The 57370-nt window shown below is 69.9% G+C and carries 47 protein-coding genes, 2 tRNA genes, 1 other RNA gene and 5 pseudogenes (2 of these 55 running past the window's edge); 29 read left to right on the forward strand and 26 right to left on the reverse strand.

The window, feature by feature from the left end:
• Together SALPAC6_RS0117715 and SALPAC6_RS0117720 are read right to left on the reverse strand one after the other, a co-directional pair.
• Positions 1-550 carry the start of an NAD(P)/FAD-dependent oxidoreductase gene (locus SALPAC6_RS0117715; RefSeq protein ID WP_018254708.1) on the reverse strand. The gene continues 638 nt to the left of window position 1, outside the view, so the window shows 550 of its 1188 coding nt (coding positions 1-550); the start codon lies at positions 548-550; the stop codon falls past the left edge of the window.
• Positions 551-631: 81 nt separating this feature from the next.
• Entirely contained in the window at positions 632-1576 is a 945-nt protein-coding gene (locus tag SALPAC6_RS0117720; RefSeq protein WP_018254709.1) for an RNA polymerase sigma-70 factor, read from the reverse strand.
• A gap of 80 nt (positions 1577-1656) precedes the next feature.
• Here SALPAC6_RS0117720 and recD2 point away from each other — a divergent pair, with 80 nt between their 5' ends.
• Positions 1657-3885, forward strand: coding sequence for an SF1B family DNA helicase RecD2 (gene recD2 / locus SALPAC6_RS0117725; protein WP_018254710.1), 2229 nt, complete (start codon positions 1657-1659; stop codon positions 3883-3885).
• A 76-nt stretch (positions 3886-3961) separates the two neighbouring features.
• On the opposite strand, the gene SALPAC6_RS0117730 is transcribed toward recD2, so the two are convergent.
• Positions 3962-5665 (reverse strand): bifunctional metallophosphatase/5'-nucleotidase, encoded by a 1704-nt coding sequence (locus tag SALPAC6_RS0117730; RefSeq protein ID WP_026189794.1) that lies wholly within the window; start codon positions 5663-5665, stop codon positions 3962-3964.
• A 285-nt stretch (positions 5666-5950) separates the two neighbouring features.
• Between SALPAC6_RS0117730 and SALPAC6_RS0117735 the strand changes: the two genes are divergently transcribed.
• Positions 5951-7372 (forward strand): sensor domain-containing diguanylate cyclase, encoded by a 1422-nt coding sequence (locus SALPAC6_RS0117735; RefSeq protein WP_018254712.1) that lies wholly within the window; start codon positions 5951-5953, stop codon positions 7370-7372.
• 4 nt (positions 7373-7376) lie between these two features.
• Here the strand turns inward: SALPAC6_RS0117735 and SALPAC6_RS0117740 are convergent, their stop codons facing one another.
• Together SALPAC6_RS0117740 and SALPAC6_RS0117745 are read right to left on the reverse strand one after the other, a co-directional pair.
• Positions 7377-8438: an aspartate-semialdehyde dehydrogenase gene (locus SALPAC6_RS0117740; RefSeq protein ID WP_018254713.1), complete on the reverse strand. Its 1062-nt coding sequence runs from the start codon at positions 8436-8438 to the stop codon at positions 7377-7379.
• Positions 8439-8441: 3 nt separating this feature from the next.
• Positions 8442-9707, reverse strand: a complete 1266-nt coding sequence (locus SALPAC6_RS0117745; RefSeq protein ID WP_018254714.1) for an aspartate kinase — start codon at positions 9705-9707, stop codon at positions 8442-8444.
• 236 nt (positions 9708-9943) lie between these two features.
• Between SALPAC6_RS0117745 and SALPAC6_RS0117750 the strand changes: the two genes are divergently transcribed.
• Together SALPAC6_RS0117750 and leuA are read left to right on the forward strand one after the other, a co-directional pair.
• The gene (locus SALPAC6_RS0117750; protein ID WP_018254715.1) at positions 9944-10546 is read left to right on the forward strand and encodes a nitroreductase family protein; all 603 of its coding nucleotides are present in this window, start codon (positions 9944-9946) and stop codon (positions 10544-10546) included.
• A 144-nt stretch (positions 10547-10690) separates the two neighbouring features.
• Positions 10691-12466 carry a 2-isopropylmalate synthase gene (leuA, locus tag SALPAC6_RS0117755; protein WP_026189795.1) on the forward strand — a complete coding sequence of 592 codons (1776 nt, stop codon included), beginning with the start codon at positions 10691-10693 and terminating at the stop codon, positions 12464-12466.
• Between the two features lie 105 nt (positions 12467-12571).
• On the opposite strand, the gene SALPAC6_RS0117760 is transcribed toward leuA, so the two are convergent.
• A complete protein-coding gene (locus SALPAC6_RS0117760; protein WP_018254717.1) occupies positions 12572-14074 on the reverse strand; it encodes an MFS transporter in 1503 nt (500 codons plus the stop codon).
• 144 nt (positions 14075-14218) lie between these two features.
• On the opposite strand from SALPAC6_RS0117760, the gene SALPAC6_RS0117765 reads away from it, so the two are divergent.
• Both SALPAC6_RS0117765 and SALPAC6_RS0117770 read left to right on the forward strand, forming a co-directional pair.
• Positions 14219-14827, forward strand: coding sequence for an HNH endonuclease family protein (locus SALPAC6_RS0117765; RefSeq protein ID WP_026189796.1), 609 nt, complete (start codon positions 14219-14221; stop codon positions 14825-14827).
• Positions 14824-15276, forward strand: a complete 453-nt coding sequence (locus SALPAC6_RS0117770; RefSeq protein ID WP_018254719.1) for a hypothetical protein — start codon at positions 14824-14826, stop codon at positions 15274-15276. Before SALPAC6_RS0117765 ends, SALPAC6_RS0117770 begins: the two co-directional genes overlap by 4 nt.
• A gap of 54 nt (positions 15277-15330) precedes the next feature.
• Here SALPAC6_RS0117770 and SALPAC6_RS0117775 read toward each other — a convergent pair whose 3' ends face one another.
• The 9 genes from SALPAC6_RS0117775 to ffs form a co-directional block, all read right to left on the reverse strand.
• On the reverse strand, positions 15331-16446 hold the full coding sequence (locus tag SALPAC6_RS0117775; RefSeq protein ID WP_018254720.1) for an ABC transporter ATP-binding protein: 1116 nt from the start codon (positions 16444-16446) through the stop codon (positions 15331-15333).
• Positions 16439-17488: an ABC transporter ATP-binding protein gene (locus tag SALPAC6_RS0117780; RefSeq protein WP_018254721.1), complete on the reverse strand. Its 1050-nt coding sequence runs from the start codon at positions 17486-17488 to the stop codon at positions 16439-16441. Before SALPAC6_RS0117780 ends, SALPAC6_RS0117775 begins: the two co-directional genes overlap by 8 nt.
• A 67-nt stretch (positions 17489-17555) precedes the next feature.
• Complete coding sequence (locus SALPAC6_RS0117785) at positions 17556-18518, reverse strand: ABC transporter permease (RefSeq protein ID WP_018254722.1); 963 nt, start codon at positions 18516-18518, stop codon at positions 17556-17558.
• Positions 18515-19519 (reverse strand): ABC transporter permease, encoded by a 1005-nt coding sequence (locus SALPAC6_RS0117790; RefSeq protein WP_018254723.1) that lies wholly within the window; start codon positions 19517-19519, stop codon positions 18515-18517. The genes SALPAC6_RS0117785 and SALPAC6_RS0117790 overlap by 4 nt, the downstream gene beginning before the upstream one ends.
• A gap of 75 nt (positions 19520-19594) precedes the next feature.
• Entirely contained in the window at positions 19595-21256 is a 1662-nt protein-coding gene (locus SALPAC6_RS0117795; RefSeq protein WP_018254724.1) for an ABC transporter substrate-binding protein, read from the reverse strand.
• Positions 21257-21562: 306 nt separating this feature from the next.
• A complete protein-coding gene (gene recR / locus SALPAC6_RS0117800; protein ID WP_018254725.1) occupies positions 21563-22156 on the reverse strand; it encodes a recombination mediator RecR in 594 nt (197 codons plus the stop codon).
• 7 nt (positions 22157-22163) lie between these two features.
• The gene (locus tag SALPAC6_RS0117805) at positions 22164-22472 is read right to left on the reverse strand and encodes a YbaB/EbfC family nucleoid-associated protein (RefSeq protein WP_018254726.1); all 309 of its coding nucleotides are present in this window, start codon (positions 22470-22472) and stop codon (positions 22164-22166) included.
• Between the two features lie 119 nt (positions 22473-22591).
• Complete coding sequence (locus SALPAC6_RS0117810) at positions 22592-25009, reverse strand: DNA polymerase III subunit gamma and tau (protein ID WP_018254727.1); 2418 nt, start codon at positions 25007-25009, stop codon at positions 22592-22594.
• Between the two features lie 165 nt (positions 25010-25174).
• An RNA gene (ffs, locus tag SALPAC6_RS28050) (signal recognition particle sRNA small type) lies at positions 25175-25265 on the reverse strand.
• Between the two features lie 81 nt (positions 25266-25346).
• On the opposite strand from ffs, the gene SALPAC6_RS0117815 reads away from it, so the two are divergent.
• The 6 genes and pseudogenes from SALPAC6_RS0117815 (at position 25347) to SALPAC6_RS26245 (ending at position 27305) form a co-directional block, all read left to right on the forward strand.
• Positions 25347-25431, forward strand: a tRNA-Ser gene (locus tag SALPAC6_RS0117815).
• Positions 25432-25848: 417 nt separating this feature from the next.
• Positions 25849-26028: a helix-turn-helix domain-containing protein gene (locus SALPAC6_RS28055; RefSeq protein WP_397540902.1), complete on the forward strand. Its 180-nt coding sequence runs from the start codon at positions 25849-25851 to the stop codon at positions 26026-26028.
• A gap of 17 nt (positions 26029-26045) precedes the next feature.
• A pseudogene (locus tag SALPAC6_RS28060) lies at positions 26046-26227 on the forward strand (hypothetical protein).
• On the forward strand, positions 26227-26454 hold the full coding sequence (locus SALPAC6_RS30375) for a hypothetical protein (protein ID WP_026189797.1): 228 nt from the start codon (positions 26227-26229) through the stop codon (positions 26452-26454). Before SALPAC6_RS28060 ends, SALPAC6_RS30375 begins: the two are co-directional and overlap by 1 nt.
• Entirely contained in the window at positions 26451-26630 is a 180-nt protein-coding gene (locus SALPAC6_RS31045; protein ID WP_026189798.1) for an eL43 family ribosomal protein, read from the forward strand. The genes SALPAC6_RS30375 and SALPAC6_RS31045 overlap by 4 nt, the downstream gene beginning before the upstream one ends.
• Positions 26631-26790: 160 nt before the next feature.
• Positions 26791-27305, forward strand: a pseudogene (locus SALPAC6_RS26245) (hypothetical protein).
• A 131-nt stretch (positions 27306-27436) separates the two neighbouring features.
• On the opposite strand, the gene SALPAC6_RS0117850 reads toward SALPAC6_RS26245, so the two are convergent.
• On the reverse strand, positions 27437-28342 hold the full coding sequence (locus SALPAC6_RS0117850) for an endonuclease/exonuclease/phosphatase family protein (protein ID WP_020493599.1): 906 nt from the start codon (positions 28340-28342) through the stop codon (positions 27437-27439).
• A 414-nt stretch (positions 28343-28756) separates the two neighbouring features.
• Here SALPAC6_RS0117850 and SALPAC6_RS0117855 point away from each other — a divergent pair, with 414 nt between their 5' ends.
• The 8 genes and pseudogenes from SALPAC6_RS0117855 to SALPAC6_RS0117890 all read left to right on the forward strand — a co-directional run bounded on the left by SALPAC6_RS0117855 (position 28757) and on the right by SALPAC6_RS0117890 (position 36015).
• Positions 28757-30100, forward strand: a complete 1344-nt coding sequence (locus tag SALPAC6_RS0117855; RefSeq protein WP_026189800.1) for a right-handed parallel beta-helix repeat-containing protein — start codon at positions 28757-28759, stop codon at positions 30098-30100.
• A 181-nt stretch (positions 30101-30281) separates the two neighbouring features.
• Complete coding sequence (locus SALPAC6_RS0117860; RefSeq protein WP_018254734.1) at positions 30282-31484, forward strand: right-handed parallel beta-helix repeat-containing protein; 1203 nt, start codon at positions 30282-30284, stop codon at positions 31482-31484.
• A 187-nt stretch (positions 31485-31671) separates the two neighbouring features.
• Positions 31672-32559: an RNA polymerase sigma factor SigJ gene (gene sigJ, locus SALPAC6_RS0117865; protein WP_026189801.1), complete on the forward strand. Its 888-nt coding sequence runs from the start codon at positions 31672-31674 to the stop codon at positions 32557-32559.
• A 90-nt stretch (positions 32560-32649) separates the two neighbouring features.
• Complete coding sequence (locus tag SALPAC6_RS0117870) at positions 32650-33000, forward strand: DoxX family protein (protein ID WP_018254736.1); 351 nt, start codon at positions 32650-32652, stop codon at positions 32998-33000.
• Between the two features lie 42 nt (positions 33001-33042).
• Positions 33043-33753 (forward strand): class I SAM-dependent methyltransferase, encoded by a 711-nt coding sequence (locus tag SALPAC6_RS0117875; protein WP_018254737.1) that lies wholly within the window; start codon positions 33043-33045, stop codon positions 33751-33753.
• A 17-nt stretch (positions 33754-33770) separates the two neighbouring features.
• The gene (locus tag SALPAC6_RS0117880) at positions 33771-34685 is read left to right on the forward strand and encodes an aminoglycoside phosphotransferase family protein (RefSeq protein WP_018254738.1); all 915 of its coding nucleotides are present in this window, start codon (positions 33771-33773) and stop codon (positions 34683-34685) included.
• Between the two features lie 56 nt (positions 34686-34741).
• Positions 34742-35306 (forward strand): annotated as a pseudogene (locus SALPAC6_RS28075) (hypothetical protein).
• 97 nt (positions 35307-35403) lie between these two features.
• Positions 35404-36015 (forward strand): hypothetical protein, encoded by a 612-nt coding sequence (locus SALPAC6_RS0117890; protein WP_018254740.1) that lies wholly within the window; start codon positions 35404-35406, stop codon positions 36013-36015.
• Here the strand turns inward: SALPAC6_RS0117890 and SALPAC6_RS0117895 are convergent.
• Positions 35999-36379, reverse strand: coding sequence for a YccF domain-containing protein (locus SALPAC6_RS0117895; RefSeq protein ID WP_018254741.1), 381 nt, complete (start codon positions 36377-36379; stop codon positions 35999-36001). The genes SALPAC6_RS0117890 and SALPAC6_RS0117895 overlap by 17 nt on opposite strands.
• Positions 36380-36677: 298 nt before the next feature.
• On the opposite strand from SALPAC6_RS0117895, the pseudogene SALPAC6_RS28080 reads away from it, so the two are divergent.
• Positions 36678-36918 (forward strand): annotated as a pseudogene (locus SALPAC6_RS28080) (hypothetical protein); the annotation flags it as partial.
• Between the two features lie 49 nt (positions 36919-36967).
• On the opposite strand, the gene SALPAC6_RS0117910 reads toward SALPAC6_RS28080, so the two are convergent.
• Positions 36968-37057 (reverse strand) — tRNA-Ser (locus SALPAC6_RS0117910).
• 77 nt (positions 37058-37134) lie between these two features.
• On the opposite strand from SALPAC6_RS0117910, the gene deoD reads away from it, so the two are divergent.
• Entirely contained in the window at positions 37135-37842 is a 708-nt protein-coding gene (deoD, locus tag SALPAC6_RS0117915) for a purine-nucleoside phosphorylase (protein WP_018254742.1), read from the forward strand.
• A 43-nt stretch (positions 37843-37885) separates the two neighbouring features.
• Here the strand turns inward: deoD and SALPAC6_RS0117920 are convergent, their stop codons facing one another.
• The 3 genes from SALPAC6_RS0117920 to SALPAC6_RS0117930 all read right to left on the reverse strand — a co-directional run bounded on the left by SALPAC6_RS0117920 (position 37886) and on the right by SALPAC6_RS0117930 (position 39578).
• Positions 37886-38401 carry a nucleoside deaminase gene (locus tag SALPAC6_RS0117920; RefSeq protein ID WP_018254743.1) on the reverse strand — a complete coding sequence of 172 codons (516 nt, stop codon included), beginning with the start codon at positions 38399-38401 and terminating at the stop codon, positions 37886-37888.
• Positions 38402-38411: 10 nt separating this feature from the next.
• Entirely contained in the window at positions 38412-38936 is a 525-nt protein-coding gene (locus SALPAC6_RS0117925) for a tRNA adenosine deaminase-associated protein (protein ID WP_018254744.1), read from the reverse strand.
• Positions 38937-39215: 279 nt separating this feature from the next.
• Entirely contained in the window at positions 39216-39578 is a 363-nt protein-coding gene (locus SALPAC6_RS0117930) for a hypothetical protein (protein WP_018254745.1), read from the reverse strand.
• 55 nt (positions 39579-39633) lie between these two features.
• On the opposite strand from SALPAC6_RS0117930, the gene SALPAC6_RS0117935 reads away from it, so the two are divergent.
• Both SALPAC6_RS0117935 and SALPAC6_RS0117940 read left to right on the forward strand, forming a co-directional pair.
• The gene (locus SALPAC6_RS0117935) at positions 39634-40377 is read left to right on the forward strand and encodes a M23 family metallopeptidase (RefSeq protein ID WP_018254746.1); all 744 of its coding nucleotides are present in this window, start codon (positions 39634-39636) and stop codon (positions 40375-40377) included.
• 31 nt (positions 40378-40408) lie between these two features.
• Positions 40409-41410, forward strand: a pseudogene (locus SALPAC6_RS0117940) (PHP domain-containing protein); the annotation flags it as partial.
• Here SALPAC6_RS0117940 and SALPAC6_RS26255 read toward each other — a convergent pair.
• Entirely contained in the window at positions 41359-42495 is a 1137-nt protein-coding gene (locus SALPAC6_RS26255) for a DMT family transporter (RefSeq protein ID WP_018254748.1), read from the reverse strand. The pseudogene SALPAC6_RS0117940 and the gene SALPAC6_RS26255 sit on opposite strands and share 52 nt — an antisense overlap.
• Before the next feature lie 164 nt (positions 42496-42659).
• Between SALPAC6_RS26255 and SALPAC6_RS0117950 the strand changes: the two genes are divergently transcribed.
• A complete protein-coding gene (locus SALPAC6_RS0117950) occupies positions 42660-44330 on the forward strand; it encodes a DUF885 domain-containing protein (RefSeq protein WP_018254749.1) in 1671 nt (556 codons plus the stop codon).
• A gap of 129 nt (positions 44331-44459) precedes the next feature.
• On the opposite strand, the gene SALPAC6_RS0117955 is transcribed toward SALPAC6_RS0117950, so the two are convergent.
• A complete protein-coding gene (locus SALPAC6_RS0117955; RefSeq protein WP_018254750.1) occupies positions 44460-45512 on the reverse strand; it encodes a DUF3068 domain-containing protein in 1053 nt (350 codons plus the stop codon).
• 99 nt (positions 45513-45611) lie between these two features.
• Between SALPAC6_RS0117955 and SALPAC6_RS0117960 the strand changes: the two genes are divergently transcribed.
• Complete coding sequence (locus tag SALPAC6_RS0117960) at positions 45612-46823, forward strand: acyltransferase family protein (RefSeq protein WP_018254751.1); 1212 nt, start codon at positions 45612-45614, stop codon at positions 46821-46823.
• Between the two features lie 79 nt (positions 46824-46902).
• Entirely contained in the window at positions 46903-48099 is a 1197-nt protein-coding gene (locus SALPAC6_RS0117965) for a glycosyltransferase family 4 protein (protein ID WP_018254752.1), read from the forward strand.
• On the opposite strand, the gene SALPAC6_RS0117970 is transcribed toward SALPAC6_RS0117965, so the two are convergent.
• From SALPAC6_RS0117970 to SALPAC6_RS0117980, 3 genes are read right to left on the reverse strand one after another with little or no spacing between them, the layout of a single operon-like run.
• Positions 48084-48278, reverse strand: coding sequence for a hypothetical protein (locus SALPAC6_RS0117970; protein WP_018254753.1), 195 nt, complete (start codon positions 48276-48278; stop codon positions 48084-48086). The two genes, SALPAC6_RS0117965 and SALPAC6_RS0117970, sit on opposite strands and share 16 nt — an antisense overlap.
• Before the next feature lies 1 nt (position 48279).
• Positions 48280-50022, reverse strand: a complete 1743-nt coding sequence (locus SALPAC6_RS0117975) for a hypothetical protein (protein WP_018254754.1) — start codon at positions 50020-50022, stop codon at positions 48280-48282.
• Positions 50023-51897, reverse strand: a complete 1875-nt coding sequence (locus SALPAC6_RS0117980) for a hypothetical protein (RefSeq protein ID WP_188115233.1) — start codon at positions 51895-51897, stop codon at positions 50023-50025.
• Positions 51898-52063: 166 nt separating this feature from the next.
• Here SALPAC6_RS0117980 and SALPAC6_RS0117985 point away from each other — a divergent pair, with 166 nt between their 5' ends.
• The gene (locus SALPAC6_RS0117985) at positions 52064-56371 is read left to right on the forward strand and encodes an alpha-(1->3)-arabinofuranosyltransferase (RefSeq protein ID WP_018254756.1); all 4308 of its coding nucleotides are present in this window, start codon (positions 52064-52066) and stop codon (positions 56369-56371) included.
• Positions 56368-57370, forward strand: partial view of a lipopolysaccharide biosynthesis protein gene (locus SALPAC6_RS0117990; protein WP_018254757.1) — the 5' portion only. The gene runs 269 nt beyond the window's last position; 1003 of the gene's 1272 nt are visible here — the first part of the coding sequence; its start codon is at positions 56368-56370; its stop codon lies off the right edge, out of view. The genes SALPAC6_RS0117985 and SALPAC6_RS0117990 overlap by 4 nt, the downstream gene beginning before the upstream one ends.

The raw sequence follows: 57370 nt of genomic DNA on the forward strand, positions 1-57370 counted from the left end.
AGTCGCCGAGGCCGCCGCGGGCGGCGATCGCGACGGCGAGGTCCGGCCGCGTCTCGGCGATCTCGGTGGCGGCTTCGATGCCGGTGAGTCCACCTCCGACGACCAGGACGTTCCCGCCAGCGGCGAGGCGGACCAGGCGATCGCGCAGCCGCAGGGCGGACTCCCGTCCGGCGATGTCGTACGCGTGTGTGGCGACGCCGGGAACCCCCTGGTCGGCACCGGTGCTACCGAGGGCGTAGACGAGGGTGTCGTAGCCGATCTCGTCCGCGCCCTGCTGACCCACCAGCGTGACGACCTTTTCGTCGAGGTCGACGGCGGTGACTCGACCCAGGAGCAGCCGTACGTCCGTACCCGCGTAGAGGTCGTGCAGTCGGCGGGGGGTGAGGCGTTGTCCGGTCGCGAGCTGGTGCAACCGGACCCGCTCCACGAACTCGGCCTCGGCGTTGACGACAGTGATCTCGACGTTGTCGGGGTGCAGCCGCCGGGCGAGGCGCCCGGCGGCGGTGGCTCCGGCGTATCCGGCTCCGAGGACGACGATGCGGTGTTTCATGATCTCACTCCTGTCTCGATGCGTCCGCTTCCTGAACCGGATAGCGACGCGATTGCTGACAGGAGTCGGCTATGAGCTGGGTCACCAGGTTTCGATGACGGGTGCACCGGGCTCGACCGCGGACCAGCGGTGGGTGGCGCGGGCAAGCTTGTCGGGGTTGACCTGGGTGTGGATGGCCGCGATGCCCTCCCCGGTCACCTGCAGCGACATGATGGCGACGACCTGGTCGCCGGTCACGACCACCACCGCGGGACCGCCGTTGGCGACGCCGGCGTAGACAGCGGGTCGGCCGCCGATCCGGTCGCGTTTGGCTTGGGTGGGAGCGAAGAGGCCGCGCAGGAACCTCGCCACCGCCAGCGCTCCGGCGATCGGCGTGGTCCGGGCCGGGATCTTGCCGCCGCCGTCGCCGACGCTCGTCGCGTCCGCGGTCAAGAGCTCGACGAGCCGCTGAACCTCCCCACTGGTGGCGGCTACCAGGAACTCCTCGACGATCTTCCGCGTGCTGGTCGCGTCCACGTCCGCGCGCACCCGGTCGGTGCTGATGTGTTGCTTCGCCCGCCGGTAGATCTGTTGGCAGTTCGACTCGGTGAGGTCGAGGAACTCGGCGATCTCACCGTGCGAGTAGCCGAAGGCCGCCCGGAGCACGTACACGACCCGCTCGTTGGCCGAGAGCCGCTCCAGCAGGACGAGTACCGCCATTGAGACCGCTTCCCGCTGCTCGGCGGTGTCGACCGGGCCGAGCATCGGATCTCCGGTGAGCAGCGGCTCGGGCAGCCACGTGCCCACATACGCCTCGCGCCGGGCGCGCGCCGAGGTGAGCTGGTTGAGGCAGAGGTTGGTGAGCACCTTGGTCAGCCACGCCTCGGGCGTCTGGACGTGCCGGCGATCGGCGGCCTGCCAGCGCAGGAAGGTGTCCTGGACCGCGTCCTCGGCGTCGCTCGCCGAGCCGAGCAGCCGGTAGGCGATCGCCTCCAACCGAGCCCTGGAGCGCTCGAACAGCTCGACCTCGTGCGAACTCAGCGGCATGGCCCGACAGTAACCACAAGAAGTTACCGCCCGGAGAAGGGCTGAGGCGGAGCGCCGCGCTGCCGCCGGAGTACGGCAGGATGGCCGACGTGACCGCCGCCGCCCCCCGTCCCGCCCTGGCGACGCTCGAGGCGGTGCTGGAGCGGCTCACGTACGTCAACGAGGAGACCGGCTACACCGTGGCCCGGGTCGCCACCGACCGCAGTGGCGATCTGTTGACGGTGGTGGGTGCGCTGCTGGGCGCCCAGCCGGGGGAGAGCCTACGGCTGCACGGGCGCTGGTCCTCGCACCCCAGGTACGGCCGGCAGTTCGAGGTCGACTCCTACACCACGGTTCTGCCGGCCACAATCCAGGGCATCCAGCGCTACCTCGGCTCGGGCTTGGTCAAGGGCATCGGACCGGTCTTCGCCGAACGGATCGTCGCTCATTTCGGCGTGGAGACGTTGCGGGTCATCGAGGAGGAGCCGGCCCGGCTGGTGGAGGTGCCGGGGCTGGGCCCGAAGCGCACCGCGAAGATCACCGCGGCGTGGGCGGAGCAGCAAGCGATCAAGGAGGTCATGGTCTTCCTCCAGGGGGTCGGCGTCTCGACCTCCCTCGCCGTACGGATCTACAAGCAGTACGGCGATGCCGCCACCGACGTGGTCACGAAGGAGCCGTACCGGCTGGCGGCCGACGTGTGGGGCATCGGCTTCAAGACCGCCGACACCATCGCCCAGTCGGTCGGCATCCCACACGACAGCCCGCAGCGGGTCATGGCTGGCTTGCAGTACACGCTCTCCGAGGCCACCGACAACGGTCACTGCTACCTGCCCGAACCGGAGCTGGTCGTGGACGCGACGAAGATCCTCGACGTGCCGGCCGACCTCGTCACCCGCTGCCTGGACGACCTGGTCGCCGAGGAGGGCGTCGTCCGTGAGCCACTACCGGGCGGCGACGCGGAACCGGTCCGGGCGGTGTACCTGGTGCCGTTCCACCGGGCGGAGCGATCTCTCGCCACCAGCCTGCTCCGCCTGCTCGGCGACGGGGCCGATCGGTTGCCCCACTTCGCGGGCGTCGACTGGGACAAGGCCCTGACCTGGCTGAAGGCGCGTACCGGCAACGACCTCGCCGCCGAGCAGGAGCAGGCGGTCCGGCTCGCGCTGACCTCGAAGGTCGCGGTGCTGACCGGCGGGCCGGGGTGTGGCAAGAGCTTCACTGTCCGTTCGATCGTCGAACTGGCCGCCGCCAAGAAAGCCAAGGTCACCCTGGTGGCCCCAACCGGGCGGGCCGCCAAACGCCTCTCCGAGCTGACCGGGCACCCCGCCGCCACGGTGCACCGCCTGTTGCAGCTACGCCCGGGCGGGGACGCCTCCTACGATCGGGACAACCCCCTCGACGTCGACCTGCTCGTCGTGGACGAGGCCTCCATGCTCGACCTCATCCTGGCCAACAAGCTCGTCAAGGCCGTCCCACCCGGCGCGCATCTGTTGCTGGTCGGCGATGTCGACCAACTCCCCTCCGTCGGCGCCGGCGAGGTGTTGCGCGATCTGCTCGCCGCTCCGGCCATCCCGCGGGTGCGGTTGACCCAGATCTTCCGCCAGGCCGCCCAGTCCGGCGTCGTCACCAACGCCCACCGCATCAACGCCGGCCGCCCGCCCCTGCTCCAGGGCCTGCCGGACTTCTTCCTCTTCGCCTGCGACGACACGGAGGCCACCGCGGACCGTACCGTCGATGTCGCCTGCTCCCGCATCCCCGCCAGGTTCCGCCTCGACCCCCGCCGGGACATACAGGTCCTCACCCCCATGCACCGCGGCCCCGCCGGCTCGGGTGCGCTGAACACCCTGCTCCAGCAACGACTCACCCCGCATCGGGAGGGGCAGCCGGAGCGGCGAGCCGGCGGGCGGGTGTTCCGCATCGGCGACAAAGTCACCCACATTCGCAACAACTACGACAAGGGGCAGGCTGGTGTCTTCAACGGCACCCTCGGCATCGTCACCCAGCTCTCGACCGAGGAGCAGACGCTGACCGTCCGCACCGACGAGGACGAGAGCATCGACTACGACTTCGACGAACTCGACGAGCTGGCCCACGCCTACGCCATGACCATTCACCGCTCACAGGGCTCCGAATATCCGGCGGTCGTCATCCCGCTGACCACCAGTGCCTGGATGATGCTGCAACGCAACCTGCTCTACACCGCCGTCACCCGCGCCAAACAACTCGTCGTCCTGGTCGGCTCCCGCCGGGCCCTCGCCGCCGCGGTCCGCACCGTCGGCGCCGGCCGCCGGCACACCGCCCTCAACCACCGACTGGCCGTCGCAACGCCCTGATCGGCGAGAAGCAGCGGACAGAGACGAGGACGGGCCCCGGTGTTCCCGGGGCCCGTCTGGGCAGGAAGGCGGGGCGTCAGCGGCCGGGCTCCCCGGTGGTACGGATCCGGTCCAGTGCCGGGGCGGAGACCGGCGAGGTAGCGGTCAGGTACGCGACCAGTGCGTCCAGGTCGATCTGGCCGGTGGCCGGGTTGGTGCCATCGGTGAGCACGGAGAAGCCGTCACCCCCGCCGGCCAGGAAGTTGTTCACCGTGACCCGGTAGGTGCCGTCGGTCTCCACCGGCACGTCGGCGAAGGTCAGGCTGCCGCGGACCACGCGGGTGCCGGCGCAGGGGTCGTCCGCCGGAGCGGTGCTGCCGGCCGGATCGACGAGATACCGGACCGTGGCCGACGGGTAGAGCACCCGCTCGGTGACGAACTGCTGCTCCAGCAGGCAGTAGAGCTGCTCGCCGGAGAGGTCGAGGGTCACCAGGTTGTTGGTGAACGGCTGCGCGGTGAACGCCTCCTCGTAGGTGACCGGGCCGGCGTCGAGGTCGGCCCGGACACCGCCCGGGTTCATGAACGCGGCGACGGCGTTCTGGTCCCCCTCGGTGGCCCAGAGCTGGGCGTCGGCGATCAGGTTCCCGAGGGGGGACTCCCCGCGAACGGCGTCGAAGAGGGTCTCCTGCGTCCGGGTGATCGCCTCGGTGGTCTCACCGACCTCCCGGCCGGCGACCGGGCCGAGGACGGCCTGGTAATGGTCGATCAGCGCGGTCTGGGCCGGGTCCTCGGCGACGTCCCGGGTGACCACCAGGTTCTCGGCGGTGGCCCGCAGCACGTCCCCGGTCCGTCGGTCGATCTTCAGGTCGATGTCGGTGATCAGCCGGCCGTACGAGCTGGCGCTGGTCACCAACGTGTTGTTGACCTCGCAGTTGTACGCCTGGTGGGTGTGCCCGCTGACGACGACGTCGATGGACCGGTCCATCCGGTTGACGATGTCGACCACCGGGCCGGTGAAGTCGACGCAGTCGTTGATGCCACCGGCACCGGCCTGGTTGCCACCCTCGTGCAGCAGCACCACGATGGCCTCCACGCCCCTGCGACGCAGTTCCCGCGCGTACCGGTTGGCGGTCTGCGCCTCGTCGGCGAAGGTCAGGCCGGCGACGCCGTCCGGGCTGACGATGTCCGGCGTGCCCTCGAGGGTCATTCCGATGAAACCGATCTTGACGCCCTGCACCCGGTGGATGGCGTACGGGGGCAGCAGCGGCCGGCCGGTCTCGGTCACGAAGGCGTTCGCGGAGAGATACTGGAAGTCAGCGCCCCGGTACGGGGTGCCGTCGGCACAGCCGTCAACCGGGTGACAGCCACCATGCTGGATCCGCAGCAGTTCGTCGGAGCCCTCGTCGAACTCGTGGTTACCGACGCTCGCGTAGTCGAGCCCGGCCTGCGACAACGCCTCAATGGCCGGCTCGTCGTGGAAGGCCGCCGACAGCAGCGGGGAGGCACCGATCAGGTCCCCGGCGGCGACCGTGATGGTGTTCTTCTTCTTGCTGGCCTTGCGCAGCTCGGCCAGGTGGGTCGCCAGGTACTCGACCCCGCCGGCCGGCTGGTCCTCGATCGTGCCACTGGAGCCACCGGGCGGTTCCAGATGGCCATGGAAGTCGTTCAGGGCGAGCAGCGTGACGTCGACCGGCTTCGGCCCGGCGTCCGCCGCTTCGGGGGTGGTCGCGACCGCGCCGAAGGCGGCCACAGCGAGTGCGGTCAGGCCGATCGCGGCCCGACGCATCCCAGGGATGGACATGGAACTCCTCGGGGGAACCGGCGCGGAAACATCCGGGCTAGGCACACCCACCATTTCGCGCCATCGGCAGGATTCGGACACCGGCGGCGGGTACCGCCACCAGCACCGGGGAAAGCCTCTCATCGCTCTCGCCACCAGTCGACCGGGCGGCACGGCACAGCTGAAGAATCGGGCGTCCTGCCCGCTGGTACGCCGGACCGAGCAGACCGGGGTGCCGCGACCGGCTGGCTACCCTGGATCACGACACCGGCAGCGGCCGCACCTCCGACCTGGGACGACATGCGAGTGGATCACGAGCGAATCATCCGTGACGGCACGGCCCGCCTACCGATGGCGTCGACCGTTGCTGAGGCGTGCCAGTGGACCGTCGCCACCCTGGCCCGATCCACCCCGGCCACCATCTCGGTGCTGTTGGAGGTCCACGACCGGCTCCGCTGCATCGCGGCCACCGGGTCGTGGCAGGTCTTCTCGACCGTCCCGCCGGCGGCGGGCGTCGCCGGTCGGGTGCATACCACCGGTCGCCCCGCGGTCATCACCGATCTCGGCGAGGACCCGGATCGCCTCCCGGTCCGCCCCGATGCCACCGGTGAGGTCTGCGTACCGGTGCCCGGCCCAGCGGGCCGACCGGTCGGCGTCCTCGACCTGCTCTGGAGCCAACCGACGGACCTGGTGGCGTGGCGGGACACCGCCGAACGCCTCGCGGAACAGCTCGGTGCGCGGATCGTCGCACTCGGCGGACCGCCGACGGAGACCCGAAGCGAGAAGCTGTTGCGGCACGCCGCCGCGCTGGCCACCGCCGACACCGAGCGGGAGCTGCGACACGCGGCCAGTACGGCCGCTCGGGACGTGTCAACGCTCTCCACCGCCGTTCTGGTGCTCGCCGGGCAGCGGGGGCCCCGGCTGTGCGCGCCGACCACCAGCCCCGACGAGTTGGAGGCCCGGGTCCGGGCCGCGCTCTCCGCGGCCGGCCCGGAGGCGCTGGCGCCGATGGTCGACCTGGCCCACCGCTACGGTGCCGGTTACACCCTCGGTGAGACCGAACCGTCGGCTACCGACGACTATGCTCCACTGCGCCGCGCGGGGGTGCACACGCTGGTGACGGTGCCGCTCGGCGCAGCCGACGAGGCCGGATTGCTGCTGGTCGCCGACGCACGGCGGCTCCGACCCGACCCGACCACCGTCAACCTGCTGGAGTTGCTCGCCGGCCAGACCGGTAGCGCCCTGAACCGGCTCCGGACCGTGGCTCGGCTCCGCGAGCGGGCGAGCTCCGACCCGTTGACCGGGTTGCGGCACACCGGGCCGTTCGGGGAGCGGATCGCCGCGGCCACCCCCGGGCGTACGGCCCTGCTCGCGATCGACGTGGATGGCTTCAAGACCGTCAACGACACGTACGGCCATCAGGTCGGTGACCGGCTGCTGGTGGGGCTGGCACGGGCGTTGGAGGGCGCGTTGCGCCAGGGTGACGAGCTGTACCGGACCGGTGGCGACGAGTTCGCGGCAGTGATCGAGGTGAACCGCCCCGAGGAGGCGGTCCGGGTCGCCGAACGCCTCACTTCGGCGGCGCGCCGAATTGGCCGCACCATCAGCGTGGGTGTCGCCCTCCCGCACCCGGACGAGCCCGCCGGCCACGCCCTCCACCGCGCCGACCAGGCGCTCTACCGGGTGAAACGAGAGGGCCGCGACGGCGTACGCCTGGCCGCCGCCTGAACCGTCAACGCTGCGTCACTTCGCTGGCCAGGAGTTCAGCGATCTGCGCCGCGTTCAGGGCGGCACCCTTGCGGAGGTTGTCCCCGGTCACGAAGAAGTCGAGCGCACGAGGGTCGTCCAGGGCACGGCGGAGGCGGCCGACCCAGGACGGGTCGGTGCCGACCGCGTCGATCGGCATCGGGAACTCGCCGGCCGCCGGTTCGTCCACGAGGATCACGCCAGGCGCGTTGCGCAGCACCTCACTGGCCCCCTCAGCATCCACCTCGGTGCCGAAGACAGCGTGCACCGCCACCGAGTGCCCGGTGACCACGGGCACCCGGACGCAGGTGGCGGTGACCTTCAGATCGGGCAGGTCAAGGATCTTGCGTGAGTCATTACGCAGGGTCACCTCTTCGGAGGACCAGCCGCCGTCGCTGGGCACCCCGGCCCAGGGCACCACGTTCAACGCGAGGGGTGCGGGGAAGGGGCCGAGGTCGTCCCCGACCGCCTGCCGGACATCTCCGGGGCGGGAGCCGAGCCCACGGTCTCCGACAATCTTGACGAGCTGGCGGTGCAGGGTGTCCACCCCGGCTTGCCCGACATCGGAGACCGCCTGGTAGGACGAGAGCACCAGCTCCCGCAGGCCGTACTCGCGGTGCAGTGGCGCCACCGCGACGATCATGGCGAGGGTCGCGCAGGTCGTGTTGGCGACGATGCCCCTGGGCCGGTTCCGGACCTGCTCCGGGTTGATCTCGGGGACCACCAACGGAACGTCGCGTTCGGTCCGGAATGCGGCCGTGTTGTCCACCACGATGGCACCCCGGTCAACCGCGATCGGCACCCACTGGGCCGAGACCGCGTCCGGAACGTCGAATACCGCCACGTCAACGCCGTCGAAGACCTCCGGGCTCAGCGCCTGGACGGTCAACTCCTCGCCCCGGCAACACACCGTCTGCCCGACTGACCGGGCGGAGGCGACGAGTCGGATCTCACCCCAGACGTTCCGGCGGCCGGTGAGCAGCTCGCACAGGATGGTGCCGACCGCGCCCGTCGCCCCGACCACAGCCAGGGTGGGCTGCGACGCCACGGGCTACCGCCCCGTCCCCGCGTACACGACCGCCTCGGTGTCACCACCGAGCTCGAAGGCGTCGTGGATGGCGCGTACGGCGTTGTCCAGGTCGGTGTCACGGCACACCACCGATACCCGGATCTCCGACGTGGAGATCATCTCGATGTTCACGCCGGCCTGGCCGAGGGCGGCGAAGAAACCGGCTGCCACGCCCGGGTGAGAACGCATCCCGGCACCGATCAGCGAGACCTTGCCGACGTGGTCGTCATAGAGCAGGCCCTTGAACTTGACGCTGTCCTGGATCTTGCTGAGCGCGGCCATGGCGGTGGGGCCGTCGGTCTTGGGCAGGGTGAACGAGATGTCCGTCCGGCCGGTGCCCTCGGTGGAGACGTTCTGCACGATCATGTCTATGTTGATCTCCGCACCAGCGACGGTGTCGAAGATCCGCGCAGCCGCACCCGGTTCGTCGGGCACCCCGACGATCGTGATCTTGGCTTCGCTACGGTCGTGGGCGACTCCGGTGATCAGCGCCTGTTCCACGGGAAGGTCCTCCATCGATCCGGTGACCATCGTGCCGGTGTTGGTCGAGTATGACGAACGGACGTGGACCGGCAACCCCGCCCGGCGGGCGTACTCCACGGCGCGCAGCGCCAGAATCTTGGTGCCGCAGGCGGCGAGCTCCAGCATCTCCTCGTAGGTGATCTGTTGGATGTGCCGGGCGTCCGGCACGATCCGCGGATCTGCGCTGAAGACGCCGTCGACGTCGCTGTAGATCTCACACACATCGGCGTCGAGCGCGGCGGCGAGAGCCGCGGCGGTGGTGTCCGAACCGCCCCGCCCCAGGGTGGTGACGTCCTTGGTGTCCTGCGACACGCCCTGGAAGCCAGCGACGATGACCACCGCGCCCTCGTCGAGGGCGCCCTTGAGCCGCCCCGGCGTGACGTCGATGATCCGCGCCCGACCGTGCACCGAGGTGGTGATGACACCGGCCTGCGAGCCGGTGAACGACCGCGCCTCGTATCCCAGGTTGTGGATCGCCATCGCAAGCAACGCCATCGAGATGCGCTCCCCGGCGGTGAGCAGCATGTCCAGCTCCCGGCCGGGCGGCAACGGACTGACCTGGTTGGCCAGGTCGGTCAACTCGTCGGTGGTGTCGCCCATGGCGGAGACCACCACCACCACGTCGTCACCAGCCTTGCGGGCGGCGACGATCCGCTCAGCCACCCGCTTGATCCGCTCGGCGTTGTCGACGGAGGATCCGCCGTACTTCTGCACCACGAGTGCCACGACGGCGCACTCCCTCCCAGTGATCCTGAGCGTGCCGACGCCGCCGACGGAGCCGGCGGCGTCAGGTCAAGACGCCCTCAGGGTATCCGGCGGACCATCCGATCGGGTCGCGTGATCCCAGCATCCGGCCCCGAGCGCCGCAACGCTCCGGACAGCGGACCGTTACGGGTGCCTTTTCCCACATTCACCCGCCCCCAACCAAATAGACAAAAGCCCTATAGGGGATGGTTCTTCCTATGACCGACCTCACCCCGCTGATTGCCTTCCGGTGGAGCCCCCGGTCCTTTGACCCCGACGCCGATCTCGGCCCGGCCGAGATCGACCTCCTCCTGGAGGCGGCCCGGTGGGCGCCCTCGGCGGCGAACCGGCAACCATGGCGCTTCGCCCTCGGCCACCGGGATGACGAGACGTGGAAACGGATCATGGTGAACCTGCCGGAACGGGACCAGCGGTGGGCGGGCCGCGCCGCGCTGCTACTACTCGCCGCGCACCTCACGCCCGCCACCGAACCGGCCGCGGAGACCGCCTACGACCTGGGACAGGCCGTGGCGCAGCTAACCACGCAGGCGACCGCGCTCGGGCTGCACGCCCGCCAACTACGCGAGCTGGACCGCGCCGGCCTCACCAGCGAGCTCGAACTCCCCGCCACCATCCGGCCCGCCGCGGTGGTGGCGATCGGCCGGCTCGGTAACCCCCTCGACCTCCCCGCCGACCTGATCGAGGCAGAGACCGGCCTCCGACGGCGTCGACCCGTCGCCGACCTGCTGCTGGCCCACCCGACTGCGACCCCCATCTCACAGTCCGGGCGATCCTTCCCAGATCTGTCCCCCGCCACGTAGGGTGACGCTGTCATGTGGCAGGCATTGCTTCTCCTTGGTCGCCGCGGCGAGGCCTGACGGCCGGCACCTCGCCGCGGGGTCGAACCGCGCCGCCCGCTCCGACCCATCCTTCGGCGCCCCGCCGACCTCGACTGCTGACGTCGCATGACCACGGAGGCACTCCGCATGACCCACCCTGCTGGCACCCCCGACGCTGAGACCGATCCCATCGCCCGGCAACGCCCCAGCCGGATGCCGTACCACCGCTACCAGCCCTACCAACGGCAGTTCCGCACCGACCTACCGGACCGCCGCTGGCCCACCCGGCAGGTCGAGACCGCGCCGCGTTGGTGCGCGGTCGACCTGCGAGACGGTAACCAGGCCCTGATCGACCCGATGTCCCCCGAGCGCAAGCGCCGGATGTTCCAGCTCCTGGTGCAGCTCGGCTACAAGGAGATCGAGGTCGGCTTCCCCTCGGCCAGCCAGTCCGACTACGACTTCGTCCGGCAGCTCATCGAGCAGGACCTGATCCCCGACGATGTCACTATCCAGGTGCTGACGCAGTGCCGGGAACACCTGATCGACCGCACCTTCACGGCACTGCGGGGTGCAAAGCGGGCGATCGTGCACTTCTACAACTCGACCTCAACACTGCAACGTCAGGTCGTCTTCGGGCTGGACCGCGACGGCATCACCGACATCGCGACCACCGGCGCCCGGCTCTGCCAGAAGTACGCGGAGATCCACACCCCGGACACCGACATCCACTACGAGTACTCCCCCGAGTCGTACACCGGCACGGAGCTGGACTACGCCGTGGAGGTCTGCGCGAAGGTGATCGAGGTCCTCGACCCGACCCCCGACCACCGGCTGATCGTCAACCTGCCCGCAACCGTCGAGATGGCGATGCCGAACGTCTACGCCGACTCGATCGAGTGGATGCACCGACACCTGCCCCGCCGAGACAGTCTGGTGCTCAGCCTGCACCCGCACAACGACCGGGGCACCGGTGTGGCCGCCGCCGAGCTGGGCCTGCTGGCCGGCGCGGACCGGATCGAGGGCTGCCTCTTCGGAAACGGCGAGCGCACCGGCAACGTGGACCTGGTCACCCTGGGCCTGAACCTCTTCTCCCAGGGCATCGATCCTATGATCGATTTCTCGAACATCGACGAGATCAAACGCGCCGTCGAGTACTGCAACCAGCTACCCGTGCACGACCGCCACCCGTACGCCGGTGATCTGGTCTACACGGCCTTCTCCGGCTCCCACCAGGACGCGATCAACAAGGGGTTCGACGCCCTCGCGGCCTCCGCCAACACCGCCGGGATCCCGGTCGAGCAGCACCCGTGGGCGGTGCCGTACCTGCCGATCGACCCGAAGGACCTGGGTCGCACCTACGAGGCCGTCATCCGGGTCAACTCGCAGTCCGGCAAGGGCGGCGTCGCGTACATCATGAAGACCGAGCACCAGCTCGACCTGCCCCGCCGGCTCCAGATCGAGTTCTCCGGCGTGGTTCAGCAGGTCACCGACGACAGCGGCGGCGAGGTTGACCCCCAGACCATGTGGGAGATCTTCGCCCGGCAGTACCTGCTCGACCACCAGGCGAACCCCACGGTCACCCTGACCGACTACACGCTCGGCACGGTGAACGGCAAGGTCGAGTTCGAGGCGCTGGTCGGGCACGGTGGCGGGCAACACGCCGTCACCGCCATCGGCAACGGCCCGGTGGACGCGTACGTCAACGCGCTGCACTCCCTCGGCGTCAACGTACGCGTCCTCGACTACCACGAACACGCCCTCTCCTCCGGCGGCGACGCCCAGGCGGCCGCGTACGTGGAGTCCGAGGTGGATGGCCGTACGGTCTGGGGCGTCGGCGTGGACGCCAACATCGTCACCGCCACCATCAGGGCGGTGACCAGCGCCGTCAACCGCGCCCACTGAGGGCGCCGGGGCCCGGTCCGGGTCGGCCTCCACCCGAGGTCAACCCGGACCCCGGCCGCCTGCCGGCCGTACCGGCCGACCTCGATCGGGCCGTCCCCGGAGTCGTCAGGCGGCGGTCCCCGAATTCCGCTCCCGCCCGGTGGCGGCCGGCAGGGCCTGGCAGGGCTGCGACGGTGGCGGCGCCCGGCGCGGACGGCGCACGAAGACCACAGCCAGCGCCGCCCCCATCAGCAGCAACGCGGCACACCAGGCCAACGCGCCCCGGTAGGCAGCGGTCAACTCGTCCGGCCGTTCGTAGTCGGTGCCGGAGAGGCCGACCAGCAGCGGCAGTGCGGCCACCGCGAGCAGCCCCCCGGCACGCGAGGCGGCGTTGTTGAAGCCACTCGCCACTCCGGCGAACCGGTCCGCGACGGCGGCCAGCACCGAGGCCGTCAACGGCGCCACCACCAGGGCCAGGCCGATCCCGAAGAGAAGCACCCCCGGCAGCACGTCCCGCCAGTAGGACGCCTCCGCCCCGACCTCGCGGAGCAGAAGCAGTCCGATCGCGGACACCACCGGCCCCACGGTCAGCGGCAGTCGGGGCCCGATCCGGGTCGCCAGATCACCGGCGATCGGTGAGCCGACCAGCAGCAGCACGGTCACCGGCAGCAGCGCGACGCCGGTGGCCAGCGCTGACCAGCCGGCCACGTTCTGGAGAAAGACGGCGACGAAGAAGGTGAACCCACCGAGCGCCGCGTAGATCACTACGGTGAAGACGTTCAGCACGGAGAAGAGTCGGCTGGTGAAGAGCCCGGTCGGCAGCATCGCGGTCTCCCCCCGGCGTCGCTCGACCAGCACGAAGGCCACCGAACCGAGCACCCCGGCCGCGACCGCGAGCAGCACCGCCGCAGACGTCGCGCCCCGAGCCGGTGCGTCGATCAGCGCGAACGTGATCCCGGCCAGGGCGACCGCCCCCAGCACCGTGCCGAGCACGTCGAACCGCCGCCGGCCCGACCCCTGGGTCCGGGTCCGCGAGACGCTCTCGTCCCGGCTCTCCGGCACCCAGCGCAGGGCGGCCAGCAGCACCAACGCGGCCAACGGCACGTTCAGGAAGAAGATCCACCGCCAGGAGAACTGGTCGATCAGCCAGCCACCGACGAAGGGGCCGATCGCGGTGGAGACGCCGGAGAAGCCAGCCCAGGTGCCGATCGCCCGCCCCCGGTCGTCCGGGTGGAAGCTGGCCTGCAGGACCGACAGGGAGCCGGGGGTGAGCAGGGCCGCTCCGGCGCCCTGCAGGAGCCGGGCCGCGATGAGCTGCTCGGTGTCCTGGGCCAACCCGCACAGCACCGACGCCACGGTGAACCACACCACCCCGACCAGGAAGACCCGCCGCCGGCCGAACCGGTCCCCGAGCGCCCCACCGAGCAGTACGAACGCAGCGAGCATCAGCAGGTAGCCATTGACCGTCCACTGTAGGTCTGAAACGGTGGCGTCGAGGTCCTCACCGAGGCGGGGAAGCGCAACGTTGACCACGGTGCCGTCGAGGAAGACCATGCCGGAGGCGAGCACCGCGGCGAGTAGCGTGCCGACCCCCGCAGGGGTACCCAGCCGAAGTGAGGGTGACGTCATGGCCCCAAGGTTGCCCCGACCCGATCTCGAAGCGGCTACGAATCGCCGAAACCGCCCGCCGAGATACTGGGCGAGAGCGCTGAAAGCCGCCAAGCTAAAGAGGTGCCGTCTCTGCGTACCAGATCCGCATCGCTGCTCGCGACAGTGCTGGCGCTCAGCCTGGCCGGCTGCGTCCCGGCCACCACACCGGAGCCGACGCCCACCAGCGACGGTGGGAACGCGATGGAGAAGCTGGCCGAGCTGACGGTAGCCAGCGCCGGCTCGATGAAGGGCTACAGCCGCGACCGCTTCCCCCACTGGCGGGGCACCGGCAAGAACTGCGATGTCCGGGACACCGTGCTCGCGCGCGACGGAGAGAGCATCAAGCTCTCCGGCTGCAACGTGGTCGGTGGGCGCTGGGAGAGCGTCTACGACGGCCTGGTCCTCACCGACCCCTCCGAGGTCGATGTTGACCACATGGTGCCGCTGGCGAACGCCTGGCGATCCGGGGCCGACCAGTGGACCGACGCGAAGCGGGGTGACTTCGCCAACGACACCCGGCTGCCGCACCTCTTCGCGGTTTCCCGCACCGCCAACCGGTCAAAGGGTGATCAGGATCCATCCCAGTGGCGACCGGCGAACCGGTCGTACTGGTGTCGCTACGCCGAAAGCTGGGTCACGGTGAAGCATCACTGGCAGTTGTCGGTGAACACCGACGAGAAGACCGCGCTGGCCGACATGTTGGCGGGCTGCACCGGGGGGAGCCGATCATGACCAGCGCCGGGACGGACCCGACACCGCACCCGCCCCCGGGAGCCGACAACGACGCGACCGGTGGCCTCGCCCCGGGCAGCGCCGGGATGACGGCCGACGGCGCGGCCAGTGCCGCAGTACCCGGCGCCGGAATGAGCGCGGAGACCACCGGCGCCCCGGCGGGCGGCACTCCCGGCTCCGGGATGCGGGCCGACGGCGGATCCCGGGTCCGCAGCGCGGAGATCGTCCCCGGTCCGGGCGGGGTGATGACCGACGAGGTCGGCGTGGTCACCGGCGAGCTGACGCTCCGCACCGAGTACCTCGACGGCCAGGTCACCCTGCGGGTGCAGTACCGCGAGGCCGACGAGTGGTACGTCGTGACCGGTGGGCGGGCGACGCTGCCTGACCCGGCCGGCCTCGATGCGGTACACACGATCGCTGTCGCCCTGCTCGACCGCCCCGACGGCTGAGCCGGGCCGCGGAGGCAGCCGATCCCGGCTGCCCCGCGACCCGGCTTCGCCGGCTCAGCCGTCGGTGGAGTCCGCCTTCACGGTCGGGGCCGGGATCGGCACCGACTCCGGGGCTTCGCCGCCGTCGGATGCCCGGGTGACTCCCGCCCCGGCGTGGTTCGGACGGAGTTCCTCGCTGGCGATCCGCTCGGCCCAGTGGCAGGCCACCCGACTGCCACCGATGTCGCGCAGCACCGGCCGTTCGTCGGCGCAGCGGGTCGGCTGGGCCCACGGGCAGCGGGTGTGGAACCGGCAGCCCGCCGGCGGGTTGGCCGGCGACGGCAGGTCGCCGGCGAGCAGAATCCGCTCCCGGCGGTCCTCCACATCCGGGTCCGGCACCGGCACCGCCGACATGAGCGCCCGGGTGTACGGGTGCAGCGGCTCGGTGTAGAGCCGGTCACTCGGGGCCTCCTCCACCAGGGCACCGAGATACATGACGCCGACGGTGTCGGAGATGTGCCGGACGACGGCCAGGTCGTGCGCGATCACCAGGTAGGTGAGGCCGAGGCTCTCCTGCAGTTCATCGAGGAGGTTGACCACCTGCGCCTGGATCGACACGTCCAGGGCGGACACCGGCTCGTCGGCAACGATCAGCTCCGGACCGAGAACCACCGCCCGGGCGATACCGATGCGCTGCCGCTGCCCGCCGGAGAACTCGTGCGGGTAGCGGGACAGCGCCCACCGGGGCAGGCCCACCTTGTCGAGCGCCTCCCCGATGAGCGCGCGTCGCTCGTCTCGGTTGCCGCCGATACCGTGGGTCTGCAAACCCTCGGTGAGGATCGACTCGACGTTCTGCCGTGGGTCCAGGCTGGACATCGGGTCCTGGAAGATCATCTGCATCCGACGACGCATGGCGCGCAGCCGGGCCGGCGGCAGCGTGGTCAGCTCGACACCGTCAAAGACGACCTCGCCGCCGGTGGGTGCGGTCAGCTGGAGCAGCGCCCGGCCGAGCGTCGACTTCCCGCACCCGGACTCGCCCACCAGTCCGTAGGTCTGACCGCGCGGGATCCGCAGGTCGACCCCGTCAACCGCCTTCACGTGGCCGATCGTGCGATCGAAGAGCACTCCCCGTTTGATCGGAAAGTGCACCTTCAGGTCACGAACCTCGACGAGGATGTCGTTGTCAGTCACGGGTCTCCTCCTCGTTCCGCTCCGGGCTCGGCGTCCCGGGCTGGCCGGCCTGGGCCGGGACAACGCCGGGCAGCGGCACCGGGTCGACGCAGCGGTAGCTCCGTCCGTCGTGGGTGCGTACCAGCGGCGGCGTCTCGTCGAGGCAGGCGTCCAGCCGCCGGGAGCAACGCGGAGCGAAGGCACAGCCTTCCGGCCAGGACAGCACGTCGCGTACCGAGCCGGGGATCGGGTTCAGCGGTTCGCCGCGCCCACTGTCCAGGCGGGGCACCGAACCGAGCAGACCCGCGGTGTACGGGTGCCGTGGCGTACGGAAGAGGGGACGTCGGCGGGCGGTCTCGACCACCCGACCCGCGTACAGCACGTTGATGCTGTCACACATGCCGGCGACCACCCCAAGGTCGTGGGTGATCATGACAAGCGCGGTGCCGGACTCCTGGACCAACTCCTTGAGCAGCTCCAGGATCTGCGCCTGGATGGTGACATCCAGCGCGGTGGTCGGCTCGTCGGCGATCAGCAGCCGGGGACGGCAGGCGACCGCCATCGCGATCAACGCCCGTTGCCGCATCCCACCGGAGAGCTGGTGCGGATACTCCTTGAGCCGCCGGTTCGGATCTGGGATGCCAACCCGGTCCAACAGCCCGACCGCTTCCTTGCGCGCCGTGTCACCCGTCATTCCCCGGTGGCGGGCAAGCACCTCGGTCACCTGCAACCCGATCGGAATCACCGGATTCAGCGAGGAGAGCGGATCCTGGAAGATCATCGCTACGTCGCGCCCACGGATGTCCCGCCGGGCCCGGTCGTCGAGTCCGAGCAGGTCGGTTCCGTCGAAGACCGCCGTGCCGCCGATCCGGGTGCCGGGCCGTCGGGGCAGCAGCCCCATGATCGCCATCGAGGTGACGCTCTTGCCGCAGCCGGACTCACCGACCAGACCAACGACCTCGCCGGCGTCGACCGAGAAGGAGACCCCGTCAACCGCGTGCACCGTACGCTGCCCGCGCCGGGCGAATGTGACGCTCAGGTCATTCACGTCGAGCAGTGCCATTACCGGCCCTCCGTTCGCACCTGCGGGGCTCGGGAACCCGTTTCTCGGGCTACACACATGCCGGGACCTACTTCCGCAGCTTCGGGTCGAGGGCCTCACGCATCGCCTCACCGAGCAGGGTGAAGCCCAGCGCGGTGATGATGATCGCTACCGCTGGGAAGATCGCCAGTGCGGGTCGAATGCCGAGGTACGGCTGTGCGTCGGCGAGCATCACACCCCACTCGGGCTGTGCCGTGTCCGGGTTGCCGAGGCCGAGGAACGAGAGCGCGGCGGCCTCGATGATCGCGGTGGCCAGGGTCAGTGTGGCCTGCACGATGACCGGAGCCAGCGAGTTCGGCACGATGTGCGTCAGCGCAATCTTCGGCTTCCGGACACCGAGCGAGGTGGCCGCGAGCACGTAGTCGCTGTTCGCCTGCGCGATCATCGAGACCCGCAGCAGCCGGGCGAAGACCGGCACCGACACCATGCCGACCGCGATCATGACGGTGCTGAGACTCGCCCCGAGCAGGGCGGCGATGCTGACCGCGAGCAGGAGGCTGGGCAGCGCCAACATCATGTCGATGATGCGCATGAGTACGTTGTCGACCGCGCGTCCCCAGCGGCCACCCAGACCCGCGGCCGCGCCGGCGACACCGCCGATCAGCGCGCCCACGGCCAGTCCGATCAGGGTGGCCACCACGCCGACCAGCAGGGTCTGCCGGGCACCGACAATCATCCGGCTGAAGACGTCCCGGCCCTGGTGGTCGTAGCCGAACCAGTGCTCGGCGGAGGCGCCGGGGATGATGCCCTGCCCCGACTTCACCACGCCCTCGCGGATTCCGATGGTGTCCTTCGGCTCGTAGGGGACGAAGAACGGGCCAATCAGCGCCACCAGGACGAAGACCGTCAGAATGACCGCGCCGATGATGGCGGCGGGGTTCCGCCGCAGCCGCCGGAACGCCTCCTGCCAGAGGCTGACCCCCCGCTCGTCGTCCCGGTTCACCAACTCGGCGAGCCGGTCCAACCGCTCCTTCTTACCTGTGATCGTCATCGGACCCTCACCCTTGGGTCGATCAGGCTGTAGGAGAGGTCAACCAGGAGGTTCACCAGCACGTACACCACCGATATGATCATGATGAAGCCCAGCAGCACCGGGTAGTCGCGCTGGCCGATCGCCTCGTAGATGAAGGCCCCGATACCAGTGAAGGCGAAGACGGTCTCGGTCAGCACGGCACCGGAGAGCAGTCCCCCGGTGAGCAGACCGATCGAGGTGACCACCGGCAGCAGCGAATTGCGCAGCACGTGCCGGCCCCGCACGGTCCGCTCGGTCAGCCCCTTCGCCTCGGCGGTCCGGACGAAGTCCTCGTTGAGCACCTCCAACACGCTCGCCCGGGTGATCCGGACGATGATCGCCAGCGGGATGCTGGCCAGCGCGATCCCCGGCAGCACCAGGTGCCAGAGCGCGTCCGCGACGGCATCCCACTCCCGGGTCATCAGCCCGTCGAGGACGAAGAAGTTCGTGATCCGGGTCGCGTCGATGGTCGGATCCTGCCGGCCGCTGGACGGGAACCAGCCCAGGTTCTCCGAGAAGATCGCCTTCAGGACGTAGGCCAGGAAGAAGATGGGGACGCAGATCCCGACCAGCGATCCGCCGACCGAGAGATGGTCGATTAGCCGGCCCCGACGGCGGGCGGCCAGGTAGCCGAGGGGGATGCCGATCCCGATCGCGATCACCAGGGCGGTGATCGTCAACTCGACGGTGCCGGGGAAACGCTCCAGGAACTCTTCGACCACCGGGCGCTTGGTCGACGACGAGGTGCCCAGGTCCAGGCGGAGGAGCCGCTGCACGAAGCGGCCGTACTGCACCAGGATCGGCTCGTCGAGACCCATACTGCGGCGAATCGCCGCGCGCATCTCAGGGGTGGCTCGCTCGCCGAGGATGGCGTCCTCGGGGCCGCCCGGTAGACGACGGACCCAGATGAAGAGCAGGAGCGAAAGCCCGAACAGCGTTGGTATCAGCTGGAGCAGGCGTCTGACGATAAACCGGAACACGATGCCTCAGAAGGGTGCGGAGGGGCGCGGGCGGGCGCTGTGCAGCACAGCGCCCGCCCGTTTTCTTGCGTTAGGTCAGGACTTGAACTCAGCGTTGGCGAACCGCTCGTCGGTGAGCGGGCTGGCCTTGATCCCGGTCACGTCCTTGCCGAACACGATCGCCGGCGGTGAGTGCGAGATCGGCACCCCGGGCAGGAAGTCCATGATGGTCTTGTTCAGACCCTTGTACTTCTCCATCCGGTCCGCCACGTCGGCGGTGGAGTCGGCGTCCTGGAACTGCGCGAAGAGGGCCGGGTTGTCGAAGCCCCACTCGTCCTTCTGCCGGTCGAAGAAGGTGCCGATGAAGTTGTAGGCGTCGCCGTAGTCGCCGGTCCAGCCGAGGAAGTGCAGATCGTGCTCGCTACCGGAGGTAGTGGCGTTGAGGTAGTCCGGGCTCCACTTCAGCGGGATCGGCTCGACCGTGATACCAACCGCCTGGAGGTCCGCCGAGACCAGCTCGAAGAGATCCTTCGGGTTCGGCATGTACGGGCGGGTGACCTCGGTCGGGTAGTGGAACCGCAGTGTCAGGTCCGCCGCACCGGCCTCGGCCAGCAGCTGCTTGGCCTTGTCGACGTCGTAGTCGTAGGTGGTGACGTCGCCGTTCCAACCCTCGACCGTGTCCGGGAAGAAGTTCGTCGCGACCTTCGCACCCGGGGGCAGCTTCGAGTCGACCAGGGCCTGCCGGTTGATCGCGTGGGCGATCGCCTGCCGCACCTTGAGGTCGGCCAGCTTCGGGTTCCCCTGCTGGTTCATGCCCAGGTAGAGAATGTTGAACGCCGGCCGGGTCAGGAGATTGAAGCCCTCGCTCTTCAGCGGCTCGACATCAGCCGGCCCGACCAGGTCGTAGCCGTCGATGTCGCCGGAGCTCAGCGCCTGCTTGCGCGCGTTCTCATCCGAGATGGTCTTGAAGATGAGGGTCTTCAGCTTGGCCTTCTCGCCCCAGTAGTCGTCGTTCCGCTCGATGGTGAGCGACTTGTTGGCGATGTCCCAGGACTTGAACGTGAAGGGCCCGGTGCCGGTCGGGTGCGCGGTCGCGTACTCGGGGTACTGGACGTCCGTGGCAGTGCCGCCGACGTTGCTCGCATCGTACTTCTCCAGCGCCGTCGGGCTGTGGATGGAGAACGACGGCAGCATCAGGGCGGCCGGGATCTTGCTGGACACCCGGGTGAAGGTCAGGTCGACCGTGGTGGCGTCCTTGGCGGCGCAGGACTTGAAGAGGCTCTCCGAGAGCCCTTCGTCCTCGTTCTGGGCGAAGCCGCCCATCACGTCCTGCCAGTAGGCGGTCACGTCCGGGCTCTGCATGAGACCCGTGGCGTTGTACCAACGGTTGAAGTTGACACAGACGGCCTCGGCGTCGAAGTCGGTGCCATCGTGGAACTTCACACCCGAGCGGAGCTTGAAGGTCCAGGTGGTGCCGGCCTCGTCCGGAGTCCAGGACTCAGCCAGGCCCGGGCTCACCTTGGTGCCGCCCTCCTCGGGGCGGACCAGGGTCTCAAAGACCTGACGGGCCACGCGCAGCGACTCACCGTCGCTGGCAAAGCTCGGGTCGAGCACCTTCGGGTCACTGGCGACGCCGAAGACAAGGGTGTCGTTGTTGCTACCGCCGGAATCCTCGCGGTCGCTCTCGGCGCAGCCGGCTACCGCGAGGGCCGCGACCGCGACGGCCGCGACAGCAGCCTTCGGCCTGGATGCACGCATGGGTGCTTCACCTCGTCCTTGGGGGTACGGACAACGCGGTGACCGGGGTCACCGATGGCGGGAACCATAGCCGTCCGGCCAAGGGTGCGGAACCTGCTAGATAGACAGTCGATGTGGGATCGTGGCTTTCCCCCACCCAGACCGAAGGATCGAAGGGGAATAGACAACCTTCCCGAATGATCGGTGACCGCGATGCGAAACTGTTACGTCATCCCAGCCCTGACCGGCCCCAGGTGTTAGAACAAGACGACCCCGTTGACCCCGGGTGCCAACGGGGCCAGACCGTTGACCCGGCGCCAACGGGGTTCACATGGTTCGGCGCCCCTCGAAAGCACGACCGAGAGTGATCTCATCGGCGTACTCCAGGTCACCGCCGACCGGCAGGCCACTGGCCAGTCGGGTCACGGCGATGCCCATCGGCTTCACCATCAGCGCCAGGTAGGTGGCGGTCGCCTCGCCCTCGGTGTTCGGGTCGGTGGCCAGGATCAGCTCCCGCACCGCGCCGCCACCCAGCCGGGTCAGCAACTCCCGGACGCGCAGGTTGTCCGGCCCGACCCCCTCCAGCGGGTTGATCGCGCCGCCGAGGACGTGGTATCGGCCGCGGAACTCCCCGGTCCGCTCGATCGCCACCACGTCCTTCGGCTCCTCCACCACGCAGAGCACCTCATCGGTACGGCGTGGATCGCGGCAGATCCGACACTGCTCGGACTCGGCCACGTTGTAGCAGCTGGTGCAGAAGCGGACCAGCTCCTTGACCTTGCGCAACGCGCCGGCCAGCCGGTTGATGTCAGCCGGATCCGCGGACAGGACGTGAAAGGCGATCCGCTGGGCGCTCTTCGGGCCAACGCCCGGCAGCCGACCCAGCTCGTCAATCAGGTCCTGGATGGCGCCCTCGTACATCGTCGACTCAGAAACCGGGCAGGCCGAGGCCGCCCATGCCGCCGGCCACCGGCCCCATCTTCTGGTCGGTCAGCTCCCGGGCCGCCTCGGCGGCGTTACGCACGGCCGCGACCACCAAATCCTCCAGGGTCTCGACGTCCTCCGGATCGACCGCCTTGGGGTCGATCGTGACCGACTTGAGCTCGCCGGTGCCGGCGACGGTCGCGGTGACCAGGCCACCACCCGCGGCACCGGTCAGCTCCGCCTCGGCCAGCTCGGCCTGCGCCTGGGCGATCTGCTGCTGCATCTTCTGCGCCTGCTTCAGCATCTGCTGCATGTTCGGCTGTCCACCTGGGCGCACGAACGGCTCCTTAATCACTCGACCTGCTGCGAACTCTGCTACTGCTCACTGGTGTTGCCTATTTGGTGTTACTTCCCGCCGGCAGCGCCGCCACCCTAACGGGACTCCACCTCGTCGATCCGCTCCGCGCCGAACGCCTCGCGGAGCAGCCGCACCGCCTGCTCCTCACTGGACTGACGGGCGGTCCGCTCATCAATCACCTCGTCCAGCGGCTCGTCCCCCGGATCGAACCCCTCATGCACCACCGCGGAGGCCGGACCACCCCGCGGCGCCCCGTCGTAGTCCGGATCGTACGGCGGCTCACCAGCCCAGTCCGGCTCCGCTATCCGCCGCGGCGCGGCGGCGGAACGCTGCGCCTGCCCCCTACCGGCAGCCGCCGCCCGGGCAGCGGCGATCGCACTACTCGCCGGGGAACCGCTCGGCGCCGACGGCCGGGATACGGCCGCAGGGGCAGGCGCCGCACCCGCGCCGGAGGCCCGGCCAGCACCGGCGGTCGAGCCCCCCGGCCCCGCAACTGACCCCGCCGGCGCCGCTGCTGACGGAGCCGTGGCGGCCGCCCCCGGCCCACCCGGGCGGGCCGTCGCGGGCCACTCCTCGGCTGCGCCACCCGCCGGCTCGGGCGGGGCAGCAGCCCCACCGGGGCGCGCCGGCTCCGGCCACTCCTGCTCCTCGGCGGACCCAGCGGAGCGCCGGGTCGCACCATCGGCCGACCCACCACCGGCCGACGAGCGAGTTGGCGCGGCTGGAGGTGCCGCAGGCTCCGGCCGCGCCGACGCGGTCGCAGGCCGCGTCGGGCTGCTGGCACGGGCCCCGGCAGCGGGTCCGCCGACTCGCTCACCGGCTACCTCGCACCTGATCTGCCAGCGCTCGCCCAGCTCCTCGTGGAGGGACTCGATGAGCAGATCCGGCTCGTTGGCGAGGGCTTGGGCGTGAAACGGATAGCGGAAGGCCAGCACGAGGGTCTGACCGTCGACCTCGTGGACCGTCGCCTCCCGCGCCCAGGCAGCGGCCTTCTTGCTCTTGCGGCCGACCCGGCCGACCACCTCGGGCCAGCGCCGCCGTACCGCGGCCGCGTCGAGCGGGCCCGGGCCGGTCGTACCCGGCCGGGGCGGCTCGGGAGTGGCCGGGTCGGGCATGACCGCCGGCCGGGGGGAGGTACGGCGAGAGTCGTCGGACGCGGCCGGACCCGCCGGACCCTCCGTGCTCGCGGACATCGCGGTAGCCGCCGGGCGAGGCGGGGAGTCGACTGCCGGCGCGGAAGCCGCACCAGCCGCCGGGGCAGGGGCAGCCGGTGCGGAAGACGAGCCAGCGGCCGGCGGGGTGGAGGCAGCCGGCGGGGCGCCGGCACCGGCGAGCGTGAGCCGACGCTCCAGAGTTTCGAGGCGTTGCAGGAGGCCAACGGTCGAGTCGTCGGCACCGGGCAGCAACAGCCGGGCGCAGATCAGCTCCAGCAGCAGCCGGGGCGCGGTGGCACCCCGCATCTCGACCAGGCCGTCGTGCACGATGTCGGCGCACCGGGACAGGGTGCCCGGTCCAAGCCGCTGCGCCTGGGCGGTCATCCGCTCGATCTGGTCGTCCGGGCCGTCCACCAGGCCCTTCGGCGCGGCGTCCGGCACCCGCTGGAGGATGATCAGGTCACGCAGGCGCTCCAGCAGGTCAGCGGCGAACCGACGCGGGTCGTGACCGGCACCGACGATCCGGTCAACCGTGGCGTACGCCGCCGCACCGTCCCCCGCGGCGAGCGCGTCGCACATCTCGTCGATCAACGCCGAGTCGGTGACGCCGAGCAGCGCGGCGGCCCGGGCGTAGGTGACGCCCTCCGGACCTGCCCCGGCGATGAGCTGGTCGAGCACCGAGAGACTGTCTCGGGCGCTGCCGCCACCGGCCCGCACGACGAGCGGGAAGACCGCCGGTTCGACCTGGACGCCCTCGGCCTGACAGAGCTGTTCCAGGTAGGGCCGGAGCACCTTCGGTGGGATCAGCCGGAACGGGTAGTGGTGGGTCCGCGACTTGATCGTGCCGAGGACCTTCTCCGGCTCGGTGGTGGCGAAGATGAACTTGACGTACTCCGGGGGCTCCTCGACCAGCTTGAGTAGGGCGTTGAAGCCGGCCGACGAGACCATGTGCGCCTCGTCGATGACGTAGATCTTGAAGCGGCTCTGCGCGGGCGCAAAGAACGCCTTCTCCCGCAGCTCCCGCGCGTCGTCAACGCCGCCGTGACTGGCCGCGTCGATCTCGATGACATCGATCGAACCGGCACCATCGGTAGCCAACGCCCGACAGGAGGCACAGGTCCCACAGGGCTCCGGGGTCGGGCCGTGCTCACAGTTGAGCGACCGGGCCAGGATGCGGGCGCTGGAGGTCTTGCCACAGCCGCGCGGCCCAGAGAAGAGGTACGCGTGATTGAGCCGCCCGCCGCGCAGTGCCTGCGACAACGGCTCGGTGACGTGCTCCTGCCCGATAACCTCGGCGAAGGTACGTGGCCGGTACTTGCGGTAGAGCGCCAGCGCCACAGCGTCCCGCCTCCTCTCGACCGAGCCATTCTGCGTCGGTCCGGCCCGGGTGACCACCCGCCCCGCTGACTCCGCGGCAAGGAAGGAACCAGATTGACGCCCGCGTTAGCAGAAGGAGCCCTTGCTGACAAGGCAGCTCAGCGGCAGGTGCCGACGGCGGCACCGAAAGGCCCCCCGTGCACCCGCCAGAGCCCGCTTATCCTTGCTGCCTTCCGGCCCTGGGGAGGTTCACGAGATGCACGCCGCACGGGGGGTGCACACAGCCTACCCGACCGATTGTCGATCACCGGGGGGTGGTGGGGTGGGGGCCCCCGGCGGGACCTGTATCCTGTTCGGCGGAGGATTCGCCTAGAGGCCTAGGGCGCACGCTTGGAAAGCGTGTTGGGTTCACACCCTCACGAGTTCGAATCTCGTATCCTCCGCTCGCGGTAACCGCGCAAAAGCGCAGGTCAGGCCCCGGTTTACGCCGGGGCCTGACGATCTTTAGGGGGCATGGCGGGGGCAGGGGTCACTCCGCAGGCTTCCCAGGCCTCTGCGACAACCGCTTCAATACCCCCGCTACATACCCTTCGCATAGCCCCCACGCCGGGCCTCCTCCAGTTCGGCGGCGAGCTGTTCGCGGAGGTGCACCTCCAGCAGGCGCCGCTGCTCGACGACCGCTAGTCGAACATATGTGCCAACAGAATGGGAGGGGGTTCCCGCAGCGCGTCGTGAATTAGGGCTGAGGTAGGGGTCAAGGTGCGCGACGGGGTCACGTCGGCTTGTGACGACCCGTCACCGATTGATCACTTTGCCGGTCAATTGTAATAGCAGATCCACAAGCGACGGGCAATGCGCGCCTGACACTGCGGCAGTTGGGCGTGGCGGTCAGCTACGGCAAAAGCTTGTTGCACCAGCTGGAGACCGGCCGCACCCGGCCAACAGTGGATGTCGCCACGCGATTGGACGACGCCCTAGCCGCGGGCGGGGCCCTGGCCGCTCTGGGTGGTGACACTGGTGCCGTTGCCGCCTCGACCTGATCGAGGGGAGCACGCGCATGATCCGGCTACTCCGCCGACTCCGCCGTCGCCGGCCCGCACGGCTGGACGCGGTCGGCCCCGCTACCCGGTACGCGGCACGGCCGGCGCCTACTCCCCGCTTCACAACCTGCCGACGGTCATCTTCGACAGCCGGCCGCTGTTGACCCCGCTTGCCCGACTGCGGGCTAACCGCCGGTGATGGCCATCCACACCCGGCCCCGCCCCGGCCTGTCGACGGTCCAGCTACATAACCGGATGATCCTGTCCGCCCGGCGGATCATCACCGAGCACTGGCCGCGGGTCGACCGGTGCCCGATCTGCGGGTCCGGGTGGCCGTGCCGGCCCACCGAGACCGCCCACGGCTACCTCGCCACGGCCGGGCAGGGCAACTGGGCGCCCCCGCAATGCGCCGGGAGCAGGCGTTGAGTCCCGCCGACGCGACCGTCCGCCGGTGGTGGCGGGACCTGCACGAGCATCGGCAGGTCGACGGTCGCTGCCCGGTGTGCGGCACCCCGCGGCGGTGCTGGCCGTGGGCGGAGGCATACGCCGGGCTGCTCACCCCCGGCCTACTCGGCTCACCCCTATCTCTGGAGGCGACGTGAAACCTGCAACCGATCCAGGCTGGAGGCCCAGCCAGGGCAGATCACGGCGTCGGCGCCACGCCTGACCGCGATGCGCTGGAGCCGCGCCCCGCCCACCCCGCCGGTACACTGGCCCGGCCCGTGAGCAGCCACGATCCCCCGGATAGATCAGAGAGCGCCCGTGCAGGTAACCCAGGCCCTGGACGTGATGACTGCCATCCTCCGGGCAGCCGAGCACCCCGACATCGTCGAGGTCACCCGCTACGGCGCCGACACCCAGCCGGGCGGACAGACGCCCCCGGGAATCAAGATCAGACACCAGTCCGGGACCGCCGCCATGCTGTGGGCCGGCGTACCACCGCGTGACGCCACGCCGGTACCGCTGCCCACTGGGCCGCTGCCGCCGAAGCAGCGCGCCGCCCGAATCCTCGTGCTCGCCCAGCAACTCCTGGATGTCGCCCGGCCCGAGGTGTTCACCTCATGGGAGCTGTGCCAACAGCCCGGTGTGGAGGTGCCGGTTGCTGCCGCGATCCGCATCACTGCCAGCGACCGTTCGGTGGTCTACCTCCGAGCTACCGCGGCATCCGGGGGCACGTCCGAGCCCGAGACCGACCCGTATCCGGACTACCAGATCCCCCAGGGAGTCAGGCGGGGCATCGTCTCAGTGCTCCGCATGCGGAGCCCGCGTCAGTGTGAGCCCCGGCAAGTCCTGCCCACCGCATCAGGCGATGGGTGATCGCGCCCGCTGCCCGGGCTCCGGACAGCCCACCATGTGACAGCAAACAGCCTCGCTCTCCAAGGCTTGGGGGTTCGGCTGCCCGTATCGGTCAAGCGATCTTCATGCTGTAGACGAGCGGGTAGTGGTCGGAAAAGGCGGTGGTGGTGACCGCGCACCAGCGCCATGGTCGACTACTGAACACGTAGTCAATCTTGCTTCCGTATATGCTCGTTGGGCGGCCGCCACCTGCCGGGTTCGTCTGGTCACACTCGCGATACTGTGGATAGGGATTGCCACCCTTGGCGTCCCAGATCCAACCACGGTCCGGGGCGTTCTCGTCGTCTATCGGGTAGACGTGGTCCGGCGGGAGAAGGTTGAAGTCGCCGCCGAAGGCTATGTTGCTGTAGTCATCAACAACGTTCTTGATGTCTCCGAGCTGGTCGTCGGAGTATTCCCAGGTGGCGTCCCGGGTGTCGCTGCCTCGCGGAGACAGGTGAACGTTGCAGAGCCGAATGTTGTTGAAGTAGGTGGCGGTCGCGCAGTGGAACGGACGCTGCTGGCCGTCCCACGGCTGCGTTGTCGCGATGAGCTCGGCGTTCGACAAGCCCGCCTTGATGACGATGGCGGTGCCGATGCGGTCTGGGCGTGAGCTGTTGTCCTCACCGCACCGATTGTCGGTCAGCACACCCCTACTGGCCCACTGATAAGGAGCGAAGCTGCGAGTCCAGCCCGAGCCGAGCGTGGTCATCAGACTCACGAGATCGTCCTCACAGATCTCCTGGAGCAGCATGGCCTGCACGTAGTTGTCCTGGACTTGCTCTTGGATCACGGCGAGCTTGTTCGCCCAGGCTCCGAAGCCGCTGCACCCCCAGCTCGCCCGCTGGGAACCGCAGATGTTCCACGACAGGAGCTGAAGATTGGTGCCAGCTGGCGCGGCTGCCAGCGCGGGTACCGCCGGTAACAGCGTGGTGAGCGCGAGGAGTACGCCGAAGACCCCGCTGCGAAGTTTCTGCATGTTCGGACACATTATTAGGGAATTATAGATCAAGTCTACGGCGGTGCTGCCCGGCCGCGGCGCCAAGGGCTCACTCGCCGGTCGCGTTGACCCGGACCGTGGCCGGTACACCGACTGTCTCCCCGCCACCGGTCACCTGGTGACCGTGTCCTGGAGTTGGCACCACGGTGGGGCGGACCAGGGAGATCAGGAAGCCGCGAGTCGCCGGGCTTCCCTACCGGAGGGTCGGCAGAGTGCCCAACAGCAGTGGGCTTCACCCTTTTGGGAGCCTTTGTCGTGTTCATGTTCTTTTAGGTGTTTTGTCGGTTTAACTCGGACCGGTTGCTACCGCCGGCCTGGGTAGCCGAGGAACACCGCGCTGGCCCCGAGCTGGTTGGTTCCTCGCCGTTCGCAGGGAAGGACACCGAGACCGCGATGACCGACCAGCGCCACACCCGCCGACCGGACCCGGAACAGCGCGCGGATGGTAGCCGAACGAGATCCCGATGGTGGAGTGTTGGACTGGCCGGCATGACCGGCCTGGCCCTGACCACCGTCGCTGTCGCCCCAGCAGCCAACGCTGCCGGACGCACCCCCACCGCCGCCGACGGCCAGCCCTCCACCGGCTCTCACCGCGATGACGACCGGAGCCCGAGTGACAAGGGGAAGAAGGAGAAGAAGTCGAAGGGCACCCCGGTGCCCTGCGACGCGGACTTGCTGACCGCCGCGATCACCCTCGCCAACGCCCGCGGCGGCGCCGTCCTCGACCTAGCCGAGGACTGCACCTACACGCTGACCGACAGCCTGCCGACGATCGTCGTCCCGCTCGTCCTCAACGGCGGCAAGAAGACCACCATCACCCGCGCCGCCGCTGTCGGGAATTTCCGGATCCTCAACGTCGGCACCGGCGGCGACCTGGGCCTTAACCATCTCACCATCACTGGTGGCCAGACCGCCGGTGATGGCGCGGGAGTCTTCGTCGAACCCGGCGGCCAGCTGACCGTAAGGCACAGCACCATCACCGGCAATATCGCCGGGGACGAGGGCGGCGGGATCGCCAACAACGGCACCACCCGCATCGAGCACTCCACCATCGACCGGAATACCGGGGATATTGGCGCCGGAGTCGCCAACACCGGGCTGCTCACGATCACCAAGTCCCAGGTGAGCCAGAACACCGCCATCGAGGAGGGCGGCGGCGTCGCCAGCACCGGCGGCACGGTGGAGGTGTGGAAGAGCGCCGTGAAAGCCAACCAATCCGCACTCTATGGCGGCCTGGCACTAGCTGACACCATCGGCACCATCACCGACACCCACATCACCCAGAACAACGCCGAGGAGGGCGGCGGCATTCGGGCCTTTGGCGGCCAGCTCACCCTGCGTTCCGTCGGGTTGGGCCAGAACGCGGCGACGAACGGCCGCGCCGGTGGCCTTCTGGTCGATCCCGGCACGGCCGCCGTCGTGGCGGACAGCACCATCACCGGGAACACGGCCACCGGCGACGGCGGCGGCATCGTCAACACCGCAACCCTGGTGGCACGCCACACGAAGGTCATCGGAAACCAGTCGGGGGACCAGGGCGGCGGCATCTACAACACCGACGGCGCCACGCTCACCCTCTTCACCGCCAAGGTTGTCAAGAACATTGCCGTCACCGACGGCGGCGGCATCTTCAACGAGCTGGGCGGCACGGTCGAGCTGAACACCGCGACCGGCACGGTCGTGATCAAGAACCGACCGAACAACTGCTCCGGTGATGTACCGGGCTGCGTTGGGTAGAAATCCGAGCACGTCGAATTGACGGGCCCCGTTCCGCCGCCTGTCAGGAGGAACGGGGCCCTCCTCCTACGCTGAGGAAGGATCCCAGAGCACGATGAATTCTCCATGCCCCGCGCGCAGGCCCGGCAACCCGGATGGAAATCGAACGAGATCACGATGGTGGGCGGTCGGGCTGGTCGGCATGACCGGACTGGCCCTCACCACCACCACCGTCGGCGTCGCCACCCCGGCCGCCGGCGCTGCGGGTAGTGCTGCCACCACCACCGATAACCAGCGGAAGCCGAAGGGCACCCCGGTGCCCTGCGACACCGACGCCCTGATCGCCGCGATCACCCTCGCCAACGCCCGCGGCGGCGCCACCCTCAACCTCGCCACAGACTGCACCTACCTCCTCACCGCCGACATCGACGGCGCCGGCCTACCCGCCATCACCACCCCGATCACCCTCAACGGCGGCACACACACCACCATCGAACGTGCAGCCGCCGCCGACGAGTTCCGCATCCTCACCGTCAACGCCGGCGGCGACCTCACCCTCAACAAACTCACCATCGCCGGCGGAAACACCACCGAGGCTGGCGGCGCAATCCTCGTCAACTCCGGCGGCGCCGCCACCGTAAAGCACAGCACAATCGTCCGTAACATCGCCGCAGGCGGCGGCGCCATCACCAACTCGGGAACGACCACTGTCCAGCAGTCAACCATCAGCGGAAACATCGCCAGCACCGGCGGGGGGATAACCAACTTCGGCGCGCTTTCAATCACGAAATCACACGTGGATGGCAATACCGCCACCAACGTCGGTGGTGGCATCGCCAATTCCGGTAGCGGCTCGATACAGGTCACGCGAAGCACTGTCAACGGCAATCGCAGTCAGGGGTCCGGCGGTGGGTTATTCCTGGCTACCAGCGGGGCCAGCACCCTGACCAAGACGGAGATCTCGCGCAACACCGGCCAGGACTCCGGGGGCATCTTCACCGTAACCGGCCCACTCACACTCCGGTTCGTCACCCTTGATAGCAACACCGCGACCGCCGGCGATGGCGGCGGCATCAGAATTATTGGTGGAACCACAGCCGTCGTCGAGGACAGCACCATCACGAACAACAACGCCACCGCGGCTTCCGGTGGCGGAGTCAGAAACGGGGGCACCCTGCTGGTGCGACGCACGAAGGTCGCCGGCAATACGGCGAACCAGGGTGGCGGAATCGACAACGGCAATGTGGCCACCCTCTTCGACACGAAGGTCACCAGGAACGTCGCCACCACTGACGGTGGGGGAATCTTCAACGCTGGCACGGTCGAACTGAACACTGCTACCGGCACCATCGTTGTCGGTAACCGTCCGAACAACTGCGTCAACGTCCCTGGCTGCGCCGGCTAGCGACCCCAATCGGCGCCGACCCACGTAGGGGCTCCCGGCCGACTCCCGACTGGTCAGCGGTCCGTGCCACCGTGCCCGGCCGCTGACCAGCGTCGGGCACGGCGGCCACCGCCCCCTGCCCAGCCGACTCGCGATATCCGAGGGCGAGCCGGACCGCGCCGGTGAGTTTCGGGGCAACACCCGGATCATGGGTCGGGTGGCTGAGGAAGTGGCAGGGGCCCGGCACGAGGCACCCTTCATGAGGCACCGTGGCCTGTTGTACGCGGTCGCGTACCGAACACTCGGCAGCGCCAAGGAGGCCGAGGACGTGGTGCAGGAGACCTGGCTGCGGTGGAGTCGGGTCGATCCGGCCACCGTCGTGGACCCCGAGGCGTTCCTGGTTCGGGTGACCATCCGGCTGGCGATCGACGAGCTACGCAGCGCCCGGGTACGGCGGGAGGCGTACCTCGGTCCGTGGCTGCCGGAGCCCATCCTCACGCGACCGGACGTCGCCGACGACGTGGTCCTCGCCGATTCCGTCTCCACCGCACTACTGCTCGTCCTGGAGACGTTGTCCCCGCTGGAACGTGCGGTGTTCGTGTTGAGGAAGGCCTTCGGATACCCGTACGCCGAGATCGCGCAGCTCCTGGGCCGCAGCGAGCCGGCGGTACGGCAGCTTGCGCACCGGGCCCGGAAGGCGGTGGAGAACCGCCACCGCCGATATGACAGCGACCCGGGTACCCGACAGCAGGTGACCGAGCGGTTCCTGGCCGCCTGTTCCGGTGGCGACATCACCGCACTGATCGCCGTTCTGGCCCCGGACGTAACGATGGTCAGCGACGGCGGCGGCTTCACGGGTGCGCCGCGCAAGCCCATTCACGGTTCGGACCTGGTGTCCCGGGCCATCGTCGTGCTCTCCCGGCAGCAGCCGGCCGGTTCGACGGTCGGGGTGCTACCCGTCAACGGTGGCCCCGGCGTGGTGGTCCGCTGTGACGGGGAGACCGTGCTCGTGATGACCCTGCACCTGGTGGCGGGTCTGGTCCGGACCATCCACGTGGTCAGCAACCCGCAGAAGCTGACCGGGACAGTCGGGTGATCCAACTCACCCGTGACCGCGTCACCACTCGGGTCACCATCTCGTCCGTGAACGACTGACCAATATCCCTGTCCCGCACCGGAGGCAACGATGTTCGCAACGTATCTTGTCGTAACCCTGCTCGCCTCGGCCCTCAACGGTTCGGCCGCCGTCGCCAACCTGATCGGGCACGAGTATCCGAAGACGGAGGCGGACCGCAACCGGGTGCCCCGGTCGTGGGTACGGCCACTAGGGGTGCTCCTCGGCGCCGGTGCGCTCGGCCTGCTGGCCGGGATCGTCGTGCCAGTCCTGGGCACTCTCGCGGCGGCCGGTCTGGTCCTGTACTTCCTCGGCGCGCTGGGCGTACACGTGCGGGCCGGCAACTTTCGGCTCGGTGCCTGGGCACTCTTCTTCGTGGTCGCTCTCGCCGCATTCACCGTCAGCCTCGCTTATCATCGGTGAAACCCATGAATAGCCCGCGCCGCTGCGTGTAGAACTGGCGACATGACCGAGGCCGTGGGACCGGGACCGCAGTACGACGCGTTCGCCGACGAGTTCTTGGAGCACGCACGCGAGGGCCTCTACAACGCCCACTACGACCGGCCGGCCTGCCTGCGGCTGCTCGGTGAGGTCGCTGGGCGCACGGTGCTGGATGTGGCCTGCGGTCCCGGGCTCTACGCCGAGGAGTTGGTCGCCCGGGGTGCCCGGGTGGTCGGGCTGGACCAGAGTCCGCGCATGGTCCAGTTGTGCCGAGAGCGCGTCCCCGCCGGCGTCTTCCACGTACACGATCTTGCTGAACCGCTGCACTGGCTGCCGGACGCCTCGGTGGACCTGGTCTTGTTCGCGCTCGGGCTGGAGTATGTCGATGACCGGACCTCGGCGCTGCGGGAGTTGCGGCGGGTGTTGCGGCCGGACGGCGCGCTCGTGCTGTCCCGGCTGCACCCCACCGGTGACTGGCTTCGACACGGTGGCAGCTACTTCGACGAGCGCGTTATCGAAGAGACCTGGAGCAGGGGCTGGCAGGTGCGTTATTGGCTGGCCCCGCTGGAGCGGACCTGCGAAGAGCTACACGAAGCAGGCTTTCTGATCGAGCGGCTGCTGGAGCCACGGCCGACCACCGAAGCGGCGCTGGTCGACCGAGAACGCTACGAGCGCCTGCTACGGGAGCCGATCGGGTTCCTCGCGATCCGGGCGCTGCCAACCCCGGGGTGGTAGCGGATACAGTGCTCCGCATGACCAACGTTGACCATGAGGTCACCGCGGAGTTGATCCGGGAGTTGGTACGCGACCAGCACCCCGATCTCGCCGAGCGCCCGATCCGGTTCGGCGCGCGGGGGTGGGACAACCAACTGTGGCGGCTCGGTGACGACCTGGCCGTCCGGCTTCCGTGGGCTACGGAGTTCGCGGACACGCTGCTCCACAAGGAACACGCCTGGGTACCGACCCTGGCCTCACGCCTACCGTTGCCGGTCCCCGTCCCGCAGCGGCTCGGCGTACCCTCCGAACGATTCCCTCGGTCGTGGCTCATCTCCACCTGGATTCCGGGAGCCCCCGCCGACCAGGCCCCGGTCACGCGCCCCCTCGACGCAGCCAGGTCGCTGGCCACCTTCTTGACAGCGCTACACCAACCCGCCCCCAGCGGGGCACCTGCCGGCCGGGACCGGGGTGGGCCGCTGGTTGACCAGTCCGAGCGGTTCGCCGGGGCACTCGCCGCCGCCACCGAACGTGGGCTGGTCGACGAGCCGGACGAGGTCCGCGCCGTCTGGCAGGAGGCGGTTGCCGCTCCGCCCTGGACCGGCCCACCGCTCTGGCTCCACGCCGACCTGCACGCGGCCAACGTTCTCACCGCCGATGGCACCCTCTGCGGAGTGATCGACTTTGGCGACCTCTGCACCGGTGATCCCGCTTATGACCTCGCCGCCGGGTGGCTGCTGCTGCCCGCCGGTATCGACCATTTCCACGCGGCATACGAGCCGGCCCCCGACCCCGCCACCCTGCGCCGGGCCCGCGGTTGGGCGACAGTGCGCGCCCTCGACTGCATCATCATCGGTGACAACGGCGTCCACGGCCGCCCCGGCGGCAAGCCCTCCTGGGGCCCACCGGCACACGCCGCCCTACGCCGCCTCACCACCTCGGTGCGCAGGTAGCCGCCAAGATGTTGGGGAGCGCACTTAGCGCCCCCAACGGCGGCAGTGGTGGTGCAATGATGCCCGTCATGGTCACGAGTTCTGTTCCGTTGGGCCGGCCCTTCTGGACGTTCTGGAGCGCCACCACCCTCGCCAACGTCGGTGACGGCATCCGACTGGCCGCTCTCCCCCTGCTCGCCACGTCGCTGACCGCCAACCCGATCGCGGTGGCCGCGGTAACCGCGGCCCAGTCCCTGCCGTGGCTGGTGACCGGCCGGCGCCGCGCTGCCCTTCGCGGTGAACGGGGCGTCCCTCGCCCTGGCCGTCATGCTTCTGCTGACTCTGCCGATCAGCATCGCCGCCCGGCCATCGCAGGTCGCGCCAAAGCAGGCCAGCCTGGGCGTGGTGGCGGGTCTGCGCTGGCTGTCAGGCCAGCGGGTGCTGCGAACACTCGCGTTGGTCACCGCCCGTACGATTGCGGCCGGCCGTACCCTGAGCTTCAGCGCCGCCGCCGGCGGCGCGCTGCTCGGCGGTGTCCTCACGGCAACAATCGGGATCGACGCGCCCTTCGTCTTCAGCGCCCTGGTCGCGGTCCTGGCGACTACCGCCTGGTGGCTCGTGTCCCGGCCCACCCCGAGCTGAGCAGGGATACTGAGGGCGTGCAGCGGAGTGGGCAACCAACGGAGGCGAAGCTGGCAGGGCTCTTCGTACACATGTCTCATCCACAGCCTGTGGACGCATGAGTTACCAGCTCAGCGCGATCATCGCGGACGTCGGACTGCTGCACGGGGAGACCGGCGGGCTGGATCACGCGGTCCTCGGCAACCTACGCCAGGACTTCGCCCTACTGCCGGTGACCCCGCAACTGATCGAGGAGCTGACCGGGGCGCCGCCGGACTACGCCGTCGAGGAGCTCACCCCGGAGCGCCCGTTCACGCTGGTTCTCTCCACCACGCTGACCGAGACCCTGGCCGACTGGTCGCGGCAGGGGCCGGTGGCGTACGTCGAGGCGGAGTTCACCGGCGGCGTCGGACACCAGGCAGCGGCGGTGTGGCTCGGCGGTCAGCGGTCCTGGGGGCCGCGCTTCGACTCGGTGTTCGATGGGCCGCGTGGGCAGTGGCCGATCAACGCCGCCCTGGTCGAGGTGGGGGTGGAGCCGGGCCCGTGGGTTGACCTCTTCGCCGAGCTCGGCCTGCACGTGGAGCGGAACACCGCCGGCTGGCTGGCGCACGGGCGTCGGGGGTTGGGGGCCGACTACTGGGACGAGTTGGTCGAAGAGTGGGAGCGGCGTGAAGCCGAGGCCACCCAGCGCCCCGAGCCGGGTGGGTTTCGGTTCAGCGAACCTCGATGACCTCCTGGCCGAGCGGCCAGAATGCCGCCGGTACGAGCTTGAAGTTGGCGATGCCGAACGGAATGCCGATGATCGTGACGCAGAGGGACACCCCGGCGATCAGGTGCGACAGCGCCAGCCACCAGCCGGCCAACAGCACCCAGAGCACGTTCGCCAGCCCGGAGGCGACGCCCGCCCCCGGCTTGGTGACCAGGGTGCGGCCGAAGGGCCACAGCGAGTACGAAGCCAGCCGCAGCGAGGCGACCCCGAACGGGATGGTGATGACGAGGGCGAAGCAGATCAACGCGGCGACGAAGTAGCCGAAGGCCAGCACGATTCCGCCGCCGAAGATGAGCCACAGCACGTTCAGGACGAATCGAATCATGCTCCTAGCGTGACGCACGGCCGCCACCTCGCCGGCCTCGCGTACCGCCTCCGGTGCCGGCCCATGCCCATGTACACTTTGTACTTTCATCTCCTGATGATCCCCCCATCCCGCTGATGCAGCTCGTAGCCGGCGTCCGGGCTTCACGATCCGCACCGTTGGTGTCTAGTTCGGACTGTTCGCTCGCCTGGCCGAGGGACGGACGGCACCGTGACCGAAGCCGCCGCCGAGTCCGGCTGGACGCATGCGCGTCCCTGGGGCCACTGGAGAAAGCCGGTGCTGGCTACGCAACTCCGAGCTGGCCGAACAGTTCCTCAACGAGGAGCGCACCGGCCCACCGAAGGCCGCCCTGACGGGGATGAACATGCTCGTCGAGACCGAGGGCGACAAGAACTACTCCGGCACCGAGTACGTGAGCTGGCTCGGCGACGCCGGTGTCGTTGAGGCTCGGGTCATGGCCTTCGACGCGCCGTGCGAACGGCGCGGTAGTGACCCGCCGGCCCTGCCATCACAAACCGAGCCTAACGATCTTCAAATAGCGAAGCCCGGCTGGTCCTTCCGGACCGACCGGGCGTCTCGCCTGCTCAATGGCGGTGGTGGCGGGATTTGAACCCGCGGAGGGCGTAAACCCTCACACGCTTTCGAGGCGTGCTCCTTAGGCCACTCGGACACACCACCGCCGAGTAGGCTACAGGACCGCCCGACGGAAAGCCCAACCGGTACGGCGCCGGGGGTGGGCTGGCAGAATCCCTGCCATGAGTACGCACATCGGCGCGAAGCCGGGAGAGATCGCCGAGCGGGTCCTGATGCCGGGTGACCCGCTCCGGGCCAAGTGGATCGCGGAGACCTACCTTGAGAGCGCGCAGTGCTACTCGACCGTCCGCGGGATGTTCGGCTTCACCGGCCGCTGGAACGGGGTTGACGTCTCGATCCAGGGTTCCGGCATGGGCATGCCGTCCGCCTCGATCTACGCGCATGAGCTGATCAACGAGTACGGCGTCCGGTCGCTGATCAGGGTCGGCTCCTGCGGCTCCCTGACCGCGGACCTCCAGCTCCGTGACGTGGTGGCCGCGATCGGTTCCTCGACCGACTCGAACATGAACCGCATGCGCTTCGACGGGCTGATCGACTATGCGCCGGTCGCCGACTTCGGGCTACTGCGTACCTCGGTGGAGGTGGCCGAGCGACGCGGCGTCATCATGCGGGTCGGGCCGGTTCTGGCGGCGGACGCCTTCTACACTGACCGGCCGGACCTCTACGACTCGCTCGCCGACTACGGCGTGCTGGCGGTCGAGATGGAGTCGGCAGCGCTCTACACCATCGCCGCCCGGTTCCGGGCCCGCGCGCTGACCATCCTGACGGTCAGCGATCACATCCCCACCGGGGAGAAGACCACCTCGCAGGAGCGGGAGCAGACGTTCAGCCAGATGGTGGAGATCGCCCTGGACACCATCATCGCCTGATCAACACACTCACCGCGGCGCCGGGACGAACCGGACGCCGGCCCTACCGGAAGAAGGCGCGCAGGACCGCTGCTGTCTCCGTTTCGAGGACACCACCGTAGACCTCGGGGCGGTGGTTCAGTCGGCGGTCGCGCAGCACGTCCCAGAGCGAGCCGGCCGCGCCGGTCTTCGGCTCCCACGCCCCGAACACCACCGTGGAAATCCGGGCCAGCACCAGCGCCCCGGCGCACATCGTGCACGGCTCCAGGGTTACCACCAGGGTGCACCCGTCGAGCCGCCAGCGGCCGAGCCGGGTAGCTGCCCGGCGTAACGCCAGCACCTCGGCGTGCGCGGTCGGGTCCCCGGTCAGCTCCCGCTCGTTGCGGCCGGTGGCCAGCTCGGCTCCGTCCGGGCCGAGGAGCACCGCACCGACCGGAATGTCATCAGCGGCGGGGACCGCAGTGTCGTCAGCGGCAGTGGTCACCGCCCCGGTGACCGCGACCTCCAACGCCCGGCGCATCCACTCCTCGTGGCGCTGCCGACGGTCAACACCACCCACGCCGCTCCGGCCCGCGACCATGCCGGCCGGGTCACACCTCACGCAGTTCCTCAACCTCGTCGGCACAGCCCAACACCGTGCACGCCTCGGTGGTGACATCCGCCGGCAGCATCCCCTCGTGACCGCAGAGCGCGATCAGCTTTGCCCCGGACACTCCCAGGTCGGCGAGAAGGTCCGCGTCCCCGACCGGGTCCGCCTCCGGATCCGCGGCGGGTTGTTCGGTCTCCGGGTCACCGCCGACGGCACGGGGTTCCTCGATCTCGTCCAGCCCGGGCACCGACGTCTTGAGGTCCCCGACCAGCAGCGCGCCCAGTTGGGTCTCCTCGGCGTACGCCGCATCCGAGCCGAAGACTCGCAGGTCCTCGCCCTCATCGAGACGCAGGATGACCAGGTACTCCTCCTCGGCCTCGACGAAGAGCAGCGACAGGTCGGCACCCGGGTCGACGTCGCGCAACCGGTCGGCGACCCCGTCCACGTCAACGGCACCACGGAGGTTCACCTCGGCGGCGGTCCAGCCGCTCTCGTCCCGCACCACGGCCGCAGCAAAGTACGACACGGTTCCCCCAAACTTCCTCGGCGTAGCCCCGAAACTCGTCGACCGTCCGCGGCTTCGCGTCATCGGTGGCGACCCGGCCACCGACCGCAGGCCGGTTACGGCGTGTCCAGCCCGCCAGCTTCACCTGCTCGCTCGCCCAGGACGCGCAGACGGCCTTACGCGTGCACGTTAGCCGGTGGGATCGGCGGGCGAACGGCCAACGCCCCGACGGGCGGCCAACAAACGTCGCCGCGCTGATCGAGCCGCCGAGGAGAAGGCTGGAGCGGATGGCCCGATTCCCTACCAGAGGGGCCAGTCACCGCTGGCCATCCAGCGGGTGGCAACAACCGCCGCCGCGATGCTCCACCCACCACCGACGACGATCGCGACCCCGGTGGCGACTCCCCGGTCGCCGTGCCGCACCAACAGCAGCGCCGCCAGCCAGGCGAGGCCACCGGCGAACACCGTCCACCAGGCGTACCCCCGCACGCCGGTGCCGAGCAGCCCAAAGAGCATCAGCCAGGTGGTGGCGATGACGCTGCCGAGCAGCACCGCGGCACCGTCGATCGGGTGGGGTTCGCGGTAGGTGGGTCGTGTCGGCGGCGCGGCGGGGAAGAGCCCCGACGGGCTTCGGGGACGGCCGCCGTCGTACGGGTCGGTCACATCGCCTCCTCCCCGGCTTTTCCCTCCCACCGTACTGGTCTGTCAGGATGGCCGGATGCCTGCGCCGTTGCCCGGACGCCGCCCGGCGTATCCCCTGCTGCTCCTGCTCGCCGCGGTGCTCACCGCGAGCTGCGCGACGACCCGCCCCGGGGTGGACACCGGTGCGACCAGTCACCCGGCCACCACGGATCTGGCCCCCACCAGCCCGTCGGCCAGCTCGGCCCTTACGCCCACAGCGGCTCCGTCGAGCACGTCGGCGCCCCCACCGCAGGCGCCGCCCGCCGAGGCCCGGCGCGTCTTCCCGGTACGGGCCAGCAACGCCTCCTACCATCCGACCCACTCGATCTACCCCGCCACGGACATCTTCGCCGACTGCGGTGCGCCGGTGGTGGCGGTGACGGACGGCTCGGTGCTGGAGGTGAGCCGGGTGGACCGCTTCGACCCGGGCGGCCCCCGCGGTCCGTTCAACGGCGGCCTGTCGGTGGCGGTGCTGGGCGATGACGGGGTGCGCTACTACGGCTCCCACCTGACCGAGGTCGCGGCGGGCCTCGATCCGGGCGTTCGCGTCGCCGCCGGGCAGCAGCTCGGCACCGTCGGCCGGACCGGCAACGCGAACAACGTGTGCCATCTGCACTTCGGCATCTCACCGCCGTGTCCGGGGAAGGACGGCTGGTGGATCCGGCGGGGGGTGGTGTGGCCGGCGCCCTACCTGGACGCGTGGCGACGCGGGGTCAACCGGTCGCCCGCCGTGGAGGTGGCGGACTGGCAGCGCCGACACGGTTGCCCGAAGGAGCCGTGAGTGTCCTGGCCGCAGCCGCTAGGTTGCAGGAATGACCGCCCGAGATCCCGTCGAAGACCTACGCCGGATAGCTTTCCTGCTGGAACGGGCCAACGAGGCCACCTATCGGGTGCGCGCGTTCCGGTCGGCGGCGAAGGCTGTGGCCGCCCTGCCGACCGCGGAGGTCGCCGAACTGGCCCGGGCCGGCAAGCTCACCGACCTCTCCGGGTTGGGCGCGGTCACCGCCCGCTGCGTGGCCGAGTCGCTGGCGGGCGAGGAGCCGGTCTACCTGCGTCGGCTGGTGGCGACTGAGGGCACCGACCTGGACGCTGAGGCGACCGCGCTACGGACAGCGTTACACGGCGACTGCCACACCCATTCGGACTGGTCCGACGGCGGCTCCTCAATCGAGGAGATGGCATTGGCCGCGGTCGAGCTGGGCCATGAGTACCTGGTGCTCACCGACCACTCGCCGCGGTTGACGGTGGCGCGCGGGCTGACCGCCGACCGGCTGCGCCGCCAGCTGGAGCAGGTGGGGCGGCTGAACGAGGCGTTGCCGACGGGGTTCCGGGTCCTCACCGGCATCGAGGTGGACATCCTCGCCGATGGCACGCTGGACCAGGACGAGGAGCTGCTCGCCCAGCTCGACGTGGTGGTGGGCTCGGTGCACAGCAACCTCTCCGACGAGCGGGGGCGGATGACTCGTCGGATGCTCACCGCGATCGCGAACCCGCACCTGGACATCCTCGGGCACTGCACCGGCCGGATGGTCTCCACCCGACCGGCGGGCGTGACCGGGCCGGGCGACCGGGGGCACCGGCGGCGTACCCGGGGGGAGAGCGACTTCGACGCGGACGCCGTCTTCGCGGCCTGCGCGGAGCGGGACGTCGCGGTCGAGATCAACTCCCGGCCGGAGCGGCAGGACCCGCCGAAACGGCTGATTCGGCGGGCGCTGGAGGCCGGCTGCCAGTTCGCGATCAATACCGACGCGCACGCTCCCGGTCAGCTCGACTGGCAACGGTTCGGCTGCGAACGCGCGGCCCGCTGCGGCGTCCCCGCCGACCGGGTGGTTAACACCTGGCCGGCGGAGCGGCTGGTGGCGTGGGCCGCAAGCCGCTCCTGACCGGCGACGGCCGGCGCTTTCGCCACCGAGGTTGAGGTTCCCACCGCCGAGGTCGGGGTTCCGGTTGTAGCGGCCGGTAGCACGGCGGCGCGCGGTCGACGGCGGGGGCCGATCAGGCCCTGGGTGACGGCGACACCGAGCAGGACCACCACCGCACCGACCGGTTGGTGCCAGGTCAGCCGCTCGTCGAGCACCAGCGCACCGGCCAGCACCGCGAAGACCGGGATCAGGTAGGTCACCGTCGCCGCGGTGCTCGCGCCGGCGACCCGGATGTTGCGGAAGTGAATCAGGAAGGCCAGTCCGGTGCCGAGTGCGCCGAGCGCGACCATGCTGGCCAGGACCGAGCCGGAGAGGGCGGTCGGCATCGGCGGAGCACCCGCCACGAACGGGGTGACAACGGCGAGCAGCGCCAGCGCCATCAACAGCTGCGCCGCCGACAGGGCCAGCCCGGAGTAGGAGCGGCCCGCGACGAACTTCTTCTGGTACGGGATGGTCACCCCGTAGCAGGCCGCGGCGCCGAGGCACATCAGCTGGCCGACGAAGTGCGCACCACCAGCCCCCTGCCACACACCAAGCACCACCAGTACGCCGAGGAAGCCCAGCCCGAGCCCGACCGCCCGGGCGGCGGTCAGCCGTTCGGTGCGGAAGACCAGCACCGCCATGGGGAGCACGACCAGCGGTGTGGTGGCGTTCCAGATCCCGGAGAGCATGGACTCGACCCGCTCCCCGCCGTAGCTGAACAGGGTGAACGGAAGCGCCACCCCGATGCCACCGGTGACGACCAGATGGGCCCAGACCCGCGGCTCGCGGGGTAGTCGGTCGCGTAGCACCGCGAGCAGGATCAGCAGCGTCGCCGCGCCGGCGCCGACCCGGTAGAGGGCCAGGTGCACCGGGTGCAGCTCCCGTACCCCGATCTTGATGAACAGAAAGCTGGAGCCCCAGATCGCGGCCAACGCGAGGTACCCGGGCAGCCAGCTCCGCAGCGCAGCCCGGTCAGGGGTGGACTCGACTATCACCCCTGACAGTCTGCCGGCCGTGCACGGCAAAGTCTGGTGACTTTCGGGCGTCGTGTTGGTCGTCACAGGAGCCTCCCGGCAGGTGACCGAAGCTGTCGGGAGCAACCCCGGGTCCGGCGAATCACGGGCGCATCCCGGCTTCACGATCACGTAGGGTCGAGCTCGTGGAACGAATCGACGATATTGCGAACCGGTACGTGGCAGAGTGGGCCGCGCTGAGCCCGACCGGCGCCACCTACGTCGGCATCACCGGCCACGACGACCGCCTCGACGACCTCTCACCGGACGGCTACGCCGCCCGCGCCGACCTGAACCGCCGAGTTCTCGCCGACCTTGACGGCGTGCAGCCCCAGTCGCTGCCGGAGCAGACCGCGAAGGAGGCCATGCAGGAGCGGCTCAGCCTGGAGCTCACCCGCCATGCGGCGGGGGAGGTCGGCCGGGGAGTCAACGTCATCACCAGCGGGCTGCACGAGCTCCGCTCCGTGTTCGACCTGATGCCCACCGACGGCGAGGAGGCCCAGGCCAACATCGCCGCGCGGCTCAACCACTTCGGCGAAGCGCTCGAGCAGTACCAGACCACGCTGCGCGAGGCGGCCGCGGCCGGCCATTCCAGCGCGCGCGCCCAGCTGCTCGAGGTAGCCAAGCAGTGTGACGCCTGGGTGGACCCGGACGGGGACAACTTCTTCCACGGGCTGGTCGAACGGCTGGGCGCAGGCGGCGCGCTCGACGCCGAACTGCGCCGGGGTGCCGCGACCGCCACTGCGGCGACCGCCGAGTTCGGCCGCTTCCTCCGGACCGAACTGGCCCCACTGGGCAGGGCGAAGCAGGCCGCCGGCCGGGAGCACTACGAGCTGGCCTCGCAGTACTTTCTCGGTGCCCGGGTCGACCTGGACGAGACGTACGCCTGGGGGTTTGCGGAGCTGGCCCGGCTGGAGACGGAGATGCGAGCGGTCGCCGCGCGGATCGTCGGCCCCGGCGCCACCGTCGACGAGGCGGTGGCCGCGCTGGACGCGGATCCGGCGCGGAACATCCGGGGCAAGGAGGCGTTCCGGGACTGGATGCAGAACCTCGCCGACAAGGCGATCAGCGAGCTGCACGGCACTCACTTCGACATCCCGGAGCAGGTCCACCGAATCGAGTGTTGCCTGGCGCCGACGAGTGACGGCGCGATCTACTACACCGGCCCGAGTGAGGACTTCTCCCGTCCCGGCCGGATGTGGTGGGCGGTGCCGCAGGGCATCGACGACTTCTCCACCTGGCGCGAGGTCACCACCGTCTACCACGAGGGCGTTCCGGGCCACCACCTTCAGGTCGCCCAGACGGTGCTCCGGGCGGAGACGCTCAACCGCTGGCAGCGGCTGCTCTGCTGGGTTTCCGGGCACGGCGAGGGTTGGGCTCTCTACGCCGAGCGGCTGATGGACGAGCTGGGCTACCTCGAGGACCCGGGCGACCGGCTGGGCATGCTCGACGGCCAGGCGCTCCGCGCCGCTCGGGTGATCGTCGACATCGGCATGCACCTGGAGCTGGAGATCCCGGCCGACAACCCGTTCGGCTTCCATCCGGGCGAACGCTGGACGCCGGAGCTGGGCTGGGAGTTCATGCGGGCGCACTGCCGGGTTCCGAATGAGGTCCTCCGGTTCGAGCTGAACCGCTACCTGGGCTGGCCCGGGCAGGCACCCTCCTACAAGGTTGGTGAGCGAATCTGGCTACAGGCTCGGGCTGACGCCAAGGCTCGTAAGGGAGCGGCGTTCGACCTCCGGGAGTTCCACCGGCAGGCACTCGACCTGGGCTCCCTCGGCCTGGACCCGCTACGTCGGGCGCTCGCCCGGATCTGAGGGCGGACCGTTGCCCGACTCGGTGGTGATGACGCGCCGAGTCCACGCGCGCGCCGAATCGATCAGGCAACGGCTGGGGTGGAAGCGGGTGCGAGACCCGCCTCCACCCCCGTCCCACCGACCACGCGGCTAGCGTGGATTCTGATCCACACTGGTGCTGTCCGGACCGGCGGCGGCCGATGCTGCGCCGGAGTGCCGACCTGCGGCACCCCCCGCATGCAGGAACAGCCGGAGGCCGACGACGAGGGCGATCAGGCCGAGGACACCCGCGGCGATCGGACCCCACAGCCGGGCCAGGCCAATCTTGAGACGGTTGGTCTTCACCGTCTCTACGCTGTTCTGCACCGTGTCGTCGGTGTAGTTGAAGTCAGCATCGAGCAGGACGGTGGTGGATCCAACGTCCGGGCGCAGTTCCTTTCGCTGTTGCTCACGTACATCGACGTACGCGCCAGTAACCGGATCGACCCAGTAGGTCCGGGTGTTGTTGTAGACGATCTCGCCGGTGGTGGCACCGGGGGCGAAGGTGTTCAGCAGCACCTGAAGGCTCTCCTCCGGCGTGTCCAGCACCCGGTCCTCGATCCGCTGCTCGTAGCGGTAGACGTCGACACCCTCGACGGTCTCGGTGCCGACGAAGGTCGCCGGGAGCGCCTCCTTGAGATCGCGGTCGAAGACCGGGTAGTCCTTCTTCTCCGCGCCGAACGGGAACTTGTAGGTCAGCCCCGAGTATGTGACGTTGCCCTTCGGGATCCCCTCGCTGTCGTCCTGCTTGAGCCACTGGTCATCCCAGGGGGCGGCAATACCAGAGACGCGATAGAGGGCGAGCTGCGTGCTGTACGCGGTGATCGGGTCCTGAGTGTCACTCCGTACGACGGTCTGGTAGACATCCCAGATCACTGCGTCGCCCTTGAGCTGCTCTGGCAGGCGATCCTTGGTCTCACCAGGCTGGGGAAGTACCTCGATCGTGGACTTCAGAGTGGCTCGTGGAACGTCGACGGTGACTGACTCATCGTCGGCTGCGATCTGCAAGAACCGCGCGTTGGGCGCTTCGGCGACCAACGTCGTTGGCTTGAGGTCGTAGGGGAGGCGGCTGATGGCGGGGGCGACGTACAACGGCAGCCCGACGGCGAAGACCAGCAACAAGACGCCGAGCCCGAAGAGCGCGACACTAACCCGAAGCTTCACTCTTCCTCCTGTAACGCCTGTCGCTCAGGGCAATCGATCCATAACATGGCGGGAGGTTACTCCCCAGTCAACATTAAAGTGAACCCCCTGGATGTCTAGATGTCCGCAGCCGTCCCCCCGAGCCCGTCACATCCTTCGACAGCCGGCCGCCTGCCTGCCCTGGATGCGCTCCGCGCGATCGGCTCGGTAGCTGTCGTCGCCCACCACGTCGGGTTCCACACCGGCGTGAGCCTGAACAGCCAGTGGGGCACCTGGTTGGCGCGGATGGACGTCGGTGTCGCCGTCTTCTTCGTCCTCTCCGGATTCCTGCTCTTCCGGCCCTGGGCGTCGAGCGCCGCCGCCGGGCTCCCCCGCCCCGGCGTTCGCCGATACTTCTGGCGGCGGGCCCTGCGGATCCTGCCGGCCTACTGGCTCACGGTGCTGGTCTGCCTGACCGTTCTGCCGCAGAACCGGCCCGCCTCGGCCGGCGACTGGCTCCGCCACCTGACCTTCACCCAGATCTATCAACGCGACCAGCTCCGCGCGGGGCTGGGTCAGACCTGGAGTCTCGCCACCGAGGTCGTGTTCTACCTGGCCCTGCCGCTGGTCGCGGTGTTCACCGTGGGCCGGACCTGGCGGCCCGTCCGCACCCTGGTGCTCGCCGGCGGGGGTGCCCTGGTGACTGCGGGGTGGCTGACCCTGATGGGGCTCGGCGTCGTCGACACCGCCGTCCACACCATGTGGCTCCCCTCGTACGCGGCCTGGTTCTGCGGCGGCATGGTCCTGGCGGTGGCGCATGTCGCCCTGCAGACCAAGACGGGCCCGGCCGCTCTGCGCGTCCTCGACGACCTCGCCGCGGCGCCAGTCGCCTGCTGGGCCACGGCCGTGGGGCTACTGGCGATTGCGACGACACCCATCGCCGGGCCGCTTGACCTCGCCGAGCCGACCGCCGCGGAGTTCGCCGTGAAGCTCACCCTCTATCTCGCGGTCGGAATTCTGATCATGATTCCGGTGGCGTTCGGCGACCAGAAGACCCGGGTTCACCAGGCCTTCGGCAGCACCTCCGCCCGCTGGCTCGGCCTCGTCTCGTACGGGCTGTTCCTCTGGCATCCGCTGGTGATCGAAGTGATCTATCTGGTGGCGGACCGCCCGCTGTTCACCGGCGGCCTCCTCGAGACCTTCGCACTGACGATGGCGGGTGGGCTGGCGCTCGCGGCGGCGAGCTACTACGGCGTCGAACGCCCGATCCAGGCGCTCAGTGACCGCCGCCACCCCCGGCCGACCGCCCCTCACCCCGAACACAGAGCGCCGGCGGTCAATTCACCACATTGACCCACATCTTTCATGTAGGCATTGCCGAGCCGCCTCTCGAGCTTTAGTGTGACGCTAATTACTCGAGAGTAGGGATCACGTGGAGCGCCCTTCCGCTACCGCTGGACATGTACTGTTCCTCAACTGGCGGGATACCCGGAACCCCGAAGGCGGCGGATCCGAGGTATACGTCGAGCGGATCGCCGCAGAACTGATAGCCCGCGGCTTCCGGGCCACGATATTCTGCGCCGCTCATCGCCAGGGCCTCCCCGACGAGGTCAATGACGACGGAATCCGGCTGGTCAGACGGGGTGGCCGCTACACTGTGTACCCGTGGGCCGCGCTCTGCTATCTTGCCGGCGCGCTCGGTTTCGGCCCGATGTCTCACCGACACGGCGGCCGACCGGACGCGCTCGTGGACGTCTGCAACGGCGTACCGTTCATGACACCCCTATGGGCCCGGCGGCCAATTGTCAAGCTAATTCACCACATTCACCGAGAACAATGGGGCGTCGTACTTCCAGCTTGGGTGGCTCGGTTTGGCTGGTGGGTGGAGTCAACACTAGCCGTACGCATCTACCGGCGCTGCCACCATGTCACGGTCTCCGAAGCCACCCGCCAGGAGATGGTCCAGCTCGGCGTACCGGCGGAACAGGTCTCCGTGGTGCACAACGGCACTCCGCCACTCCCGCACACCGACGTGGAACGCACCTCCTCCCCACTGCTGGTCACGCTCAACCGGCTGGTCCCGCACAAGCGCGTTGAGGTGGCGTTGCGGGCGGTCGCGACACTCGCCGACGAGCTGCCACAGCTACGGCTGGTCGTCGCCGGCCAGGGCTGGTGGGAAGGGCGGCTCCGCGAGGTCGCCAACGAGTTGGGCATCACCGACCGAGTGGAGTTCCGGGGGTTCGTGACGGAGGAGGAGAAGGCGGCTCTCCTCGGCTCGGCCTGGGTGGCGCTGACCCCGTCCCTGAAGGAAGGCTGGGGTCTGACCATCGTGGAGGCGGGATCGGCGGGCACGCCGACAGTCGCGTTCCGGAGCGCGGGCGGTGTGGTCGAGGCGGTGGTGGATGGCCAAACGGGGCTTCTCGCCGACGACATGGACGACTACGTGGCAAAGGTGCGGACCCTGCTACACGACCACGAGCTACGACAACGGCTGGGCGCGGCAGCCCGGGAGCACGCGGCGAGCTTTACCTGGCCGGCAGCCGGGAGCCGCTTCGCCGCGCTTCTGGAGAGCGCGGAGTCGCCCCGCCAGACGCGTTCACGGGGCGCCCCGTCCTACCGGCTGCCGTAGATCTCGGGTACATAGGGGTCCGGCTCGTTGGCCTCCTTGGCCTTCTCGATGAGCTCTTCAGCCTTGGCGACCGCCTCCTCCTCGGTGGCGGTCGTCGCGGCCGCCAGCCCGCCGAGAGACAGGATCCCGAGCACCGCCGCCACCAGGCCGGTTATGGCCAGAGTCAGGGCTTTACGCATGTCAATTCTCCAATGTCTCGACCTCGGAGCGGAGGTTACCACGCGGTAGCCCACTGGCGTAGCGCCGAAACATGGCAGCGACCACCACCGCGACGGCGACAGCCAACGCCACCACCACCGCCCACCGAACCGGCGACACCACCACCGGGCTCGGCGGTACGCCTGGGTTGCGATAGAGGGCCAGGAACGCCCCCCGGTGCACAAGCTCGAGGCCGGTGAGGGTAGCCGGATCCACCTGGTCCGCGCGATTGTGCTGCACCAGCACCCAGCGCACCCCCGTCTCCGTCGCCGGCCGTCCCGCCCCGAGCAGCGGCCGGATCTCCCGCAGCCGCGTGTTCTCGCCGGTCACCACGACATCACCGACCCGGAGCGTGTCGTCGGTCAGGACCGTCGCCGGCAGGTAGCGAGGGGCCGGGTCCAGGACGGTCCGCCCGGCATTCCACGAGTACGCGCGGTAGCTACTCAACGGCAGCACCAAGACCTCCCCGCCGGGGTCAGCGGACAGTCGCCCCGCCACCGCCTGCCAGTCCGCCGGATAGCTGACCGGCCACAACCGGCCTGCACCGCCGAACGCGAGATCCGGCATCGCCGCGACCGGCAGTAGCAGCACGCCACCCAGCACCACCCCCGCCACCTCCCGGTTCGTCCGCTCCACCCGGTTCACGAGCCGCTCGGTGCCCAGCGCCACACACACCACCAGCAGCAACGCGTACGGCGCCAGGAACTTCTGCCCGTCGCGAAGCAGCCCGGCTCCCGGTAGCTGCGCCACCGCCCACCGCAGCACGTCGGCGCTCCCCGGCACCGCACCCAGCGCGGCGAGCAGAAAGCCGGTCCCCGCCAGCACCAACAACCGGACCGAAACATCCGGCGACATCCGCCGCCGCAGCAGACCGAACCCGGCGCCGGCCAGGGTCAGCAGCACCAGGGTCACCAGCGGCACCAGGGGCAGGGCCCGGCTCGCCGGGGTGGCCTGAGCGCTCCAGATGCCCCCGGTGCCTGCGAGCGCCGCCAGGGGACCCGCCCAGTTTTCGCCCCGGGCCGCGAAGACGGCCACCCCCGCCGGATCGGAGGTTCCGCCCGCGTCGGTGGCCAGGGCAGCGGTTACCCACGGAGCGTTGAGCAGGGCGACCCCGGCCATCGCGACCGCCGGCCCCCGCAGGCGCCCCCGCTGTGGTGCGAGCAGCGACACCACGCCGAACGCGATCAGGCCACCGGTCGGGGTCAGCGCAGCCGGCGCGGCGGTGAGCAGCACGCGGGCCACCGCGCCGGCCCGCCCAGCCCGCAGCTCCAGCACGGCGCGCACCAGCCACGGCAGGGCGGCATAGCAGACCAGCAGCCCCCACTGCCCGATCAACAGCCGCTCGGCCAGGTACGGCGTCCAGGCGTAGCCGACCGCGGCGAGCAGCCGAACCCCGGTCCGTTCGGTCGGCACCAGGAGCCCGGCACCGACCGCCGCCAGCAGGACCGCCCCGCCCAGCGCGATCCGCTGCACCACCCAGCCCGGGACAAGCTGGGTGAGCACCGAGACCACGGCGTCCATCGGCACCGCCCGCGGCAGGCCCTGTGCTGGCGCCACAAGATCCCAGGTCAGCGGCTGCCGGGGCACGAACACCATGTCGTAGCGCAACACGTAGCCCGGTGCCGCCAGGGGGGCGAGCACCACCACCGTCACCACCGCCGCGACGGCGTACAACAGGAGCCGATCGCGCACCACCCGGGCCCGGTCGGCCGGTCGGTCACCCACTCACGACGCCGGCACCACCCGCCCGACAGTGATCAGCCTGGTGCAGAGGGTGATGTCCGGAGTGTCGATGGTGACCTCGATGGCCTCCCCCGCACCGGCTAACGGGAAATACAGCTGGTGCAGTCCACTCCGCAACGGGATCTCCCGGGTGGCCTCACCCAGGCGCATGGTTGCGGTCGCCTCGCCGGAGCTCAGATAGCCGAACTCCACCACGTACGGCCATTCCTCAACCGGTGCTGCTAACGGGATCCGGGCCGTCCGCCCGCTCTCCACCAGGTGCCCGCAGTCGGACACCTGGCCCGGCAGAACCTTAACTCCCTCAATCCGGACCGGACGGATTCGACCCTCCGCGTCGAAGGTCACCGGCAGCTCAGCCACCTCGACAAATTCCGGCTGGCGCTCCGCCGGCCGGAAGAAGTGCGACTGAAGGTTGTCCGGCCAGAAGTAGCCGGCGACGACCCGGTCGGGAACGATCGTGTCCAGGAAGACGGTGTCCGCTGGCGCGGCGGCAAGCTCGGCCTGCGTCGTGGCGAGATACTCCCGGCCATGCTTGGTGCTCCAGTTGTCACCAAACTTGACGGTGCTCCACACCGTACCGAACCCGACCACGACCAGGACAGCGATCGCCACCCGACCGACCACGACGGAGCCGAGCGCCCGCGGGGGCCCCGGTAGCGGCCGGGGGGTGTCGGGCTCCTCGCCGCCATCGCGGAGCCCGAACAGGGCTACCCCGACGCAGATCGCGGCGACCGGAACCCCATCAGCCACGAAGCGGGGGACCGTGCCCACCATCGGGCCGAGCACACCACCGAGGCTGGTTACCGCGAAGAACGCGGTGACCAGCCCGAGGTAGCAGGCCAGAAGCAGCCAGGCCCGCGCCGCCGAGCGGCGCCGGACGACGGTAGCCACGACCAGGGTCGCCAGCACCAGCCACGACAGCCACATCGCCACCGGATAGGGATCCACCAACGGCGGCCCGTCACCGGCGTACGCCCATCGCCACGGCCCCCCGAGCAGGCCCGGCACGACGGTCACGCCGACCAGGTCGCCAAGGAATGTGAAAGCCTGACCGAACGAGGTCACCTGGTCCAGCGCGCGAGCTGGTCGGGTCAGGTAGAACGCCAGGTAGGACCCGGAGAGCACGGCGAGCAACAGCCAGACCGGCCAGTGCCGGCGCACCGCCGTGACCAGGCTGCGCCACAGTGGGCCGGCGGTAAACAACAAGACTGTCAGCAGGAACAACAGCGGCGCTATCAGCAGCGCCTTCGGGTCGAACAGCAGGCCGAACAGCAGCCACAGCGCGACCATCGCGAGGTGCCGCCGGCGGCGGCTGCGCACGTACCGAACCTGCGCCCGCACCGCCAGGACCAGCGCAAGCTGCACCGGCAACAGGAGCAACCCGACCAGCCACAGCGACGACACCTCCAGCGTCAGCGGGCTGAACACAAAGAGGGCCAACGGGATGAGCAGACCCCAGCCCGGCGGCAGCAGGTCGCGCAGCAGCCGATAGACGGCGACGCCCACGGCCGCCTGCCCCACCGCCAGCATCAGCACCCAGGGCCAGCTGGCGAAGCCGGCCAGCCGCACCATCAGCCACGCTGTCAACAGGCCGCCGGGCATCAGGTGGTTGTTGAAGGTTCGCAGCAGGAAATCCGGGTCCAACCGGGCATCAAGGACCTGGGCGGCGATGACAAACTCGTCCTGGGAGAACCAGCCCCGCGCGGCGAGGCCGGCCCGCCAGGCGACCGACACCACGATGAGGGCTATCGCCACCGCCCCGACCCGGTCCGGACGCAGCCACCGCGCGAACGCTTTCGGCCCGTCAGACATCGACGTGGCGGATCCCGGAGGTGCCACAGCCCCAGCCTCTGGCATTGACATGCTCGGCAGCCTGCCACACGCTTACACGCCGTGGGGGGTGGCCATCCATCCACATTCATCACACTGCTCGGTGCCGCGGCCCCGCCCACCCCGGTCCCGGCTACGTCGCTCGACCGTCGTCGGCTGCCGGCATCCGTACCACCGGCGGAACAGGAGCGACATGCGTGCAGAGGTGACCAGTGGTGCCGGAACGCAGCCGAACCGAAGCCGACGGCTGGACCAAAAATTCCGGCACCTCGCCATCTGCGTCGTCCTCACCGCCCTCGCCTTCCAGCAGGCACCTGGGCTGATCGCCCCCGACACGAAGGTCGACCTGAACGTCAATCCCGCCGGATGGCTGCTCCGCTCGCTGCACCTCTGGGACCCCACCGGCGCCTTCGGCCAGCTACAGAACCAGGCCTACGGGTATCTCTGGCCAATGGGTCCGTTCTTCCTGGTGGGTTCGGAGCTTGGCCTGGCACCGTGGGTGGTGCAACGGCTGTGGTGGGCGCTGCTCTTCTGCGTCGCCTACCTGGGCGTGGTACGGCTGGCCGGCCGCCTCGGCATCGGCTCGCCCACCGGACGCATGATCGCTGGCATCGCCTTCGCACTGTCGCCTCGGATCCTCACCCAGCTCGGCTGGTCCTCGGTCGAATCCTGGCCCAGCGCGGTGGCACCGTGGGTACTGATCCCCTTGGTCGGCCTCGCCCGAGGTGCGCCCCTACGGCGGGCGGTCGCGGGGTCGGCGCTCGCCGTAGCCTGTGCGGGCGGGGTCAATGCGACCGCTGTGTTCGCGGTAGTGCCGCTCGCCCTGCTCTGGCTCGCCACCCTCGCACCGATCCGCCGCCGGATCAGCGCAATCGCCGCCTGGTGCGGCGCGGTCGCCCTGGCCACCGCCTGGTGGCTGGTTCCACTGCTCATTCTCGGGCGGTACAGCCCACCGTTCCTCGACTACATCGAAACCGCCCAGAGCACCACCAGCGTGACCGACGCCGTGACGACGCTCCGCGGCGCGTCCTACTGGGTGGCGTACCTGGCCTCCCCGGTTGAGCAGGCCATCCCCGGCGGCGCCCGGCTGGCCAACGAGCCTGCGCTGATCCTCGCCACGCTCACCGTCGCCGCCCTGGGCGTACTGGGGCTTTCCCGGCGCGGAATGCCGCACCGCCGCTTCCTCATCACCGGCCTGGTGCTCGGCGCCGCAATGGTCGGGCTCGGACACATCAGCGATCTCCCCAATCTCCTCGCCGGAGGGCAGCAACAGTTCCTCGACGGGGTCGGTGCACCACTACGGAACACCCACAAGTTCGATGTCCTGCTCCGCCTACCACTGGCGCTCGGATCGGCCCACCTGATCAGCCTGGTCGGGCAGGCAGCGCGTACCGTGCCCACCGCCCGCCGCAGGCCGGCCGTCGCGCGGGCCTGGGTCACCACCGGCGTGGCGGTGGCAGCGGTCGCGGCGGTCGCCAGCCCGGCGATCGCCCCCGGACTCGCCACCCCCGGAAGCGCGCGGGAAGTGCCCCAGTACTGGCAGGAGGCCGCCGACTGGCTGGACGCGAACACCGGTCCCGGCCGGGTGCTCGTCGTCCCCGGAGCACGCCGCCCCGCCTACGACTGGGGCAGCACCACCGACGAGATCACCCAACCGCTGTTGGAGAGCAACTGGGCGGCCCGCAACTCGATCCCCTTCACCCCGCCCACCACCATCCGACTCCTGGACGCGATCGAGGCCACGCTCAGCTCCGGCGCCGGCTCGGCGGGCCTCGCCGACCTCCTCGCCCGCTCCGGGATCAGCCATGTCCTGTTCCGGGCCGACCTCGACCACGGTCGCTCCGACACGACCCGCCCCGCCGTGGTTCGCCAGGCCCTGCAGCGCTCACCGGGGCTGACCCGGGTCACCACCTTCGGCCCGGTCCGGGGTGGGCCGGAGGCGGTGGACGAGCTCAGCGACCAGGGGCTCGACGTGCCAGGACGGGCACTCGAGGTGTACCAGGTCAACCGCCGGGTGGAGCCGGTCGTCGCCTACGACCGGACGGATGTCGCCACCGTCGTCGGTGGCCCGGAATCCCTGCTCGACCTCGCTGCGGCGGGTTTGTTGAGCCCGGCCCCCACGGTCCTGGCCGGCGACGCGGATGCCGACAACGGCTACGGTCCGGTCGCGATGACCGACGGTCTTCGGCGCCGCGAGGTCTCCTTCGGCCGGTCCCAGGACAACATCTCGCACACCCGCACCGCCGACGAGCCCCTCGCGCCGTCGGCCCCCACGCATGACTACCTGCCCGACTGGGCCGCAGGGTGGTCCACAGTAGCCGAATATGAGGGCATCAGCTCGATCCAGGCGGCAACGGCACGCTCACAGGTCAGCATCCCCGGCGGAAACCGCTCCGAGCACCAACCGTACGCGGCGATGGACGGCGACCCGACGACCTCCTGGCAGTCCGCCCCGTACAGCCGCGGCGATCGGCAGTGGATCGAGGTAGCACTGGAGAACCCGATCAACGTCACCGAGGTGGAGGTGAACTTTGACCTGACGGCGGACATGGTCCCGACCACGATGACCGTCACCGCCGGATACGAGAGCCGGACCATGGAGAGCTTCGGCGATCGAATGACCTTCGACCTGGACGGCATTCACGCCACCCAACGGATCCGTATCTCCATCGACGACACCTTCGCCCTCCGCCCGCTCGGTGCCGGGGTGGTGGGCATCTCCGAAATCAGCATCCCGGGCATCCAGACCAGTCGCACCCTTCGACTGCCAGAGGCACCAGCCACCGAACAACCACCGGCCGTCGTCGTCTCCGCCGACCCCCGCACGCCCGCCTGCTTCCTGGTGGACGGGAAGCCACACTGTTCCACCAACGCGATCCGCGGCTCGGAGGATGGACGCACGATCGACCGTACGCTCACCCTGCCCGCTGCCGGGACCTACCACCCGCAGCTGTGGGCCCGCCCGATGGACGGCTCCGCCCTGCACGCGGCCCTGGACGAGGCGGTGACCGCCGCACAGGCACTGGGCCTCGCACCCGAGGTGAGCGCCTCGTCAACCGGCGTCCCGCATCCGACCCGCCGCCCCGGCGCGGTGTTGGACGGAGACCCGGCCACCAGCTGGTCACCGTCGATCAGCGACGACGGCCCGATCCTGCGCCTCACCTGGCTCAAGCCCCAGAAGATCAGCGGCCTTCGCTTCGCCGTTGACCCGGCCGTCGCGGCCACCCGGCTCGGCAGCGTACGGGTAATCGCCGACGACGGCATTCGCGCCGGCCTGCTCGGCGAGGACGGCGTGCTGACCCTGGATCCGCCGGCCCGAACCAACGAGATCACCATCCAGTTCCTCGACCCACCCTCCGCCACCAGCATCGATCCGTACGGATTTCGGTTGCCCGAGATCCTGCCGATCGCGGTCGGTGAGATCACTGTGCTTCCGGGCGCCCCCAGCAGCCCAGCAGACCTGGACACACCCTTGACGTTGGGCTGCGGCTCCGGTCCAACGTTGACGATCGGCGAGGAGACGGTAGCCACCGCCCTGCACGGCACGATGCGGGACCTGCTGGAGTTGCGGGAGGTGCCGGCCGAGCCGTGCGGCACCGACCCCGAGGTGCCGCTCGGCGCCACCGAGCACCGCCTCGTCGCCACCGCCAGCCAGTTCGCCACGCCGACCCGGGTCGCTCTCGTACCGCAGCAGAGCACGGACGTGAGGGCGCCGAGCGCCCTCGACATCGCCATGTGGGCGGCGACCGAGCGACGGATACAGGTCGCTGGGCACGCCGCCGAACGGGTACTCGCGGTACGGGAGAACACCAACCGGGGCTGGCAGGCCACGCTCGCCGGCGAACCGCTGCGCCCCGTGGTCGTCGACGGCTGGCAGCAGGGCTGGGTGCTGCCCGCCGGCGCCGCGGGCGAGGTCGTCCTGCGCTTCACCCCGGACCGCCCGTACCAGGTGGCGCTCCTGACCGGAGGCGCCCTGCTCCTGGGCGTCGCCCTCCTCGCGCTGCTTCCCGAACGTCGCGGCAGCGGGCCGGCCCGCCCGGCGCGGGGACCGCGACGCCGGGCCACCCGCTCCCTACCCCTGCTGGCGGTCGGCGCGACTGCTCTGATCCTGCTCGGCGGCCTCGTCGGTGCGGCACTCGTCGCCGCCGGAGTCCTGCTCGCCCTCCCCGGTTCGCTACGCGAACCGCGACCGACCGCCCCCCGCTGGATTCGGCGCGCCCCCCGGTTCATCGAGTTCTGGCTCCCCACCGCCCTCGTCCTTCTCGCCGGTTGGACATACCTGGACGCCGAACAGCGGCACACCGCTGCCCTTCCGCAGCTCCTGATGCTCCTCGCCATCGGCTGCCTCTGGCTGTCGACCTGCCTTCGCCGCCGGCCCGCCCACCGTGCGCCCCAGCGCCCCAGCGCGACATCATCGACTGTGGATGCGCCAACGCAGTCACGGGGCAGTATCGCCGGGGGACCCTCCTGGCGGGACTCCGAGCCATCGGGGGTCGGGTGAGCCGGCGTGCCGACGATGTGGACGGCTCGGGGACGCGTTCCCCGAGCACCGGTGTCCGGGCACTCGGCACCGCCGGCCTGGCGGTTACCGCCGCGGGGCTGCTGGGCAACGGACTCGCCTATCTCGCCCCGGTGCTGGCCGCCCGCCAGCTCGACTCCGCCGAGCTCAGCGCGCTCGCCACCACGCTCGGCCTGATCGCCATCGCGAGCGTGCCGGGATTCGGCCTTCAGCTCGCCGTCGCCGTGCACCACGCGAAGCACGGCCACACCCCGACCCGCCGGGCCGCCCTGTTGACCGCCGTGCTCTGCGCATCCGCCCTGATCCTCGCCACCCCGCTACTCATCCCGAGCCTGCGTCTTCCGGTCGAGGCCCTCATCCTCTCCGCGATCGCCACGGCCGCCATCGTGCTCTCCGGCCGGACGCTGGGGGAACTTCAGGGTGGGCAACGCTTCGTTCGACTGGCCATCGCCATGGGGCTGCTGGCCGCCGGCCGGTACGGCGGAGTGCTGGTCGGTCTGCTGCTGGACGCCGGCCTAACCGGCTCCCTGCTGCTCGGGGCCGGGACCGCCGCGCTCACTCCGGTCGGGCTCGCCGCCCTGGCCCGGCCGGCTGCCCCGACGGCCCCCTCCACGGCACCACCGCTGGATGCCGGCCACATCCTGACCGGCTGCGCCGCGATGCTCGCCATGCTCGTCGTCTCGTACACGGATCTATTCCTCGCCCGTCAGCTACTGCCGGCCGACGACTCCGGCGGGTACGCGGTGGGGACGGTGCTGACCAAGGGCGCGCTCTGGGCGCCGCAGGTCGCCACCGTACTCGCCCTGCCCCGGCTGGCCCGTGACGACCGGTTCAGTAGGACCGTCGCGCTCGCCGTGACCGCCGGCTGCGGCGTACTACTGATTCTCGGCTCGACGTTCGCCGGCACACTGGCCTTTCACCTCGCCGGTGGCTCGGACTACACCCACCTGGGCCCGCTCGCGCCACTCTTCGCCGCGGTCG

Source organism: Salinispora mooreana, from assembly GCF_000379065.1.
GTDB lineage: Bacteria > Actinomycetota > Actinomycetes > Mycobacteriales > Micromonosporaceae > Micromonospora > Micromonospora mooreana.

Bases quoted from the DNA above. Each gene is read 5' to 3' on its own strand.
- SALPAC6_RS0117720 (WP_018254709.1), bottom strand. From the start codon at position 1,576: ATGCCGCTGAGTTCGCACGAGGTCGAGCTGTTCGAGCGCTCCAGGGCT.
- recD2 (WP_018254710.1), top strand. From the start codon at position 1,657: ATGGCCGACGTGACCGCCGCCGCCCCCCGTCCCGCCCTGGCGACGCTC.
- SALPAC6_RS0117730 (WP_026189794.1), bottom strand. From the start codon at position 5,665: ATGTCCATCCCTGGGATGCGTCGGGCCGCGATCGGCCTGACCGCACTC.
- SALPAC6_RS0117750 (WP_018254715.1), top strand. From the start codon at position 9,944: ATGACCGACCTCACCCCGCTGATTGCCTTCCGGTGGAGCCCCCGGTCC.
- leuA (WP_026189795.1), top strand. From the start codon at position 10,691: ATGACCACGGAGGCACTCCGCATGACCCACCCTGCTGGCACCCCCGAC.
- SALPAC6_RS0117760 (WP_018254717.1), bottom strand. From the start codon at position 14,074: ATGACGTCACCCTCACTTCGGCTGGGTACCCCTGCGGGGGTCGGCACG.
- SALPAC6_RS0117770 (WP_018254719.1), top strand. From the start codon at position 14,824: ATGACCAGCGCCGGGACGGACCCGACACCGCACCCGCCCCCGGGAGCC.
- SALPAC6_RS0117780 (WP_018254721.1), bottom strand. From the start codon at position 17,488: ATGGCACTGCTCGACGTGAATGACCTGAGCGTCACATTCGCCCGGCGC.
- SALPAC6_RS0117785 (WP_018254722.1), bottom strand. From the start codon at position 18,518: ATGACGATCACAGGTAAGAAGGAGCGGTTGGACCGGCTCGCCGAGTTG.
- SALPAC6_RS0117795 (WP_018254724.1), bottom strand. From the start codon at position 21,256: ATGCGTGCATCCAGGCCGAAGGCTGCTGTCGCGGCCGTCGCGGTCGCG.
- recR (WP_018254725.1), bottom strand. From the start codon at position 22,156: ATGTACGAGGGCGCCATCCAGGACCTGATTGACGAGCTGGGTCGGCTG.
- SALPAC6_RS0117805 (WP_018254726.1), bottom strand. From the start codon at position 22,472: ATGCAGCAGATGCTGAAGCAGGCGCAGAAGATGCAGCAGCAGATCGCC.
- SALPAC6_RS30375 (WP_026189797.1), top strand. From the start codon at position 26,227: ATGGCCATCCACACCCGGCCCCGCCCCGGCCTGTCGACGGTCCAGCTA.
- SALPAC6_RS0117850 (WP_020493599.1), bottom strand. From the start codon at position 28,342: ATGCAGAAACTTCGCAGCGGGGTCTTCGGCGTACTCCTCGCGCTCACC.
- SALPAC6_RS0117855 (WP_026189800.1), top strand. From the start codon at position 28,757: ATGACCGACCAGCGCCACACCCGCCGACCGGACCCGGAACAGCGCGCG.
- SALPAC6_RS0117860 (WP_018254734.1), top strand. From the start codon at position 30,282: ATGACCGGACTGGCCCTCACCACCACCACCGTCGGCGTCGCCACCCCG.
- sigJ (WP_026189801.1), top strand. From the start codon at position 31,672: ATGGGTCGGGTGGCTGAGGAAGTGGCAGGGGCCCGGCACGAGGCACCC.
- SALPAC6_RS0117870 (WP_018254736.1), top strand. From the start codon at position 32,650: ATGTTCGCAACGTATCTTGTCGTAACCCTGCTCGCCTCGGCCCTCAAC.
- SALPAC6_RS0117875 (WP_018254737.1), top strand. From the start codon at position 33,043: ATGACCGAGGCCGTGGGACCGGGACCGCAGTACGACGCGTTCGCCGAC.
- SALPAC6_RS0117880 (WP_018254738.1), top strand. From the start codon at position 33,771: ATGACCAACGTTGACCATGAGGTCACCGCGGAGTTGATCCGGGAGTTG.
- SALPAC6_RS0117890 (WP_018254740.1), top strand. From the start codon at position 35,404: ATGAGTTACCAGCTCAGCGCGATCATCGCGGACGTCGGACTGCTGCAC.
- SALPAC6_RS0117895 (WP_018254741.1), bottom strand. From the start codon at position 36,379: ATGATTCGATTCGTCCTGAACGTGCTGTGGCTCATCTTCGGCGGCGGA.
- deoD (WP_018254742.1), top strand. From the start codon at position 37,135: ATGAGTACGCACATCGGCGCGAAGCCGGGAGAGATCGCCGAGCGGGTC.
- SALPAC6_RS0117920 (WP_018254743.1), bottom strand. From the start codon at position 38,401: ATGGTCGCGGGCCGGAGCGGCGTGGGTGGTGTTGACCGTCGGCAGCGC.
- SALPAC6_RS0117935 (WP_018254746.1), top strand. From the start codon at position 39,634: ATGCCTGCGCCGTTGCCCGGACGCCGCCCGGCGTATCCCCTGCTGCTC.
- SALPAC6_RS0117960 (WP_018254751.1), top strand. From the start codon at position 45,612: ATGTCCGCAGCCGTCCCCCCGAGCCCGTCACATCCTTCGACAGCCGGC.
- SALPAC6_RS0117970 (WP_018254753.1), bottom strand. From the start codon at position 48,278: ATGCGTAAAGCCCTGACTCTGGCCATAACCGGCCTGGTGGCGGCGGTG.
- SALPAC6_RS0117980 (WP_188115233.1), bottom strand. From the start codon at position 51,897: ATGCCAGAGGCTGGGGCTGTGGCACCTCCGGGATCCGCCACGTCGATG.
- SALPAC6_RS0117985 (WP_018254756.1), top strand. From the start codon at position 52,064: ATGCGTGCAGAGGTGACCAGTGGTGCCGGAACGCAGCCGAACCGAAGC.